At 60.7% G+C, this 54698-nt stretch carries 64 protein-coding genes, 1 tRNA gene and 2 pseudogenes (1 of these 67 running past the window's edge); 53 read left to right on the top strand and 14 right to left on the bottom strand.

What is annotated here, in order from left to right:
* From HU765_RS12750 to recX, 46 genes are all read left to right on the top strand, one after another.
* Nucleotides 1-187 carry the end of a tail fiber assembly protein gene (locus HU765_RS12750; RefSeq protein ID WP_186620918.1) on the top strand. Its footprint begins 218 nt before the window's first position, so only the last 187 of its 405 coding nucleotides appear in the window; its start codon lies beyond the left edge, outside the window; the stop codon is at nt 185-187.
* A 103-nt stretch (nt 188-290) separates the two neighbouring features.
* The gene (locus HU765_RS12745) at nt 291-863 is read left to right on the top strand and encodes a DUF642 domain-containing protein (protein WP_186620916.1); all 573 of its coding nucleotides are present in this window, start codon (nt 291-293) and stop codon (nt 861-863) included.
* 106 nt (nt 864-969) lie between these two features.
* The gene (locus HU765_RS12740) at nt 970-1308 is read left to right on the top strand and encodes a phage holin family protein (RefSeq protein ID WP_186620914.1); all 339 of its coding nucleotides are present in this window, start codon (nt 970-972) and stop codon (nt 1306-1308) included.
* A gap of 73 nt (nt 1309-1381) precedes the next feature.
* Nucleotides 1382-1903, top strand: coding sequence for a hypothetical protein (locus HU765_RS12735; protein WP_186620912.1), 522 nt, complete (start codon nt 1382-1384; stop codon nt 1901-1903).
* 3 nt (nt 1904-1906) lie between these two features.
* On the top strand, nt 1907-2515 hold the full coding sequence (locus tag HU765_RS12730) for a phage baseplate assembly protein V (RefSeq protein ID WP_186620910.1): 609 nt from the start codon (nt 1907-1909) through the stop codon (nt 2513-2515).
* 14 nt (nt 2516-2529) lie between these two features.
* Complete coding sequence (locus HU765_RS12725) at nt 2530-2862, top strand: phage baseplate protein (RefSeq protein ID WP_186620908.1); 333 nt, start codon at nt 2530-2532, stop codon at nt 2860-2862.
* A complete protein-coding gene (locus HU765_RS12720) occupies nt 2859-3854 on the top strand; it encodes a baseplate J/gp47 family protein (protein WP_186620906.1) in 996 nt (331 codons plus the stop codon). Before HU765_RS12725 ends, HU765_RS12720 begins: the two co-directional genes overlap by 4 nt.
* Complete coding sequence (locus HU765_RS12715; protein WP_186620904.1) at nt 3851-4486, top strand: phage tail protein I; 636 nt, start codon at nt 3851-3853, stop codon at nt 4484-4486. The genes HU765_RS12720 and HU765_RS12715 overlap by 4 nt, the downstream gene beginning before the upstream one ends.
* On the top strand, nt 4487-6868 hold the full coding sequence (locus HU765_RS12710) for a phage tail protein (RefSeq protein WP_186620902.1): 2382 nt from the start codon (nt 4487-4489) through the stop codon (nt 6866-6868). It abuts the gene before it with no gap.
* Nucleotides 6869-6879: 11 nt separating this feature from the next.
* Entirely contained in the window at nt 6880-7425 is a 546-nt protein-coding gene (locus tag HU765_RS12705; protein ID WP_238344698.1) for a DUF4376 domain-containing protein, read from the top strand.
* 129 nt (nt 7426-7554) lie between these two features.
* On the top strand, nt 7555-7977 hold the full coding sequence (locus HU765_RS12700; RefSeq protein ID WP_186620900.1) for a phage tail protein: 423 nt from the start codon (nt 7555-7557) through the stop codon (nt 7975-7977).
* Between the two features lie 94 nt (nt 7978-8071).
* Nucleotides 8072-8257: a hypothetical protein gene (locus HU765_RS12695; RefSeq protein WP_186620898.1), complete on the top strand. Its 186-nt coding sequence runs from the start codon at nt 8072-8074 to the stop codon at nt 8255-8257.
* Nucleotides 8258-8259: 2 nt separating this feature from the next.
* A complete protein-coding gene (locus tag HU765_RS12690; protein WP_090282035.1) occupies nt 8260-9426 on the top strand; it encodes a phage tail protein in 1167 nt (388 codons plus the stop codon).
* Complete coding sequence (locus tag HU765_RS12685) at nt 9426-9932, top strand: phage major tail tube protein (RefSeq protein WP_186620896.1); 507 nt, start codon at nt 9426-9428, stop codon at nt 9930-9932. The genes HU765_RS12690 and HU765_RS12685 overlap by 1 nt, the downstream gene beginning before the upstream one ends.
* 148 nt (nt 9933-10080) lie before the next feature.
* Nucleotides 10081-10662, top strand: coding sequence for a phage tail assembly protein (locus HU765_RS12680; protein WP_186620894.1), 582 nt, complete (start codon nt 10081-10083; stop codon nt 10660-10662).
* A gap of 128 nt (nt 10663-10790) precedes the next feature.
* Nucleotides 10791-13184 carry a phage tail tape measure protein gene (locus tag HU765_RS12675; protein ID WP_186620892.1) on the top strand — a complete coding sequence of 798 codons (2394 nt, stop codon included), beginning with the start codon at nt 10791-10793 and terminating at the stop codon, nt 13182-13184.
* Nucleotides 13181-13564 (top strand): phage tail protein, encoded by a 384-nt coding sequence (locus HU765_RS12670; RefSeq protein WP_186620890.1) that lies wholly within the window; start codon nt 13181-13183, stop codon nt 13562-13564. Before HU765_RS12675 ends, HU765_RS12670 begins: the two co-directional genes overlap by 4 nt.
* Complete coding sequence (locus HU765_RS12665) at nt 13557-13769, top strand: tail protein X (protein WP_186620888.1); 213 nt, start codon at nt 13557-13559, stop codon at nt 13767-13769. Before HU765_RS12670 ends, HU765_RS12665 begins: the two co-directional genes overlap by 8 nt.
* 9 nt (nt 13770-13778) lie before the next feature.
* Entirely contained in the window at nt 13779-14807 is a 1029-nt protein-coding gene (locus tag HU765_RS12660; protein ID WP_186620886.1) for a phage late control D family protein, read from the top strand.
* Nucleotides 14808-14973: 166 nt separating this feature from the next.
* On the top strand, nt 14974-15558 hold the full coding sequence (locus HU765_RS12655; RefSeq protein ID WP_186620884.1) for a hypothetical protein: 585 nt from the start codon (nt 14974-14976) through the stop codon (nt 15556-15558).
* A complete protein-coding gene (locus HU765_RS12650; protein ID WP_186550257.1) occupies nt 15555-15737 on the top strand; it encodes a DUF2635 domain-containing protein in 183 nt (60 codons plus the stop codon). Before HU765_RS12655 ends, HU765_RS12650 begins: the two co-directional genes overlap by 4 nt.
* Nucleotides 15737-17233, top strand: a complete 1497-nt coding sequence (locus HU765_RS12645) for a phage tail sheath subtilisin-like domain-containing protein (RefSeq protein WP_186550259.1) — start codon at nt 15737-15739, stop codon at nt 17231-17233. The genes HU765_RS12650 and HU765_RS12645 overlap by 1 nt, the downstream gene beginning before the upstream one ends.
* Before the next feature lie 68 nt (nt 17234-17301).
* Nucleotides 17302-17649 carry a phage tail tube protein gene (locus tag HU765_RS12640; RefSeq protein ID WP_007908779.1) on the top strand — a complete coding sequence of 116 codons (348 nt, stop codon included), beginning with the start codon at nt 17302-17304 and terminating at the stop codon, nt 17647-17649.
* Complete coding sequence (locus tag HU765_RS12635) at nt 17646-17942, top strand: phage tail assembly protein (RefSeq protein WP_007908778.1); 297 nt, start codon at nt 17646-17648, stop codon at nt 17940-17942. Before HU765_RS12640 ends, HU765_RS12635 begins: the two co-directional genes overlap by 4 nt.
* A 130-nt stretch (nt 17943-18072) precedes the next feature.
* Nucleotides 18073-19848, top strand: a complete 1776-nt coding sequence (locus HU765_RS12630; protein WP_186620882.1) for a phage tail protein — start codon at nt 18073-18075, stop codon at nt 19846-19848.
* The gene (locus HU765_RS12625; protein ID WP_186620880.1) at nt 19835-21073 is read left to right on the top strand and encodes a DNA circularization N-terminal domain-containing protein; all 1239 of its coding nucleotides are present in this window, start codon (nt 19835-19837) and stop codon (nt 21071-21073) included. Before HU765_RS12630 ends, HU765_RS12625 begins: the two co-directional genes overlap by 14 nt.
* A 3-nt stretch (nt 21074-21076) precedes the next feature.
* The gene (locus HU765_RS12620) at nt 21077-22120 is read left to right on the top strand and encodes a phage baseplate assembly protein (RefSeq protein ID WP_186620878.1); all 1044 of its coding nucleotides are present in this window, start codon (nt 21077-21079) and stop codon (nt 22118-22120) included.
* Between the two features lie 141 nt (nt 22121-22261).
* Complete coding sequence (locus HU765_RS12615) at nt 22262-22771, top strand: phage baseplate assembly protein (protein WP_186620876.1); 510 nt, start codon at nt 22262-22264, stop codon at nt 22769-22771.
* Nucleotides 22771-23169, top strand: a complete 399-nt coding sequence (locus tag HU765_RS12610; RefSeq protein WP_054047083.1) for a phage GP46 family protein — start codon at nt 22771-22773, stop codon at nt 23167-23169. Before HU765_RS12615 ends, HU765_RS12610 begins: the two co-directional genes overlap by 1 nt.
* A complete protein-coding gene (locus HU765_RS12605) occupies nt 23159-24205 on the top strand; it encodes a baseplate J/gp47 family protein (protein WP_186620874.1) in 1047 nt (348 codons plus the stop codon). The genes HU765_RS12610 and HU765_RS12605 overlap by 11 nt, the downstream gene beginning before the upstream one ends.
* The gene (locus HU765_RS12600) at nt 24193-24792 is read left to right on the top strand and encodes a putative phage tail protein (protein ID WP_186550269.1); all 600 of its coding nucleotides are present in this window, start codon (nt 24193-24195) and stop codon (nt 24790-24792) included. The genes HU765_RS12605 and HU765_RS12600 overlap by 13 nt, the downstream gene beginning before the upstream one ends.
* Before the next feature lie 14 nt (nt 24793-24806).
* Nucleotides 24807-25958 (top strand): phage tail protein, encoded by a 1152-nt coding sequence (locus HU765_RS12595; protein ID WP_186620872.1) that lies wholly within the window; start codon nt 24807-24809, stop codon nt 25956-25958.
* Nucleotides 25955-26470 carry a phage tail protein gene (locus tag HU765_RS12590; RefSeq protein ID WP_186620870.1) on the top strand — a complete coding sequence of 172 codons (516 nt, stop codon included), beginning with the start codon at nt 25955-25957 and terminating at the stop codon, nt 26468-26470. The genes HU765_RS12595 and HU765_RS12590 overlap by 4 nt, the downstream gene beginning before the upstream one ends.
* A gap of 124 nt (nt 26471-26594) precedes the next feature.
* Complete coding sequence (locus HU765_RS12585) at nt 26595-27689, top strand: phage tail protein (RefSeq protein WP_186620868.1); 1095 nt, start codon at nt 26595-26597, stop codon at nt 27687-27689.
* A gap of 7 nt (nt 27690-27696) precedes the next feature.
* Complete coding sequence (locus HU765_RS12580) at nt 27697-28263, top strand: tail fiber assembly protein (RefSeq protein WP_186620866.1); 567 nt, start codon at nt 27697-27699, stop codon at nt 28261-28263.
* A gap of 23 nt (nt 28264-28286) precedes the next feature.
* Nucleotides 28287-29213, top strand: coding sequence for a hypothetical protein (locus HU765_RS12575; RefSeq protein ID WP_186620864.1), 927 nt, complete (start codon nt 28287-28289; stop codon nt 29211-29213).
* Nucleotides 29213-29680 carry a phage tail assembly chaperone gene (locus HU765_RS12570; RefSeq protein ID WP_186620862.1) on the top strand — a complete coding sequence of 156 codons (468 nt, stop codon included), beginning with the start codon at nt 29213-29215 and terminating at the stop codon, nt 29678-29680. The genes HU765_RS12575 and HU765_RS12570 overlap by 1 nt, the downstream gene beginning before the upstream one ends.
* Before the next feature lie 41 nt (nt 29681-29721).
* A complete protein-coding gene (locus HU765_RS12565; protein ID WP_186620860.1) occupies nt 29722-30648 on the top strand; it encodes a phage tail protein in 927 nt (308 codons plus the stop codon).
* A 2-nt stretch (nt 30649-30650) separates the two neighbouring features.
* On the top strand, nt 30651-31082 hold the full coding sequence (locus HU765_RS12560; RefSeq protein WP_186620858.1) for a phage tail assembly chaperone: 432 nt from the start codon (nt 30651-30653) through the stop codon (nt 31080-31082).
* A 10-nt stretch (nt 31083-31092) separates the two neighbouring features.
* On the top strand, nt 31093-32253 hold the full coding sequence (locus HU765_RS12555) for a hypothetical protein (protein WP_186550288.1): 1161 nt from the start codon (nt 31093-31095) through the stop codon (nt 32251-32253).
* Complete coding sequence (locus tag HU765_RS12550; RefSeq protein WP_186620856.1) at nt 32253-32507, top strand: hypothetical protein; 255 nt, start codon at nt 32253-32255, stop codon at nt 32505-32507. The genes HU765_RS12555 and HU765_RS12550 overlap by 1 nt, the downstream gene beginning before the upstream one ends.
* Nucleotides 32508-32543: 36 nt before the next feature.
* Nucleotides 32544-33110, top strand: coding sequence for a glycoside hydrolase family 19 protein (locus tag HU765_RS12545; protein WP_186620854.1), 567 nt, complete (start codon nt 32544-32546; stop codon nt 33108-33110).
* Nucleotides 33089-33607, top strand: coding sequence for a lysis system i-spanin subunit Rz (locus tag HU765_RS12540; protein WP_186550294.1), 519 nt, complete (start codon nt 33089-33091; stop codon nt 33605-33607). Before HU765_RS12545 ends, HU765_RS12540 begins: the two co-directional genes overlap by 22 nt.
* Before the next feature lie 68 nt (nt 33608-33675).
* The gene (locus HU765_RS12535) at nt 33676-34176 is read left to right on the top strand and encodes a CinA family protein (protein ID WP_186550296.1); all 501 of its coding nucleotides are present in this window, start codon (nt 33676-33678) and stop codon (nt 34174-34176) included.
* An 83-nt stretch (nt 34177-34259) separates the two neighbouring features.
* Complete coding sequence (recA, locus tag HU765_RS12530; protein WP_186550298.1) at nt 34260-35318, top strand: recombinase RecA; 1059 nt, start codon at nt 34260-34262, stop codon at nt 35316-35318.
* Nucleotides 35319-35326: 8 nt separating this feature from the next.
* Entirely contained in the window at nt 35327-35794 is a 468-nt protein-coding gene (recX, locus tag HU765_RS12525) for a recombination regulator RecX (RefSeq protein ID WP_186550300.1), read from the top strand.
* A 57-nt stretch (nt 35795-35851) separates the two neighbouring features.
* Here recX and HU765_RS12520 read toward each other — a convergent pair whose 3' ends face one another.
* Nucleotides 35852-36970, bottom strand: a complete 1119-nt coding sequence (locus tag HU765_RS12520; RefSeq protein ID WP_186620851.1) for a TIGR00730 family Rossman fold protein — start codon at nt 36968-36970, stop codon at nt 35852-35854.
* A 318-nt stretch (nt 36971-37288) separates the two neighbouring features.
* On the opposite strand from HU765_RS12520, the gene HU765_RS12515 reads away from it, so the two are divergent.
* The gene (locus HU765_RS12515; RefSeq protein WP_186620849.1) at nt 37289-37483 is read left to right on the top strand and encodes a hypothetical protein; all 195 of its coding nucleotides are present in this window, start codon (nt 37289-37291) and stop codon (nt 37481-37483) included.
* On the opposite strand, the gene HU765_RS12510 is transcribed toward HU765_RS12515, so the two are convergent.
* On the bottom strand, nt 37484-37909 hold the full coding sequence (locus tag HU765_RS12510; RefSeq protein WP_007908738.1) for a PA3611 family quorum-sensing-regulated virulence factor: 426 nt from the start codon (nt 37907-37909) through the stop codon (nt 37484-37486).
* 190 nt (nt 37910-38099) lie between these two features.
* On the opposite strand from HU765_RS12510, the gene HU765_RS12505 reads away from it, so the two are divergent.
* The 3 genes from HU765_RS12505 (at nt 38100) to HU765_RS12495 (ending at nt 40157) form a co-directional block, all read left to right on the top strand.
* Nucleotides 38100-38846, top strand: a complete 747-nt coding sequence (locus tag HU765_RS12505) for a tRNA-uridine aminocarboxypropyltransferase (protein ID WP_186620847.1) — start codon at nt 38100-38102, stop codon at nt 38844-38846.
* A 223-nt stretch (nt 38847-39069) separates the two neighbouring features.
* Entirely contained in the window at nt 39070-39720 is a 651-nt protein-coding gene (gene erdR, locus HU765_RS12500; protein ID WP_186620845.1) for a response regulator transcription factor ErdR, read from the top strand.
* A 74-nt stretch (nt 39721-39794) separates the two neighbouring features.
* Nucleotides 39795-40157, top strand: coding sequence for a diacylglycerol kinase (locus HU765_RS12495; protein WP_003222276.1), 363 nt, complete (start codon nt 39795-39797; stop codon nt 40155-40157).
* Here HU765_RS12495 and HU765_RS12490 read toward each other — a convergent pair.
* Nucleotides 40154-41080, bottom strand: coding sequence for a LysR family transcriptional regulator (locus HU765_RS12490; RefSeq protein ID WP_186550313.1), 927 nt, complete (start codon nt 41078-41080; stop codon nt 40154-40156). The two genes, HU765_RS12495 and HU765_RS12490, sit on opposite strands and share 4 nt — an antisense overlap.
* A 132-nt stretch (nt 41081-41212) precedes the next feature.
* Here HU765_RS12490 and fpr point away from each other — a divergent pair, with 132 nt between their 5' ends.
* Nucleotides 41213-41992 carry a ferredoxin-NADP reductase gene (fpr, locus tag HU765_RS12485; RefSeq protein ID WP_007908723.1) on the top strand — a complete coding sequence of 260 codons (780 nt, stop codon included), beginning with the start codon at nt 41213-41215 and terminating at the stop codon, nt 41990-41992.
* Nucleotides 41993-42149: 157 nt separating this feature from the next.
* Here fpr and tsaA read toward each other — a convergent pair whose 3' ends face one another.
* The 5 genes from tsaA to HU765_RS12460 all read right to left on the bottom strand — a co-directional run bounded on the left by tsaA (nt 42150) and on the right by HU765_RS12460 (nt 45877).
* Nucleotides 42150-42848 carry a tRNA (N6-threonylcarbamoyladenosine(37)-N6)-methyltransferase TrmO gene (gene tsaA / locus HU765_RS12480; RefSeq protein ID WP_186620843.1) on the bottom strand — a complete coding sequence of 233 codons (699 nt, stop codon included), beginning with the start codon at nt 42846-42848 and terminating at the stop codon, nt 42150-42152.
* Between the two features lie 181 nt (nt 42849-43029).
* Nucleotides 43030-43800, bottom strand: coding sequence for an SDR family oxidoreductase (locus HU765_RS12475; protein ID WP_186620841.1), 771 nt, complete (start codon nt 43798-43800; stop codon nt 43030-43032).
* A 168-nt stretch (nt 43801-43968) separates the two neighbouring features.
* Nucleotides 43969-44436 carry a DUF1456 family protein gene (locus HU765_RS12470; protein WP_126360749.1) on the bottom strand — a complete coding sequence of 156 codons (468 nt, stop codon included), beginning with the start codon at nt 44434-44436 and terminating at the stop codon, nt 43969-43971.
* Nucleotides 44437-44506: 70 nt separating this feature from the next.
* Nucleotides 44507-45217 carry an rRNA pseudouridine synthase gene (locus HU765_RS12465; protein WP_186620839.1) on the bottom strand — a complete coding sequence of 237 codons (711 nt, stop codon included), beginning with the start codon at nt 45215-45217 and terminating at the stop codon, nt 44507-44509.
* Nucleotides 45218-45403: 186 nt separating this feature from the next.
* Entirely contained in the window at nt 45404-45877 is a 474-nt protein-coding gene (locus HU765_RS12460; protein ID WP_186620837.1) for a GNAT family N-acetyltransferase, read from the bottom strand.
* Nucleotides 45878-45971: 94 nt separating this feature from the next.
* On the opposite strand from HU765_RS12460, the pseudogene HU765_RS27100 reads away from it, so the two are divergent.
* Nucleotides 45972-46076, top strand: a pseudogene (locus HU765_RS27100) (metal ABC transporter ATP-binding protein); the annotation flags it as partial.
* An 11-nt stretch (nt 46077-46087) separates the two neighbouring features.
* On the opposite strand, the gene rimO reads toward HU765_RS27100, so the two are convergent.
* Nucleotides 46088-47425, bottom strand: a complete 1338-nt coding sequence (rimO, locus tag HU765_RS12455) for a 30S ribosomal protein S12 methylthiotransferase RimO (RefSeq protein WP_186620835.1) — start codon at nt 47423-47425, stop codon at nt 46088-46090.
* A 289-nt stretch (nt 47426-47714) separates the two neighbouring features.
* Here rimO and HU765_RS12450 point away from each other — a divergent pair, with 289 nt between their 5' ends.
* Nucleotides 47715-49616 carry a potassium transporter Kup gene (locus HU765_RS12450; protein ID WP_186620833.1) on the top strand — a complete coding sequence of 634 codons (1902 nt, stop codon included), beginning with the start codon at nt 47715-47717 and terminating at the stop codon, nt 49614-49616.
* A gap of 186 nt (nt 49617-49802) precedes the next feature.
* Here HU765_RS12450 and HU765_RS12445 read toward each other — a convergent pair.
* From HU765_RS12445 to HU765_RS26815, 5 genes and pseudogenes are all read right to left on the bottom strand, one after another.
* Nucleotides 49803-50008: pseudogene (locus HU765_RS12445) on the bottom strand (DUF3077 domain-containing protein); the annotation flags it as partial.
* Nucleotides 50009-50153: 145 nt separating this feature from the next.
* Entirely contained in the window at nt 50154-51449 is a 1296-nt protein-coding gene (locus HU765_RS12440; protein ID WP_186620831.1) for a virulence factor family protein, read from the bottom strand.
* Complete coding sequence (mprF, locus tag HU765_RS12435) at nt 51449-54088, bottom strand: bifunctional lysylphosphatidylglycerol flippase/synthetase MprF (RefSeq protein ID WP_186620829.1); 2640 nt, start codon at nt 54086-54088, stop codon at nt 51449-51451. The genes HU765_RS12440 and mprF overlap by 1 nt, the downstream gene beginning before the upstream one ends.
* 279 nt (nt 54089-54367) lie before the next feature.
* Nucleotides 54368-54444: transfer RNA gene (locus HU765_RS12430), tRNA-Met, on the bottom strand.
* Nucleotides 54445-54488: 44 nt separating this feature from the next.
* On the bottom strand, nt 54489-54698 hold a 210-nt coding region (locus HU765_RS26815), incomplete at its 5' end, for a hypothetical protein (RefSeq protein ID WP_238344697.1).

Below are 54698 nucleotides of genomic sequence, written 5' to 3'. Positions count from 1 at the left end.
ACTTCTGAATGTCGCCGCCAACTGGCTGTTGATGAACTCATTGCAGTTCAAGGTTGATCTGGCCGTGGCCAGCGCAGAAGAGCAAGCCCGATTGCTGGCTCACAAGCAGTACTGCATTGCGCTGAGCGACGTCGATAAGCAGTCGGGTTACCCAACAAACATCATGTGGCCGGTTGCTCCTTACTGACGCATCCAGTCTGCCGTGAAAAAGCAGACCCATCGCTCAGCCTGGCTCTCTGAGCCAGACGACCCAATACACTTTTCCAAACCTGATCACGGATGAAAAACAAATGTTGAACAAGAAAATCGCTGCGCTTCTCGCTACCTTTGCACTGCTTGGCAGTACCAACGCACTGGCAGCCAATCTGCTTGTGAACGGCAGTTTCGAACAGTCAACCTGCGGTGCCGGCTGCATTCTGGATACTCCGGCAAAAGCCGATGCAATTACAGGCTGGACTACCTTTTTGTCGGGGGCCGAATACTTCAATATGCCCAACGCGATCGGCGGCTCTGTTGCAGCAGATGGCGTCATGATTGTTGATCTCGCCAACTACGTTTACGGCAATGGCGGCGGGATCCAGCAAAACTTTGCAACCACCGTAGGCGCTAAATATCGGTTGACCTTCAGCGCGGGCAACTCTCGGTTTGCCAGTCGTGCCGGGGATGGCGTCGTCCAGGTAAAAGTGGCCGGTCAAACAGCGACCTTCAATACGCCGACAGCGAAAGGTGTTGCCGTGGAGTGGGCCACCGTCACCTACGATTTCACCGCAACCACCACGCAGACCACACTGGCATTTTCCAATGAACAAAACCCGAATGCCAACTTCGCCTTTATTGACAATGTCATTGTCGAGAGGCTTTGAGCTTAGAACATCGAGTCGTTTCGGTGACCTCTCGGAACATGACGGTGGCACCTGTGCGGTGGCATTCCCCATCCCTGCTTACATCAGCACATCCAGGAGGCGTGACATGACAAACGAGCAACAAGCGTTGGCAGACATGCCGATCTGGCTGGTCATCCTCCTTGCCGTGATCGGCGGGGTGTCCGGCGAAATGTGGCGCGCCGACAAGGAGGGCGCCCGCGGCTGGTCACTGCTGCGGCGTCTGGCCCTGCGCTCCGGCGCCTGCATGATTTGCGGCGTCTCGGCGATCATGCTGCTGTATGCCGCCGGCTTGTCGATCTGGGCCGCCGGCGCGTTCGGTTGTCTGACAGCGATGGCCGGTGCCGATGTAGCCATCGGCCTATATGAACGCTGGGCCGCCAAGCGCATCGGCGTTTGCGACGTTCCACCGCGCGATCCCCAGTAACTCTCTCACCTCCACGCCTCGCTGCATTAAACGCGGCGGGATCTCGTGTGGACTTTAAACAAGGAGGTCCTGCATGGCCGCACCGATCCAGCAGCCTTCGCAGCTGTACAACGCGATGGCGACAACCTTGCGTAACACGGCTGGCCTCTCTGTTCAGGTCGGTCATCCCGAAGATTTCATGGGGGCCGGCGCGCAAGCCTGGGCATTGATTGATTTCGACCGCAACGCACCGGGAGCACGTGCCGCTGACGGGCGTATCGCCCACGTCATGACGGTCTCAGTGCAGGTCATTCCGGCGGCTGCCGCCAGCGCTTTTGCCGCCTGCGATCTGATCGCCGTGCTGAAGAATCTGATCACCGATAACCGCTGGGGCTTGCCCGGTGACCAATGCGATGTGCCGGTGGATCTCGATGGTCTGCCATCGCTTTTTATGCGCAGCGATCAATCCTGGAAAGCCTGGACCCTGACGTTCACCCAAACGCTCTACCTCGGCCCGACCTTGCTCGATGACCCGCTCGGCATCCCGAAATTCGCCCACACTTGGGAAGTCAGCGACATTGACGACCCCGACCAATACACCGCGCTGGAGGCCTGAGTCATGTTCGACGCATTACTGCGCATGCAGCTTGGCCCGATCATCGAACGCCTGGCGGAAATGGAAGCGGAAATCGAAGACCTGCACCGCCGCGCCGAGAGCTTCTGCCGCATCGGTATCTGTCAGACCGTCGACGCGGCCAGCAACACCTGCCAGGTCAGCCACAGCGGATTGCTCACGCCGGCGATCAGGTTTTTCAATCCCAGTGCTGGTGCACAAAGCGAGTCGCGGATTCCGTCGGTGGGCGAGCAATGCCTGCTGTTCAACTATGGCAGCGGCGAAAGCGGTGCGCAGAGCGTGGCGTTGTTTGGCTTGAACAGTGACCGCTTTCCACCCGCCGCCACAGTGCCGACGCTGACCCGTCGAGTGCACCAGGACGGCAGCGAAAGCGGTTACGACGACGCCGCGCACACCCTGCACTGGCTCAACGGCCCGGCCGCGTTCAGTGGTTCGCGCCAAGCGCTGGAGCTGAGCCTCGGCCCGGCGCGACTGGCCCTGACGCCGCAGTTGATCAGCCTGCAACTGGGCGCCGTCGGCCTGACCATCGACGCCTCGGGCGTGCACTTCAGCGGCCCGCTGGTCGATCACCAGGGCCGCGTCATCAGCCCCTGATTTGTGAGCCTCTCATGATTGGAATCGATAGAGACAGCGGGGCCACGGTCGACGACTGGCTGCAATTTGTGCAGCGCGCGACCCGAGCCCTGACCACACCGCTGGGTACCCGGCAAAAACGGCCTTTGTATGGCTCGCTGATCCCCACACTGCTGGGGCAGAACCTCGGTGACGACGTTCTGCTTCTGGCGCAGAGCCATGCCGCGCAAGCGTTCTACAACCCGCAAAACGGTATCGATGATTTTCAGCCGCAAGTGATTGTCGCCACTCGCCAGGGCGCCGGCCTGCTGCTGCGTTTCGCCGGCACCTGGAAAAACCGTCAACAAACCTTCGAGGTCGTGACATGAGCATGTTGATCCCCGGCCAGAACCAACTGGCCGAACCCGCGCTGATCACGGTTGACGCGTTCGAAGACTTGCTCGCCGAGTTCAAGGCCTTCGTCGTTGAGTACGTCGGTGCACGCTCGCCGGCCAGCGCTGCGAAACTCAACGCCAGCCTGGAAAACGAGAGCGAGCTGCTGACCCTGGCGCTGGAAGCATTCTGTGTGCGCCTGCAAACCCACGAACGCAAATACAACGCGCGCATCAAGCAGATGCTGGCGTGGTGGGCGACCGGCAGCAATCTGGATGCACGGCTGGCGGACATGGGCCTGGAGCGACAATTACTCGATCCCGGCGACCCGGCAGCCTTCCCGCCGGTACCCGCCATTTATGAAAGCGACGACGACGCCCGTCTGCGTTATTACCTGGCACCCCATGCGCCGGCGGCCGGCTCGCGTATGCAATATCGTCGCGAGGTGTTCACCCTCGGTGAGCGGCCAACGGTGAAGGTTGAGTCCAGCGATGCCGGTGTGGTGAATGTCACCTACACCTTCAACCCGGACGGCCTCGCTGCGCAGGTCAAGGATGGCAACGGGCGCCGCACGGCGCCGGGCGAAGTGCAGGTCACGGTGCTTGCCCGCGAAGGCGATGGCACACCTTCCGAAGCACTGCTGGAGGGCGTGCGCCAACACTTCGCTCGACCCGACGTGCGCCCTGAGACCGACCTCGTCACCGTCAAGGCCGCTGACATTCAGCGCTACAAAATCCGCGTCGTCGCGAAGATCAATTCGGGTCCCGATTCGGGCCTGACGCAAGTCGCTGCGCAAGCGCAATTGCAGGCCTACGCCGACAGTTGCCATCGCCTCGAAGGCCGGGTCGATCCGAGCTGGATCGACTACACGCTGCACAGCGCCGGCGCCGTGCAACTGCAGATTATCGAACCGTTGGCGCCGATCATCACCAATGCCTTTCAGGCACCGTACTGCACGGCGGTTGAAGTCGAGGTGCTGACGCTATGAGTGAAAAAACTCAGCGGCCAACCTTGTTGCCGGCCAACAGCTCGCCACTCGAGCGTGCTCTGGATCTGGGATTCGGCGCCTTGCTTGACCGCATCGCACCGCCATTCCCCGAACTGATGAACCCCAGCGAAACGCCGGTCGTTTTCCTGCCGTATCTGGCCGCCGATCGTGGTGTCGCCGAATGGAGCAGCGATGCGCCGGAAGCGGAAAAACGCCTGACCGTCGAACTGGCCTGGCCCACCGCGCGCCAGGCCGGTACTCGTAAGGCACTGGAAAACGCCGCTAAGGGTTTGCAACTGCGCCCGGAAATCCGCGCCTGGTACGAACAGACAACGCCCGGCGCGCCCTACAGCTTTTCGGTGCGCGCCTTCACTGAACAACCCTACAGCGAAGCCATCGACGCCCGTCTCGACCGACGCCTGGCCGATGCGAAAAGCGAACGGGACGTGCTGTCGGTCTCGGTCGGCCTTAGCGCGTTTGGCAATCACGTCATTGCTGCCGCGACTGTCTGCGGCGAACTGACCACGGTTTATCCGGTGTTCATCGAAGGGCTTGAAGCCTCAGGTGAAGCGTTCATGGCGGCGGCGCTGTACACCGTCGAAACATTCACTATTTATCCTCAGGGGGCCTGAATGGCTGACTACTACACCCTGCTCACCAACGCAGGGATTGCCTACGAAACGGCATGCAAGGCCGCGGGCGTGCCGATCAAGCTGACGCATTTTTCTGTCGGTGACGGCAATGACAAGGCCTACAACCCGTCGGCCACCGCGACCGCGCTGGTCCATGAAGTCTGGCGCGGACCGATCAACGCACTGTTCCAGGATGAGAAAAATCCGAGCTGGCTGCTCGCCGAAGTCACCATCCCGCCGGACGTCGGCGGTTGGTACGTGCGTGAAGCCGGGCTGTGGACCGACACCGGCATTCTCTACGCCATCGTCAAATACCCGGAGTCGTTCAAGCCGGTGCTGGCGACGTCGGGCTCGGGTAAAGAGTTCTACATTCGCTCGATCTTCGAGACCAGCAATGCGTCCTTAGTGACGTTGTCGATCGATGACACCGTGGTCAAAGCCACGCGCGCCTGGGTCATGAGTTATCTGGCCGAAGAACTCGGCAAACTCGATGGCAAGCAATCGGTGCGTGTTGCGGCAACGGGCAACGTCCCGTTGAAGGGAGCACAGCAGATTGATGGCGTCGCGGTGGTGGCCGGTGACCGCGTATTGCTGCCGGGTCAGACGTTAGCGAAAGACAACGGTCTGTGGATCGTCGCCAATGGTGACTGGCTGCGGACGACCGATGCCAACACCAGCGCCAAGGTCACCCCGGGCCTGACGGTCATGGTCGAGGAGGGCACGGCGAACGGTGATTCGTTGTGGCACCTGACCACGAATGCGCCGATCACCCTCGGCACGACCGCGCTGACATTCAAGATGCTCGCAGGACGCACAGGCATTACTGCCGGGACCTACAAGAGCCTGACCGTTGACGAATATGGCCGGGCGACTGCCGGAGCCAATCCAGAAACTTTGGCCGGATTTGGTATCAAGGATTCGTATACCAAAGCCGAAGTTGAAGCGCTGATCGCCAAGGCCTCGGCATTGCCGGTGGGGTCGATCGTGGCGTTCCCGGTTGACGCGCCACCGCCAGGCTTTCTTGAGCTGGATAACAGCGTCAAGAGCAGCGCCACTTACCCGGACTTGAGCGCTTATCTGGGCGGCAAGTTCAACAAGGGTGATGAGGGGGTTGGAAACTTCCGGCTGCCTGAAGCGCGTGGGGAGTTTTTGCGGGGTTGGGATCATGGGCGTGGGGTGGATGCAGGCCGCACTCTTGGCACTTATCAAACCGACGAAAATAAAGCCCACGCTCACGCGACCAGTTATGAACTGGTAACGGATACGTTTGCAGCTGGCACGGTGTTGCGGAATTTCGTTCAAGAGTTCGGCGCCCAGAACAATGTGCAAACAAACGCAGCGGGAGGAGCTGAGTCACGCCCGCGCAACATCGCCGTCATGTGGTGCATCAAAGCCTGGAACGCTCCGGTCAATCAGGGAACCATTGATGTCGCCGCACTGGCTAAAGAAGTAGAACGTCTCAAGTCCGCGGTTCCCGTCGGCGCTGTTTTGGCATTCCCGACGGGGATCGTGGCGCCTGGCTATCTGGAACTGGATGGCAGTGTGCAGAGCATTGCGACTTACCCGGATCTGGCTGCTTTTCTTGGCACCACTTACAACAAGGGAAACGAAGGTGCGGGTAACTTCCGCTTGCCAGAGTCGCGTGGTGAGTTTCTCCGGGGCTGGGATCATGGACGCGGGGTAGATGCCGGCCGGGCAATCGGTAGCAGTCAATTAGACAGCCTGCAGAATATTACCGGTATCTTTGACGGCTATCTGGACATCACCTCAGCCAGTGGTGCCTTTTCCAGAGCGAACCTGAACACGGCACCGAACCCGGCTAGTCAGAGGGACGCCTATCATGCCGTTTCCTTTGATGCTTCCAGGGTGGCGCGCACCTCCGCGGAAACCCGCCCGCGCAACCTGGCCGTCATGTGGTGCATCAAAGCCTGGAACGCGCCGGTCAATGGCGGAAGCCTTGACGTAGCAGGACTGACCGCTCTGGCACAGCAAGCATCCGAATCGAATCAAGGCACAGCAAAAGTTGCCACCTTGACACAGACCAATGCTGGTGCCGATGACAGCGTTATCGTCACGCCGAAAAAACTGACGTGGGGCTTTCAGTTTCAGAAAAGCGGCATCGGTTACTGCGTTTTCCCTTCCTGGCTGGGTGGCTTCACTATTCAGTGGGGGGTGTACAGCATTGTTTCTAATACAGCTGACCAAACCATTGCTTTTCCTCTCACGTTTCCTACTGCTGCGTTGTCAGCCGTGGCGCTCAGTGACTATACCCCCGGTTCCGGTTCCGTCGGCTTCGTTGCGATGGGCGCGCTGAACAAGGCGGGCTTTACGGTTCGATCTTCTTCCGGAACTTCAACTCGATGGCTCGCAATCGGTTGCTAAGAGGAAAACAAATGACTAACAAATACATGACATTCGACGAGTCGGGTCATATCAAAGAGCGCCTGATTCTGGGAATTTGCGACATTCCTGAAGGGGCGATAGACATCAGTGAAGAACTCTGGCTTCAATCCGCGACGGACTTGACGGGGCAATGGCGTCTGATCGACGGGACTCTTACCAAAGTGCCTTTTGAGCTCAAGGTGGACTTTGCACACTTAATTGCTGCAGAACGTTTTCGCCGGGAAACCGCAGGCGTCGAGGTTGACGGTTTGTACATCGAGACGACACGCGATAGCCAGGCCCTGATTGCCAGCGCGGGCCTCTCGGCGATCATCGAGACGCAGTATCGCTGCAACTTCAAGACTCTCGATGGTTTCGTCGATATCGACGCGGCGCAGATTATCGCCATTGCGAAGGGGGTCCGCGCACATGTTCAGGCATGTTTTGACCGGGAACTGACACTGCTTCATGCCGTTGAGGCGGGGAACTTCGCCTCCACGATGCTTGAAGAGGGTTGGCCAGCGTCGCTGCCGGCTGAGTTGCTGCTCAGAACTTAAGTTGGCCGGCGTCGATGTCGCGCCAACCGATTGCGGTGCATTACTAAACGCCCCACACCGTGGGGCGTTTTCATACCTGGCCGCCCAAACCGGCGGATTGGACTTTCATAATCAAACAAGGAAGAACCCATGTTTTATTCACCATCGATGCAAGGTTTCTACGATCCTTCCATTCATATGGAAATACCAAGCGATGCCGTTGAGATTTCTCGCGAATATTGGCGTGAGCTATTGGACGGTCTGTCTCTTGGCAAAATGATTGTCATGAACGAAGACGGCTTTCCGGTGCTGGCCGATCGTCCGGGACCAACGCCTGAAGAACTGGAGGGCTATGAGCGTTCCTGGCGCAACATGCAGATTGCAGCCACCGACAGTGTTGTCACTCGCTACCGTGACGAAGTCGAGCGTTGGCCGACCCTTTTGACTCCAGCGCAGTACATCGAGCTGCAAACATACCGTCACGACCTGCGTATCTGGCCGGTCGGCGGCGAATTGCCTTTGAGCGAACACCGGCCGGTCGCGCCGGCATGGCTCGCAGGCCTCCCGCAATAAGAAGCGCCCCGCATCGTCGGGGCGTTTTGTTATCGGCGTATCAGCTACCTGGCCCCTTCCATTAAGGGGCTTTTTCGTTTCTGGAGAAACCCAAATGGCAACCCGCCAAACCTACACCGTCCTCGTCCCGTTCCCCACTGGTCGTGGGCACTGGTCGAGCGTCGGTCAAGAACTTGATCTGCTCGACGTCGAGGCCAGCGCCTTGCACAGCGCTGGTCGACTTGCACTGAAAACCCCCATCACCCAGGCCAAAAAGGCCGCTGCCAAGAAGGCTGACTGAACATGGCTGAGGTTCTTAACTTCGAGCACAACGGCATTACCGTCAATGCCACCGAATCCCCCGAGGCCATGGGTGGCCTGGGTGACAACGTCATCGGTCTGGTCGGCACCGCGCCGAACGCCGATCCGCTGATTCCGCGCAACGCGCCGTTTCGCATCAACAGCTTTACCACCCACGCGCTGCTCGATCCGAGCGGGGCGGAGGAGGGCACGCTGTACCACGCGGTTTACCAGATCCTCAAAGTAGTCAAGGTGCCGGTGTACGTGGTCATCGTCGAAGCGGGCGCGACTCCGGCTGACACCGTCAATGCGGTGATTGGCGGCGTCGAACCTGCCACTGGCCGCAAGCTCGGTCTGGCTGCGTTGGGCAGTGTCCCGGAAGACTTGACGATCATCGGCGCGCCGGGCTTTACCGGCAGCAAAGCGGTGGCCGGTGAATTCGCCTCGTTCGGCAAGCGCATCAAGGCCCGTGTGGTGCTGGACGGCAAGGATGTGTCGGTGGCCGATCAGGTGCTGTACAGCCAGGAACTCGGCGGCGCCGAGCTTGGTTTCGACCGTTGCCTGGTGGTGCACAACATGCCAGCGGTGTACTCGAAAGCGGCGAAGAAAAACGTCTTCCTTGCACCGTCCAGTCTGGCGATTGCCGCGCTGGCCAAGGTCAAGCAATGGGAAAGCCCGGGCAACCAGGTGACCTTCGCCGAAGATGTTTCGCGGGTGGTCGAATACAACATCCTCGACACCTCTACCGAAGGCGATCTGCTCAACCGCTACGGCGTCAGCTACTACGCCCGCACCGTGCTCGGTGGCTTCTCGCTGCTGGGTAACCGCTCGATCACCGGCAAGTTCATCAGCTACGTCGGCCTCGAAGATGCGATCAGCCGCAAGCTGGTCAAGGCCGGCCAGAAAGCCATGGCGAAAAACCTGACCAAGTCGTTCATGGATCAGGAGGTCAAGCGCATCAACGACTGGCTGCAAACCCTGGTCGCCGACGAAACCATCCCTGGCGGCAGCGTGTATCTGCACCCGGAACTCAACAGCGTCGAGAAATACAAGAACGGCACCTGGTACGTGGTCATCGACTACGGCCGCTACGCGCCGAACGAACACATGGTTTATCAACTCAACGCCCGCGATGAAATCATCGAGCAGTTCCTGGAGGACGTTCTCTAATGTTTACCAACCGCGTAAGACAGGCCATCGCGGCCACCCTGCAAGGCCTGCCGTTGTCGGCGACCGTTGAAGAATTCACTCCGCCGAAAATCGAATTCGACATGGAAGAGATGCGCGGCGGGCGCTTCATCGTTGAAGAGATGGCCAAGGGCGGCAAAGCGCTCAACGCCAAACTGACCCTGCAAGGCCTGGGCGCCGAAGTGCTGCTGGCGCTGGGCGTGAAGCTGGGCGACGACATCCTGCTGAACGTGCGTGAGGCCGGTCAGGATCAGGACGGCACCACCTGGTTCACCTACCACACCGTCGGCGGTCAGCTGAAATCGCTGGAGGAAACAGCGGTGAAAATGGGCGAAAAACCCAAGACCAATCTGGAGCTGTCCTGCCGCACCTACAACCGCCTGGAAAACGGCGTGCCGGTGATCGACATCGACGTGCGTACGCAGAAGTTCGTGCTCAACGGCGTCGACATCCTCGGTGATGCACGGCGTGCGGTGTTGATGCCGTAAGCCGATCACCACAAAACCCCTGTAGGAGTGAGCCTGCTCGCGATGGCGTCAGAGCAGTCGAATCATTGCTGCCTGACACACCGCTATCGCGAGCAGGCGAAGGCCTACAAAGGGATTGCGACAGCCACAAACACCAAGGAATTCATTCATGTCGTGGATGCCACCCCAACACGAACTGCTGTCGCCGATCACCGGCGACGACGGTTCGCAGATCGAAACGATCCAGCTCAAACCGCTGTTCTACGCTGCACAAAAGGACGCACTGGAACGCGCCGGCGACGATGAAGAAGATCAGTTTTTCGAACTGGCGCTGCTCGCCACCGGCCTCTCGGCCAAGGAACTCGATCAACTCAAACGTCCGGACTACGTGAGCATCGCCCAGTACGTCCACGAGATGTCGACCCGGCCGAGTTCGTTCTTTCTCGAGCAGGTCGAAGACGCTGAAAAGTCCGCCGACCTCGATCACGTTCAACTGCTGCAACCGCTCGCCATCACCGGCCGTACCGTGAGCTCGCTGAGCCTGGAAATGCCCGTGCTGCGCGCTACCAAAGTGATGAAGAAACTGAAAACGGCCAAGGAACGCGCCGAGTTCATCACCGCCCATTGCACCGGCCTGATGATCCCTGATCTGGCCCAGTTGACCGTCCCCGACTGGACGCAGTTGCAGGTGCGCATCGACGATTTTTTAAACCAGCCGGCGGCCTACTTTCGGAACGCGACATCGAAGTAATCCTCGATATCGTCCCGCTCATTTACCCGGTAAGTGAGGCGGAAATTCTGGAATGGGACGCCGAAAAGGCGTTGCGCCGCTACGACATAGCGATCACTCGCCTTGGCGTGAAACAGGAGTAGAGCGGCATGGCAGAGAGTCAATATGCGCTCAGGCTGACCCATATCAATGGCAGCACCGGGTTCATCGACACGGGCCTGGACAGTGGGCAACCGGCAAGCGAAACGCTCGCCAAACCGCTGGCAGAGTTGAAACTGGCAATCGTGAATGTGAGTCAAGACATCCGGCTGCTGATCAAGGAGCAGATCAAGCTTCGGGAGGTGCTGGCAGCACAGCAGTCGCTTTCAAAGGGCAGTGCACCGGCACCCGCGGCCGCGAGCGAACCGACTTCCAAGCCAAAGGCAGAGATGGAGCAACGGCCGCTTCCCGGTTTTCTCCAGTCTTCCGCGGCGCTGCAATCGGCCATGGCGCAACTGCGGCAAATCCCGGGTATTGGTAGCGACCTCAAGGGCATGGAGCAGGCCAATCTCGAGTTGGCCGCTGAAAAATCGGTAGCGGCCAGTGGGGCCACTGTTGTCGATCTGGCAAACGTCGAATATGCCGCAGCAAGGTCCGGTGTGGCGGCCAATCTCACCGGTGATGCGAAACAACAGGCACTGCTGGACTTCGGTCGTGACGCGGCAGTCAACGCGACGGCCTTCGGGATTGGGCTCAAAGACGCAGGAGAGATGCTGGCGGCCTGGCGCACCTCGCTGAAACTGGACCGTGAGCGAAGCCGCAATCTGGCTGATGCGACCAGTCATCTGGGCAAAAACTCCCTCAAAGCCACGGCGGCCGATATCGGCTCGGTGCTGCAAAACTCCGGTGAGGCCGGCATCACGGCAGGCATTGCTCCCGAGCAACTGGCGGCCCTTGCGGCAGCGTTGCTCAATGCCGATGCGGATAAGAACGCCGCCGGCAACTCGGTCGACACCATCAGTGCAGCGCTGGCCAAAGGCGCCAAGGGATCCGCCGCCGAGCGTGCTGCCTGGAAGTCACTCGGATTGCAGCCAGACACCCTCACTGACGACGTGCCGCAGACCCTGGCCACGGCGCTGCAAGCGCTGAAGAAAAAACCCGCCAGTCAGCAATCAGCGTTGCTCAAAACCTTGTTCAACGGTGATGAGGGCGTGCGCAAACTGCTGGAAAAACCGGAGGAGGTCGAAAAGTCATTTTCTTTGATCACCGCCACAAAATCTGTCGATAGCCAGTCAGCACTGCTGAAGTCGCTGTCCTATGGCAGGGAAGGCGTGCGGTCGCTGATGAACGTGTCGGGCGACACGCAGGCGGTACCTTCACCGTTGCCTCTTCAAGGGCCGACCCACAGCCTCGAGCCGCAATATAAAGGTTCGGTGCAACGCTCGGCGAGTGAGGCGCAGGACACCACTCAATCGAGTGGGAACGCCTTGAACGCCAGTCTCAATCGTTTGGCGATAGCCGTGGCGCCGAATGCCGGCGCGAGCATGGACTTCATCACCGATAAGATTAATGGTGTGGCCGAGGTGGCCGAAGCCAACCCCAAAACGGCTTCGGTTCTGGCGGCGGCAGCGGCCGGGCTTAGCGCAATTGTTGCACTCTTGCTGGCAAAAACTGCCGATAACTTCAGTGGCATGGTGCTCAAGAGTGCGGCGGCCAGGCTACCCGCAGGCCTTGGCAAATGGATTGCCGATTTGCCCAAGGCCGAACCGGCTGACGGATCGAATGATGAGTCGCAAAAGGGCTCTCCAACCAAGGAAAAGTCTGCAGGCCAAGGGTCTCGTGTAGCAGGTACAAAGCCGCGGACTGGACGCAAGGGCCGTGGCCGAGGCGCTGCCACGCGCGGCAATGACCTCACCCGTGCGCCTGAAGTCGCGTCTCCCTTGCTGCCTGGCAGTGGATCGATGCCCGGCGGCCTGATGTCATTCAGCGGCTCATCGGGTTTGCGTCCGCCAGTTGCGGCTCCGTTGTCCGGGTCGTATGCCAAGGCTGGTTCATTGCTCGCCAAAAGAGCGCCACCTTTGCGCTTGCTCAGTGCTGGTTATGAGTTGGTGAACGGCGTCATGCAGGGCGATACCCGCGCAGTCGTTTCCTCGGGTGCATCGTTGGCCGGATCGTCGGCTGGCGCCGCCGTCGGTGCAGCGCTGGGCACTTTGATCCTGCCAGGCGTGGGGACAGCAATTGGTGGCTGGCTGGGAAGCATGGCAGGTGGTGCGATAGGCGAATCACTGGGCGACAAGCTGGGAACGCAAGTCGACCGGCTGGGCTCTCCCGAACAGGTCAGTAAAGAGCTGACGGGGAATCCGGTGTCACCTGCCAGCGAAACCGCCAATCAGCCTGTCACCTTCAATTCCACCATCAATATCAGTGGCCAGGATCTGGCCAGCGCCCAGGCACTCGCCAATCTGGTGGTGCAAACAACGATGGGGCAATTGGGCCAGATCATGCCGTCCAACCTCCTCGCCACCCGCCGCGACGCAGCCCTTACCGATGGAGCCGCCACATGAAACAACAAATGGCACTGGGCAGTTTCATCTTCGGCCTGTCGCGCGACTTCGCGTATCACTCGCTGGCGCGCAAGTCCGACGGCGGCTGGACCGAAATCCAGATCCTCACCAGCAAACCCAAGTCCAGTCAGACCGGACAAAAACCGCAAACACTGACCATCACCGGCAAATCGATGTACGCCGTGGCCATGGACCGGCTCGATGAATTGCGCGCCTTGCAGGCGCTGCGCGTGCCGTTGCCGCTGATCGATGGTATCGGGCGCAACTGGGGCTTGTGGCGAATCAGCAATATTTCGGAAACCCAGAGCCAGATCATCGATGACGGCACGGCAATGGTGGTCGATTGGGTCGTCGAACTGGCGGAGTTCAACAATGCGTAAGGTACGAAGCGTGGCCGGTGATTCGGTGAATCTGCTGCTCTACCGGGAAACCGGTCGCAGCGATGATGCCGCCGAAGAAACACTGTGGAAGCTCAACCCGACCCTTGCCGAATACGGACCGATTCTGCCTGCGGGCGTCTGGGTCGTGCTGCCGGAACTGGATGTGAAACCCGCCGTGATCAAAGCGGCAACGGCCTGGGATTAAGGAGGTGGCATGGCACTGGGATTTACACCGGCGGTCAACATTTACGGGGACAACTCAGCGTTGATCAATCAGCGTCTGATCAGTTGGGAGCACATCGACGCCGCCGGTTTCGAGTCCGATCAACTGACGCTGACCATTGATCTGGAAGGGCTTGAAGGGCTGCCGAGTCTGGGCGGGAAAATCGGCCTGCAAGTTGGCTATCGGGAAAGCGCAATGGTCGATAAGGGCCTGTTCAAAGTGACGCGCCTGACGCCGACACTGTTTCCGTTTCGCCTGACCCTGGTCGCCACTGCGGCGCCGTTCAGCGCCGCAGACGAGACCGGCTTCAAAGAACGGCGCACGGCCAGTCATGGGCCGACCACACTGGGTGGACTGTTTCGTGGACTGGTCGAGCGGCACGGCTTTTCGCCGCGTGTCGCACCGGAAGTTTCGTTGATCAGGATCGCCCACGTCGACCAGTCCAACGAGACCGACATGGGCTTTCTGACGCGCCTGGCAAAGAAGTACAACGTGGTCGCCAAACCCTACGGCGACGTCTATGTGCTGGCGCGTCCGGGCCAGACCAAATCGCTGTCGGGGCAAGTGCTGCCCGACGTGCGTTTGTCGGTCACCCACAACAATCGGCCCGGCGACGCGGCGTTCATCAGCGCCACCCTGGAAGAGTCTGCCCGTGAGCAGGCCAAGGGCTGCAAGACGTGTTTCTGGGATGCGGCGGCCGGGTTGTTGCGCTGGGTCGAAACGGGAATTGCGCCGTTCAAGATCTTGCGTCAGAAGCAACCCAGCGAAGCCGATGCCATCGCGGTCGGTGAGGGCGAGGTGCGCAAGATGCTGCGCCAGAAGTACAAGGTAAAAATCACCTGTCCGGGCGATCCGCGACTGGCAGCCGAAGGCCTGATATTGCTCGATGACACCTGGCCGGACTTCATGCGTGGGCGCTGGTCGATCGACAAGGTCACCGCCAGCGGCAATCGCGAAAACAGCTATCGCTGCCTGATTGATGCTTCGGGCCTGGATTCGAAGGCTGACACCAAGGACTGATTTACCACGACCTCACTGCGACGAAGATCCCTGTGGGAGCGGGCTTGCCCGCGATGGCGGCGTATCAGTCACCTCTCTTCCGAATGTGCTGGCCCCTTCGCGGGCAAGCCCGCTCCCACAAGGGTTTGCAGTGTTCTGCGAATCCTGTTTCTTTCTGGAACACCCCATGAAGATCACCCCGATCCTCACGCAACTGCGTGGGCAATGCCCTGGGCTTGCCAATCATATTTCGGTGGGTGTCGATCTGGCGTTGCTGCAAGGCAACCCGGATCTGCCGACACCCTCGGCCCATGTGCTGCCACTGGCCGACCTGGCCAGTGGCAGTGCCGCTCAAAACCTCATCACCCAACCGATCCGCGAGCGCTTTGAAATCGTCCTCGTGCTTGACGCAACCGACGCGACAAAAGCGCTGGATCTGTTGCACGACCTGCGCGCCGAGCTGTGGCGCGCATTGGTGGGCTTCAAAGTGGATTCCGACTACAGCGCCATCGTTTATGACGGCGGTGAGCTGGTGTCGATCAACAGCAGCCGCGCCTTCTACCGGCTGCGCTTTTATGCCGAGTTCCAGCTCGGCCGCAATCTGCCGAGCCAGCCTGCGGAGAGTTGGCATGAACGCGAACTGGACGGTTTGTCGTCCTTTACCGGGGCCACGGTGCGGGTCGATGCGATCGATCCGGCCGACCCCAACCTGAAACGCCCGGGCCCCGATGGACGGGTGGAAATGACTTTCTCTGGAGACGTAACCCCATGAGCAACCGCATCACCGTACTGCCGGCCGCCGGCCGTGTTGTGCCTGACCCGGAGGCGGGCGATCTGCTGCCCGCCGAGGGCCGTGAAGTGCTGGACAGCGCCTGGTGGCGCCGGCGTCTGGCCGACGGCGATATCACCATTAAAACCGCGAAAGCGGCTAAACCACAGGGAGCCAAATAATGGCGATCGGATTCAGCAACATCCCCGCGGACATTCGTGTTCCGCTGTTCTATGCCGAGATGGACAACTCGGCCGCCAATAGCGCGACCTCGGCCATGCGCCGCTTGATCGTCGCCCAGGTCAACGACAACATCGCCCCGAGCGAAGTCGGCAAACTGGTGCTGGTGTCCAGCGTGGCGCTGGCGAAAAGCATCGGCGGCCAAGGCTCGATGCTCGCATCGATGTACGAGACCTTCCGCAAGGCCGACCCGATCGGCGAAATCTGGTGCCTGCCGCTGCATAACAGCGAAGGGGCGATCGCCAAGGGTGTGCTGACCCTGACCGGCACTGCGACTCAGGCCGGCGTGCTCAATCTGTATGTTGGCGGCGTGCGTGTGCAGGCCACCGTGGTTAACGGTGCCACCGCTGCACAAGCGGCCACTGCACTGGCGCAGAAAATTAACGCCACCGCCGACCTGCCGGTCAGCGCTGCCGCTGCTGAAGGTGTGGTCACGCTGACGGCCAAATGGACTGGCGACAGCGGCAACGACATCAGCCTGCAATTCAATCGCCTGGGCAAGAGCAACGGCGAAGACACCCCGGCTGGCCTCACCACCGCGATCACCGCCATGACCGGCGGTGCCGGCGTGCCGGATCAGATCGCCGCCGTTGCGGCACTGGGCGATGAGCCGTTCGAATTCATCGCTTTGCCGTGGTCTGACCTGGCAACCCTGAACACCTGGCAAGCGGTCATGGACGACAGCACCGGTCGCTGGTCGTGGGCCAAGCAATTGTTCGGTCACGTCTACAGTGCCAAGCGCGGCACCGTCGGCACGCTGGTTGCCGCCGGGCAAGCACGCAACGACCAACACATGACCATTCAGGCGCTGGAGCCGGGCGTGCCGCAACCGTTCTGGGTCCAGGCCGCCGCACTGGCGGCGCGCACTGCGGTGTTCATCTCCGCCGATGCCAGCCGTCCGACCCAAAGCGGCAGCCTGCCGGGCGTCGATCCGGCACCGGCCAGTGAGCGCTTCACCCTGACCGAGCGTCAGTCGCTGCTCAATTACGGCATTGCCACCGCGTACTACGAAGGCGGTTACGTGCGCATTCAGCGTTCGATCACCACCTACCAGAAGAACGCTTACGGCCAGGCCGACAACTCGTATCTGGACAGCGAAACCATGCACCAGTCGGCATTCATCGTGCGTCGTCTGCAAAGCGTGATTACCAGCAAATACGGCCGGCACAAACTGGCTTCCGACGGCACCCGTTTCGGCGCCGGCCAGCCGATCGTCACGCCGGCGACCATTCGCGGTGAACTGATCGCACAGTACGCCAAGCTCGAACTGGAAGGCCACGTCGAGAATGCCGAGCTGTTCGCCGAACACCTGATCGTCGAGCGCGACGTGCAGGACCCGAGCCGCGTGAACGTGCTGTTCCCGCCGGATTACATCAACGGTCTGCGCGTGTTTGCACTGCTCAACCAATTCCGTCTGCAGTACGACGACGCCGCCTGATAAGGCGCCTCTGGCGTTAAGCATTCAGCCCACCTCGCGTGGGCTTTTTATTTGAAGGGAGAAACACCATGGGTCAACTGATTGCAGGCACCTGCTACGTCAAGGTCGACGGCGCGCAACTGACCATCAATGGCGGCTGCGAAGCCCCGCTGATGGCGGTCAAACGCGAAACCGTCGTGCCCGGCTTCTACAAGGAAACCGACATTGCGCCGTCGTTCAAAGTGACTGCGCTGCACACCGCCGACTTTCCGCTGAAGAAGCTGATCGAAGGCACCGACATCACCGTCACCTGCGAATTCAGCAACGGCAAAGTCTACGTGCTGGCCGGTGCGTACCTGGTCGAAGAGCCAGTCTCCAAAGGCGATGACGCCACCATCGAGCTGAAGTTCGAAGGCATCAAGGGGACCTGGCAATGAGCGGCGCCGTGAAGCTTCAGGTTGCGATCGAAGCTCACGGCGAGCCTTTGACCGAACTCGTCCTGCGCCGTCCGACGGTGCAGGAAGTGCGAGCGATCAAGGCGCTGCCGTACAAGATCGACAAGAGCGAAGAAGTCAGCCTCGACATGGACGTGGCGGCCAAATACATCGCCGTGTGCGCCGGCATTCCGCCGTCGTCGGTCAACCAGTTGGACCTGGCTGACCTCAACGCGCTGAGCTGGGCCGTTGCGAGTTTTTTCATGAGTGCGGCGTCGGCGCCATCACCGACCTGATCGCAGTCGCCTATGACCTGGCCTGGTTCTGGAAGGTTGACCCCGAACAGATGATGGCCAGGCCACTGGATGTGCTCCGCGAATCGCTGGAGCACGCGCAACGGATCAATGCGATGCAGCAGGTGCAGTGATGGCAGACGAAGAAAGCAAAGTGAAAACGCCGGTGCTGATCACGGGCATCGATGAACTGTCGCCCAAACTCGGCGCCCTGCGAGTGAAGGTCGAGAGCTTCAAGAAAAACCTTGAGCAGACCGGCCTCGGCAAGCTGGACATCAGCGGTCTGTTCAAGGGCGGCAGCGTGATCACGCCGTTTTTAGACGGCATCAAATCGGCCGCAGCGTTCCAGGGCAAATTGAGCGAAGTCAGCGACACGGCGAAAACCGTCGACCTGCCCGCCGCGCCAACGGCAGCGACACAGAACATGAACGTGTTCAGCGCGTCGATGCAGAAGGTTTCGGCGTCGGTGGACGCTGCGCTGGTGCCGGCGGTGGGGGCTTTGGTGGTCGGGCTTGAGCCGATGCTGACGCAGGTCGGCAGCTTGCTCGCCGACAACCCGAAGCTGGTTGAAGGCCTGGCGGCCGGAGCCATTGCCTTTTCGGCGATGCAAACCGCAGTGACGGGCGCCACGCAAGTGTTTGACGTGATGAGCATGGTGCTCAAGACCAACCCGATCATGCTGATCGCCATGGGCATTGCCGTGGCCGCCGGTTTGATCGTGGCCAACTGGACACCGATCAGCGCGTTCTTCACCGGGCTGTGGGAGGGCGTGAAAAACGCCGGTGCGAGCGCGATGGCGACGTTGCGCTCGATACTCGATTGGCGACCGCTGGCGGCACTGGCGGCGCTTTGGGAACCGGTCACGGGGTTTTTCTCGGGGATTTGGGACAAGGTCAAGGCCGTGACGGCGCCGGTGATCGACTTCTTCAAGTCGGTTTTCTCGTGGTCGCCTGCTGGCATGATCATGGAAAACTGGGCGCCGCTGACCGGCCTGTTCTCGGCAATCTGGGAACTGCTCAAGGCCTTGAGTATGCCGGTAATGGCGTTCCTCAAAGGTTTGTTCGACTGGACGCCGCTGGGCATGATCATCAGCAACTGGGGCGCAATCAGCGGATTCTTCGCGTCGATCTGGGCCGCGTTGCAACCGGCCGCGCAGGTCATCAAGGACTTTTTCCGCACGTTGTTCGACTTCTCCCCGTTGGGGATGATCGTCAACAACTGGGGCAGCATCGTTAGCTTTTTCGAACCGCTCTGGGCTGCGCTGCAAGCTTCGGCACAGCAGATCAAAAGTTTCTTTCAAGGCCTGTTCGAATGGTCGCCGCTGGAACAGATCGCGCTGTACTGGCAACCGATCGGTGAGGTGTTTTCGGCACTGTGGGGCGTGGTGCAAGCCATGGCCGCGCCGGTTCTGGAGTTTCTGCACACCATGTTCGAATGGACGCCGTTGGGGCAGATCGTCAAGAACTGGGGACCGATCACCGAGTGGTTCGGCGAGTTGTGGCAAAAGCTGCAAACCGTGATTGCGCCGATCAAAGAGTTGTTCGAGGGAGGCTTCGCCGGCTTGATCGCCAAGGTCACCGGCAAGGTTGAAACGCTGACCCAAGCGCAACGCCAGACCAACGCCGAAGGCAAGGGCGAATTGGCGCCAGCATTCTTCGGCGCAGGCCCTCCAGCATCGGCAAACGGTGCGCTGCAGGGTGGTTCGCTGCCACAGAGTTCCGGCGCGCTGATTCAACAAAGCGCAATCAACAACCGCACGCAACTCGAAGGCGGCCTGACCGTACGCTTCGAAAATGCGCCGGCCGGGTTGCGCACCGATCCCCCACAAACCAATCAACCGGGCCTGGCGCTGTCGTCGCGTATCGGTTATCGCTCGCTGTCGGCAGGAGGTTCCAATGAACTGGCGTGACCGTTTGTTGCCGGCATCCTTTCGCGGTGTCGGTTTCTGGATCGATCAGGCGAAAACCCCGGTCGGCCGCAAAGGTCAGTTGCATGAATACCCGCAACGCGACCTGCCGTTTTTCGAGGACCTCGGCCAGCAGGCCAGGACCCACGATCTGACCGCGTTCATCATCGGCCCTGATTGCCTCGAGCAGCGCGACAAGTTGCTCAAGGCGCTGGAGGCGGGCAGTGGTGAGCTGGTGCATCCGTGGCTCGGCCGCCTGCAAGTCAAGGTCGGCGAATGCGACATGACCCACACCCGCGAGGACGGCGGGTTGGTGACGTTTGCCTTGAAGTTTTATCCCGACCAGCCGCTGCCGTTTCCGACCGCGACCGTCAGCACGCAGAAAGTCTTGCTGATCAAGGCCGACACCCTGTTGGGTTCGGCGGTGGCGCGCTTCGAGCAGGCGATGACGTTGATCAAGGCGGCGCGGATCGGCATCACCAATCTGCGCAACAGTCTCACCGGCGTCTATGAGGTGATCAAGGAACAGCTCAAACCGCTGATCGAGCAGTACCGGCAAATCACCGAACTGGTCAAGGCCGTGAAAGAGCTGCCCAAGGAAGTGGCGGCGGAGTTCAAGGGCTTGCTCGGCGATATCCAGGAGCTGAAAGCGTTCGCCAGGGAAGGCTACCGTGGCGTGATTGCCGACGTGTCGCAACAACTCGAAGCGATTCGCAAGGCCGATGCACCGAAGATCACCACCGGCAAGGACACCAACGCTGCGGCGCAGGCCATGGCCGATCTGGTGCAGGACACGCTGATTGTCAAAGTGGCGCAGTGGGTTGCGTCGATGCCGGTGGCCACCCGTCCGCTGAAACTGCCGTCGACGCCCACAGTCAATCAGCAGGCCCATCAGCAAGTCACCCGCCAGGAAGTCCCGGCCACGGACGATTTGCAGGCGCTGCAAAAGGATTTGGTCGAGGCGCTGCAACGGGCGAAGAACAAGGCCGATCCCGCTCACTATCAAGCCATCAGCGATGTGCAGGATGCCTTGGTTGCGCACCTCAAGGCCGTGGCGTCTTCCGGCGTGCGACTGGTCAGCAAATCGTTTCAGGAAAGCCTGCCGGCGCTGGTGATTGCCTACAAACAGTTTGGTGATGCCACGCGAGTGACCGAAGTCATTCAGCGCAACGGCGCGACCAATCCGTTGTACCTGCCGCAAAGCGACGTCAAGGTGTCCAGGGAGTGAGCCATGAACGAGAGCGATAATCAGGTCACGCTGACGGTCAATGGCATGGAATACGGCGGCTGGAAAAGCGTCGAAATCAGCGCCGATCTGGAGCGTCAGTTCCGCACCTTCAAGCTCGACATCACTTGGCAATGGCCGGGGCAGACGGTGGACAAACCGATCAGGCCCGGCGACCCGTGCGAAGTGAAAATCGGCAAGGATCTGCTGCTCACCGGCTACGTGTTCAAAGCACCGATCCGCTATGACGGGCGGCAGATCAGCCTGACCATCGAAGGCAGTTCCAAGACCCAGGACCTGGTCGATTGCGCAGCCCGCAACCTGCCCAGTCAATGGCAGCAGCAACCGTTGCTGAGCATCGTCCAGGACCTGGCCAGGGAATATGGACTGACGGTGGTCAATGAAATTTCCGAGACCTCGCGGCTGACCAAGCACACCATCGTGCCCGGTGAAACGGTGTTCCAGTCGATCGATCGTCTGCTCTCGCTGTTGCGGGTGTTTTCCACCGATGACGCGCTAGGCCAGCTGGTGCTGGCCAAACCCGGCAGTGGCGGCCGCGCCAGCGATGCGCTGGAGCTGGGCAAGAACATTTTGTCGGCCAATGCGCCGATGGACTTCAGCCAGGTGTTCTCCGAATACCGGGTGATCGGCCAGCAGAAGGGCTCGGATGCCAAGAGCGGCGCGGCGGCCAGTGAAGTCGAATCGACGGCGGCAGACCTGAGTTTCAAGCGACGGCGCACTACGGTGATCAATGAAGGCACGCAACTGACCTTTGAGTTGGCGCAGCAGCGTGCCCAATGGGAAAGCGCCACGCGCATGGGCCGGGCGCAGACCACCACCTATCAGGTGCAGGGCTGGCGGCAGAGCAACGGGGACTTGTGGCGCCACAACACCCTGGTGCGGGTAAAGGATCCGGTGCTCGGTTTCGATGGCGACATGCTGATTTCCAAAGTCACCTATTCGTTGTCGGCGCAGGGTTCGGTGACCACGTTGCAGGTGGCACCGCCGCATACCTTCGATGCCAATCCAATGCCACCGAAAAAAACCTGAGCCCTACGCCTACCCCTGTAGGAGTGAGCCTGCTCGCGATGCGATTCAACAGACACAGAAGTGTCGGCTGTCATGCCGCCATCGCGAGCAGGCTCACTCCTACAGTTGACCGCGTTATGCCCACCTTTTTGAGAAAAACCCATGAGCCTACTGACACGCCTGCTGGCGCGCGGCACTGTCGTGCTCGCCAACTCGGCCTCGAAACTGCAATCGCTGCAAATGCGCCTCACCGCTGGCGAAGTGAACGACGACCTCGAACACTTCGAACCCTACGGTTTCACCAGCCATCCGCTGGCCGGCGCCGAAGGGGTCGTCACGTTTATCGGCGGCGACCGTTCCCACGCCATCGCCCTGGTCATCGCCGACCGCCGTTATCGCCTGCAAGCGCTCGCAGCAGGTGAAGTGGCGATCTACACAGACGAGGGCGACAAGATCCACTTCAAGCGCGGGCGGATCATCGACATCGAAACCGCCACGCTGAACATCCGCGCCAGCAGTGCGGTGAACTTCGACACGCCGATCATCAACCAGACCGGCAAGATCGTTTCCACGGGCGATCAACTCGCTGGCGGTATCAGCCAGATCAAACACGTGCACGTCGGCGTACAGGCTGGCAACGGCCAGACCGGCGCGCCGGCAGGAGGCCAATGATGCTCATCAGCCAGAATCTCCACGCTGCATTGACCCGCGCCGTACTCATCAGTCTGTTCACCTGGCGCCGCGCCGCCGATGACGATGCCCTCGATGACGAGGAGCGTTTCGGCTGGTGGGGCGACACCTTTCCCACGGTCGCCGACGATCGTATCGGCTCGCGGCTGTGGCTGTTGCGCCGGGTCAAGCTGACCCGACAGACGCAAATGGACGCCGAGTTCTACGCCCGCGAAGCCTTGCAGTGGCTGATCGACGACGGCCATTGCAGCGCCATCGACATCATCAGCGAACGCCTCGACGCTCAGCGCCTGAACCTGCGCACGGTCCTGACCCTGGCCGATGGCGAACGCCTGGACATCAACCCCGATAACAGTTGGCAGGTGATCTATGCCGTTTGAAACCCCTTCGCTGCCGGTGCTGATCAAGCGCACCCAAAGCGACCTGGCCGGCGATTCGCTGCGCCAGTCCGATGCGCAAGTGCTCGCCCGTACCCTCGGCGGCGCCGCTTACGGCCTGTACGGTTATCTCGACTGGATTGCCGAGCAGATTCTGCCGGACAAGGCCGATGAATCGACCCTGGAACGCATCGCCGCGCTGCGCTTGAATCAGCCGCGCAAACCCGCGCAAGTGGCCACCGGCAGCGTCAGTTTTACCGCGACACCCGGCGCGGTGCTGGACGTCGACACATTGCTGCAATCGAACGATGGCCGCACTTATAAAGTGACCACCGTGCGCACCACGGTCAACGGCAGCAACAGCACCACCATCGCTGCGCTGGAGGCTGGCAGCCTGGGCAACGCCGATGCCGGTCTGACGCTGACGCCGGTGCAACCGATTGCCGGCATCGTCGGCAGCAGTTTCGTGGTGCTTGCGCCGGGTCTGAGTGGTGGCGTGGCGCGCGAAAGCCTGGAGTCGCTGCGCTCGCGGGTCATCCGTTCCTACCGCGTGATTCCTCATGGCGGCGCGGCCAGCGATTACGAGACCTGGGCCCTGGAAGTGCCGGGCGTGACCCGCGCCTGGTGCCGTGGCGGCTTGCTCGGTCCGGGTACGGTGACCGTATTCATCATGCGCGACGACGATCCGCAACCGGTACCGAACGATGAGCAACTGGCCGAGGTTCAGGGCTACCTCGAACCGTTGCGCCCCGTCACCGCTGAGGTGCATGTGCAGCGGCCAATCCAGGTGCCGGTGGTTTATCGCTTCAAAAGCGTCAACCCGGACACCACCGCTGTGCGCGCCGCCGTCGAAGCGCAGCTGCGCGACCTGCACAACCGCGAGGCCGACCTCGGGGTGCCGCTGCTGATCAGCCATATCCGCGAAGCGATCAGCAGCGCCGGTGGCGAATACGATCACAGCCTCACCGCACCGGCCGCTGACGTTCCGGCCGGAAAAAGCGAGTTGCTCACCTTTGGAGGCTGCGTATGGGGGGCATAAGAACCGCCGCGCAATATCAGGCGCAGTTGCGCGCCTTGCTGCCCAGCGGCCCGGCGTGGGACCCGGAACGTGTCCCTGAGCTGGAAGAAGTGCTGCAAGGCGTCGCCGTCGAACTGGCGCGTCTCGACGCTCGTGCCGCCGACCTGCTCAACGAAATGGACCCGGCCGGCGTCAGCGAACTGGTGCCGGACTGGGAACGCGTCATGGAGCTGCCCGACCCGTGCCTCGGTGCGACGCCGCTGTTCGATGATCGCCGCCTCGCCGTGCGCCGACGCTTGCTCGCAGTCGGCAGTCAGGCCGTCGGTTACTACCTCGACATCGCCAAAAGCCAGGGCTACCCCAACGCCAGCATCACCGAACATGAAGCCCCGCGCATGGGCCGCGCACGGTTTGGCTCGGCGCACTGGGGCACCTGGGAAGCGCAGTTCATGTGGACGCTCAACACCGGCGGCCGCTTGCTGCTCGGCCGGCGTTACGGCGCGAGCTATTGGGGCGAGCGCTTCGGCGTCAATCCCGGCTCGGCGCTCGAGTGCCTGATCCATCGCAGTGCACCGGCGCATACCAAGGTGCACATCAACTATGACTAGGGAGGTGTAAGAGGATGGATTATCCGAAGAGTGTGCCCAGCGCCGGGCTGGTGAATGGCAAGTTTGTCGATGAGAACCCGCTGACCGGGACGCCGGGGTCGTTGATTCCGGCCGACTGGGGCAACGGCGTCACCCAGGAAATTCTCAATGTGATCAAGGCGGCAGAGCTGACGCCGGACGAGAAGAAATACGATCAGTTGTTGCAGGCGATCCAGAACGTTTCGGCCAGAGGCTGGAATCTGGATTCGGCCTTGCCGATCGGCGCATTGCCAGCGGCTACGGTCGCCACGTCAGACGGCCGCTTGCCGGTCACGTCGACTGCTTTCGCCACCAGTGGCGGCCGCGTATCGATTCTGGCCGGCGTATTGGTCAGCCTCGGCCAGGAAGTCGTTGCCGGTCAGTTAGGACGTTCACGCACCTTTACGACTCAAGCCTGGAGCAGTGCCGATCTGCTGCCCAATTCAGGCTATTTTCTACGCGCGCAAGTGGTCGCTGGCTCGCTGACTTTTTACATGCAGCGCGGCACGATCTACGACGCTGCGCCGGAAGGCTTGAAGGGCACGATCAACGGTGCCGCGGGCGGCGGTTTCCAGTCGACGCCGCTGGATCTTTGCCTGGCCTGGGTGGTGGCCGCCGGGCCGGGCACCACACCGACGGTCCGGCCGATCTACAACCGTAGCCGGTTGTCGTGGACGCAGACCGTCAACGGCAGCGGCGTGGTCTATCTGCCGTTGGACCCGCATGCGCGCGCAGCCCGTCTGGTCGTTGGCAACCCGACGCCGCATCCGACCGGCATCACCTCGGTGACGTTTGCGACACCTGGCTGGCTGGGCGGCAATTACTGCTATCTCAACCCGACTGTGGGCACATCCAGCAATTGGGACGGCTGGGCCGTTCCCGGTGGCGGTGCGCTGATTTTTTCCAGCAATCTGGTCAGCGATACAACGGTTTCGACCTTGACGGCCAGCTTTGACCATAACGAGCTGCGCTCGCTGTGGCAGACGTTTCAAGCCGAACACACCTGGGGCGCGGCCAATGCGGCGAGTGATGAGTTGTTGTTCAGCATGGGCCTCAAAAACCTCGGCCCTAGCGACTACGCCAACGGTGTCGCGATCAATTTCGCAGCGGCTGTAAACGTGAATTTCTCCTGGGAGTTGATCCGATGATCGTCATTCATGAACTGCATCAATTCGAGGACGGACTGCGCCCGGCACAACCGTCCTCAGGCCATGAGTGGGACGGTGAAAAGTGGCAACTCAGCGCCGGGAGAGCCGCCGAGCTGGAGCTGCAAGAAGCTGAACGCCTCTGCGCCAAAGTCGACGCTGCCGCCGACAACGCTCGCAACGCATTGGCAGGCGATCCGCTCAAAGCGATGGAGTACGCACAGGCTGCCGCAGACGCTCAGGCTTTTCAGGACGCCGGTTACCCGAAAAAAGAAGTGCCGCTTTCCGTTGCCGCATGGGTTGTCAAAGGCCGCACGGCCAAACAGGCGGCGGAGCAGATTCTCGGCAAGGCCGCTCAACTGACCGACCATTTGCTGACCCTGCGGACCTTGCGCTTGAAGGCCAAGGCGCAGGTTCGTGCAGACGCCGCCAAGGGCAAGATCGACCAGGCGCGCGCTGCGGCCGATGAAGCCTTGATCGCCATTGGCGACGTGGCCAACGGTCTTTTCAGCTAATCAGAAGGCTTCGTCCTGCCTCACCCAGGCCCACTTCGATGTGGGCTTTTTATTTTCCGCAACAGCCCCGTGTCAGTCAGGCACAGGCACGGCGCATTTGTCATTTCAAAGGAACGAACAACCGATGGACTATCCCAAAAGCGTCCCCAGCGTCGGCCTGGTCGATGGCCGTTTCGTCGATGAAAACCCGGTGGCGGGTACGCCGGGCTCGTTGATTCCGGCAGTGTGGGGCAACAGCGTGACTCAGGAGATTCTGAGTGTGATTAGCGGCGGCGGGCTGGTGGCTTCCGAGGCGGACACCGGCCAGTTGTACAAGGCGATTCAGTCGATTGTTGGCAACGCCAGCCCGATGCGTTCGGTCATCACCCGGTTGGCGGCTTCGAAAACGCTGACCGAACCAGAACTCGGGCTCGTATTGATTGACGGCAGCCCCGGTGCCGTCACTTTGATGCTGCCGCCAGCTAACGCCGCCCTCGGTGTACGCGATGTCATTGTTCGGCGGGTGGACAACAGCGGCAATCGCATGGTGATCCAGGCATCTGGAACCGACCGGATCCGTTTCCATACCCATCTCTCGCCCAACGGTTATGGGTTTTTCGTATTGATGGGTGGCGGCGACTGGTGGCATTTGCGCAGCGATGGTGCCGGCAGTTGGTGGCCGGTGGGGCGTTACGACAATACACCGTTGGGCCGGCCATTTTTTGAGACGACCATCATGCTCAGTCCGGGCGGATACGGCGCCTTGAATGGCGCTGTCATGAAGCGTGCGGAATGGCCGTGGCTGTGGGACCACGCTCAGCAATCGGGAATGCTCGGATCGGAAGCTTTACGCCCGGGAACCGAGGGGAAATGGACCACCGGTGACGGGGCGACGACGTTTCGTGGCCCCGAAGGTCGAGGTGAATTCCTGCGAGTGCTGGACGAAGGCCGTGGTGTGGACTCGGGTCGTGTGATGGGTACTTTTCAACCCGGCTCGACGCATTCCTTTGCCTTGGGCGCGAATGGCGGCGGGGCAGTGGGCTCGCGTTGGTCGGACAGCTTGATCGGCTTCGGTGCCGACACCCGCGAAGAAGCTCAACACGTTTCCGGGCTCGTCAATGGCGGCCCGACCTTTCCGGCTGGAACCAACTATCAAATGGATCCCGGCGCCACGCTGCTCTACACGTTCAAATCCCGTCCACGCAACATCGCCTATCCCGGTCGCATCAAACTCATCTGAGGCTCTTATGTTCAATTATCTATTCGATGGCTCGGGTGCTCTGTCCGGGCCGGTCGAGTTTCCCGTCACGCCCGGAATAGGCATTCAGCTCCCCGCCAACGCGGTTGAACTGACGTACGAATTGCCTGAACCGGAAGCCGGTCGCAGCTGGGCGTTGATCAACGGCATCCCGCGCGAAGTGGTTGACCGTCGCGGTCTGGTCTATCGCAAGGATGGCGGAGCTCAACAGGTCTGGACTGAGCTGGGCGAGCTGCCTGACACGCTGACGGCACAGCCCTGGCCCGGTGAGTTTCACGTATGGCGCGACAACGCCTGGCAGCCTGATGAGCAGGCCCGGTTAGCGGATGCCAGAAACCGTGTCCTGAACGCACGCGACGCATTGCTGCGCGACGCTGTTCTGCGCATCGCGCCGCTGCAATACGCCGAAGACATCGGCGACGCCAGCCATGACGAAGAGCTTCTGTTGATCGAGTGGAAACTCTACAGCGTCGAGCTGAACCGCATCGAAAAGCAAAGCGGTTTTCCCCAGACAGTCACTTGGCCGGTGGTGCCTGGTGCCATTGTTGTCGCGTGATTGCATAACCAGGAGCGGTGCACATGGATTATCCGAAAAGTATCCCCGGTGTGGGGCTGGTCAACGGCGGCTTCGTCGATGAAAACCCCGTCGCCGGAACGCCGGGTTCGTTGATTCCCGCTGCGTGGGGCAACAGCGTCACGCAGGAAATTCTCAACGCGATCAAGGCCGCCGGGTTGAGGCCCGATGAGGCCAGGACCGACCAACTGGCGACCGCAATCGGTGCGCTGGTCGATTTCACCAAACTGAAAAACACCCCGACGACCTTGGCTGGCTACGGCATCACTGATGCGGTGGGACGGCTGCTGGCGGTCAGGCAGTTCGAGAAGGTCGGGATTACGCTTTACAAGCCAAACCCCAAAGCCAAGCGGATCCTTGTGCGGCTGGTCGGTGCGGGGGGAAGCGGTGGTGGGTGTTCGCCCGTTGCCGCGGGCTACCAAGGCATGGGCGGCGGCGGAGGCTCTGGGGCCTTCGCACAAAGCCTGTATGACGTGACTGCGGAAATACTTGCAGGCGTGCCCGTCACCCTCGGCGGCGGCGGTGCTGCGAGTAACGTGATGGGGCTGGCTGGCGGAGGTGCTTCGTTCGGTACCTACATGAGCGCTGCGGGCGGTGGCGGCGGGCAGGTTCTCACCTTGGCGGTAACAGCCACAACGGTTGGTTTCGTCCAGGGCGGTGCCGGAGGACAAGCTGTCACTGGCGGAACGCTTGCCAATGCTCGGGGCGTGCCCGGCGAGTATGCGATGTGCAACGCCAACTGGGGCGTCCTCTCCGGTGCGGGCGGTGCCAGCCCTTACGACGGTGGCGGTACCCGAGTGGGTGTAAACGGACCTGGCGTCGCCGGCGGACGCGGCTCCGGCGGCAGCGGCTCGTGTTCAACCAACGCGTCGGCTGCCGTTCTCAGCGGTGCCGGCGGCAACGCCTTCTGTGAAATTTGGGAGTACGAATAATGACCATTTATGCACGGGTCGAGAACGGCGTGGTCGTCGAGCGGATCGACACTGGGGAGTACGAGATCGGTCAGCTGTTTGCGCCGTCTTTCGTCGAGGCGATGGTGCGGGTGCCGGATGGCCAGGAGGTCGAGGTCGGCGCGCCGATCAGCGCGTTTGCGACAGTTGCAGAACCACCGCCAGCACAGCAGAGCCGGGAGATTATCCGGGCGCCATTTGACTCAGAAGAAGGACCTGTAACGGCCGCGCGTACCTGGCGCGAAGCGTCTCTCGCCGCGACCGAATGGCTGGTCACCCGCCATCGTGATGAACAGGATCTGGGACGCGGTACGTCGCTCAAGCCCACGCAATACCTGGAACTGCTCGAGTATCGACAGGCGTTGCGCGACTGGCCTGACTCGGCACTTTTCCCCGCAGCAGATTCCCGTCCGACGGCGCCGTTTTGGCTCGCCAGCGTGACGGGCTGAGCTTACGTCAAGAATGTATTTTTCGTTCAGGGAGATGAACATTGGACTACCCCAAGAGTGTTCCCAGTGTCGGGCTGGTCAATGGCCAGTTCGTCGATGAAGACCCCGTAGCCGGAACACCGGGATCTTTGATCCCGGCGGCATGGGGCAACGGTGTTACGCAAGAAATTCTCAGCGTGGTTCAGGCCGCGGGAATAGCGCCGAATGAAGCCTCGAACAATCAGCTGCTGGCGGCGCTGCGTGGTTCGCAGTTGTTCACGACCGCTGCGCAGTTCAATAGCGGCCGGTCGGCTGCCACCACCGAGTTTGTGCAAAGAGCGCTGGGTAATTACGCCAATACGCGAAGCATCATGAGCGCCACCCAGTTGACCTTGGCGGATATCGGTTGCTCGATCGGTCTGGGCGGCAATGCGCCCTATACCGTGACGCTTCCGGATGCCGATGACGGTGCGGTGCCGAACGGCGTAACGATCAGCCTGCATTGTCGCAACAGCGCACCGGTCACGGTGGCGAGTAAAACCGGTACGCAGATCAGTCCGCAGGGCGCCTATCTGGCCTCAATAGTGATGGGCAGCGGTGAAAGCGCGAACCTCGTCAAAGAGGGTCGGGTGTGGGTGGTTTATGGCACTGCTGCGCTGAAGTATTCAGCCAGTTACGCCGCACAGTTCGGCACCTCCGGTTATCAGAAATTTCCTGGCGGTTTGATCATGCAGTGGGTGATGGGGGGATCCGATGCCAATGGCAACATGTCGGTGTCGTTGCCGATCAGGTTTCCCAATGCGGTTTTAGCGGGTGTTGCCGATGAAGGGCACCCCCCCGGTTGGGGTGGCGGCAACGTAACCGTTTGGTCATTTGACGGCAATAACTCGACAACGACGACAGCGGCCGCTCGGGTTCGAAACGTAATGGCTTCCAGTGTAAGGGCGGAGCCGGGACTTTCCGGCCGCATTCTGGTTTGGGGGTACTGACCATGACGATTTACTTTTATGCCCAGAGCCTGGGCTTTGATCGGGTAGAAAATCCACTTTCCGAACCCCCTGAAGGCGCAGTGGAAATCACCCAGGCGCAATACGCAGAACTATTCGCCGGACAGGCCGCCGGCAAAGTCATCAGCGCCAGCCCCTCGGGCCAGCCTGTATTGAGCGACCCGCTCATATCCCCGAGTGTGCTGGCCAGTCATGAGCGTGCATGGCGCAACCAAGTACTGCACAACACCCAATGGCTGGTGTTTCGCGACGTCGAAGAATTGGAAACCGGCGAGGGCACTACCCTGCGCGCTGAAGAATTCAAACAGCTACTGGCGTATCGGCAGGCATTGCGTGACTGGCCTGATCACCCGGAGTTCCCAGATGCGCGCTCGCGGCCGGTAGAACCCGATTGGTTGGGCGCTCTGACTTTCTAAGGAATTAAACGTGGATTATCCAAAAAGCGTTCCCAGCGTAGGGCTAGTCAATGGAAAATTTGTCAATGAGGACGCCATCGCAGGTTTGCCTGGCTCGCTGATCCCTGCGGCCTGGGGCAACGGCGTTACCGATGAGTTGTTGAATGTCATCAACTCCGCCGGGCTCGAACCGAGCGAAACGGACGTGAACCAACTGCTGCTGGCGGTGAAAAAGCTCAGCCAGGCTGGTGAAGACAAGCACGCCTCGGACATCGGCGCGGCCAACCTCTACATGGTCAACTACGTCCCGGCGGTCAGCGTGTTGAAGGATGGCTTGGCACTGCGCTTCACCGCGGCAAATGCCAACACCGGAGCGAGCACTTTCGCCCCGAATGGATTGCTGCCCAAGCCGTTGGTGAGCCTCGCACTGAGCGCATTGCGCCCGGCCGAAATCGTCGGCGGCAGCGTCTGTTCGGTGGTGTACAGCGCAGCGCTGGACAGTTGGGTGCTGGTGTATGCGAGCGGCGGTAATGCGGCAAGCGGTCGGTTGTTGGGGGTGAAGACGTTTACTGCGTCGGGCACTTATGTGCCGACAGTGGGGATGAGGAATGTGTTGGTCTCGCTCGTCGGCGGAGGCGGCGGCAGTTCGGGCATCGCCGCGACGAATTCCAATCAGATCTCTTTGGCTGGCGGCGGCGCTTCTGGTAGTTATGCGCAAGCATGGTTGTCCGCTGGTGTGATCGGACAAAGCCAGATCATTACCGTCGGGGCCCGTGGTGCGGCTGGTTCGGTCAGTACAGGTGGAGGGAGTGGCGGCACCAGTTCGATAGGTTCACTGGTTTCAGCCACCGGGGGTGGCGGGTCTCCATGGAACGAAGCGCTTGTTCTCCCTGGATTCGGCTTGTACGTGGGCGGCTTTCCCAGCCTGATCTCAAGCGGCGGCAATATCATCAATACTGCGGGAGCAGCAGGTAGCCCCGGGATTTGCCTTAGCGGCTCGACACTGGCGGGCCATGGTGCGAATTCACCGCTTGGAAGTGGCGGTTACGGCAACAGTGTAGCGTTGAGTCTCGCTGCACCGGGATCCGGGTTTGGCTCAGGCGCGGGCGGAATCGCTAACACATTCAATCAACCGGCCAGACCCGGCGGCGCAGGTGCCCCGGGCGTCGTCATCATCCACGAGTACGCCTGATGAAGACTTACGCACGCATCTCCAGTGACACCGTGGTCGAGTTGTTCACTACCGACGGCAATATGGCCGAGATGTTTCACCCGGATCTTCTCTGGGTCGATATCAGCGAGGTCACACCAGCACCACAACTTGAGTGGACAGCCCACTTCGGAACGCTCGGTTGGGTGTTCGCAGCTCCCGAAGGCACGCAGGTTGAAAAGGGCCTGAAAACTCTGGCAAATAAATGGCTGGCACGCATCAGCCGCCAGCCATGATTCAATCGGGGCACTATCCAGGGAGGATCAAGCATTATGCGAATTACAGAAAAACACCTGATCGACATCATGCCCAACGCCCGCTCCCAAGCGGGCGTTTTTGTTTCGGCTCTCAACTCCGCCATGGCCCGGCATCGCATCGACACGCCGAAACGTGTTGCTGCGTTCCTGGCACAGGTCGGTCACGAGTCCGGCCAGTTGCGTTACGTGCGCGAACTGGGCAATAACCAGTACCTGAGCAAATACGACACCGGCACCCTGGCGCTGCGTCTGGGCAATACGCCCGAGGCGGACGGCGACGGGCAAAAGTATCGAGGGCGCGGGCTGATTCAAATCACCGGTCGCGCCAATTATCGTCAGTGCAGCCTCGGATTATTTGGCGATGAACGCTTGTTGTCGTTGCCTGAACTGCTCGAGCAGCCGCAATGGGCCGCTGAATCGGCGGCATGGTTCTGGGCGCAGAAGGGCCTGAATGAACTGGCCGACGCCGATCAGTTCAACACCATTACGCGCCGGATCAACGGCGGGTTGAACGGCTTGCAGGATCGTCTGGATATCTGGGCGCGGGCGAGGGCGGTGCTATGTCCGGCTCCTGGCGGGTGATCGGCCTGTTGCTGCTGGCTGCCGGGGCGTTCGCAGCAGCGTGGCAGTTTCAGGACTGGCGCTACGGCCGGCAACTGGCCGAGCAGGCCCGGTTAAACGCCGAAACGCTCAATCAACTGACGCAGGCCGCTGCGAGCGCACAACAGGCCGAGCAGGTTAAACGGCTGGCTCTGGAGCAACGGCTCGCGGCCAGTGAACAAACCCATTACCGAGCGCTGAGCGATGCCCAACGTGATCAGGATCGCCTGCGCGATCGCCTTGCCACTGCTGATGTCCGGCTGTCAGTCCTTCTCGACGCCGGCGACGTTGCCCAAGGCTGCAACGTGCCTGCCGCCACCGGCGCCGGCGGCGTGGATCATGCAACCGTACGCGCCCGACTTGACCCGGCGCATGCTCAACGAATTATCGCCATCACCGACACCGGTGACCGCGCATTGATTGCCTTGCAGGCTTGTCAGGCCTATGTCAGAGCGTTGCAGCCCGAACATCTTGAATGATCTTGTGTATTGAAAGCGCGAGCGGCTCGTGTACGGTGATACGCATTCCACACGATCCGGAGTGCGCCGTGAAAGAGATCACCCAACTGGCCGCCGAGCTTGGCCGACACCTGCAAGTGCTTAATGCCCACGTGACCACCGCCGAGTCGTGTACCGGCGGCGGCATCGCCGAAGCGATCACTCGGGTTGCGGGCAGTTCGGCGTGGTTCGAGGCAGGGTATGTCACCTATTCGAACCGGCAGAAAACCCAGCAACTGAATGTGCCCGGTGAGTTGTTCGAAACGGTGGGCGCGGTCAGTCGGGACGTTGTCGAAGCCATGGTGCGCGGCGCCCAGGATAAAAGCCTGGCGCGGTTTGCCGTGGCGGTCAGCGGAGTCGCCGGTCCTGACGGTGGCACACCGAACAAGCCGGTGGGCACGGTGTGGCTGGCCTGGGGCGTCGGTGATGCGGTTTCCAGCGAGGTGCAGCACTTTGCCGGCAACCGCGACGAAGTCCGCCGACAAACGGTGAAGGCCGCGCTAGAGGGGCTTGTGCGACTAGCGGCACGAGAAATCGAAAATCAGGGGTAGGCGATCCGCGAACGCTGTGGAATAATACTGGCTACTTATACAGGTGTTGGCCGTCAGGCCTTATTGATTACGTGAGGACTTTAATGGACGACAACAAGAAGAAAGCCTTGGCTGCGGCCCTGGGTCAGATCGAACGTCAATTCGGCAAGGGTGCCGTAATGCGTATGGGCGATCAGGACCGTCAGGCGATCCCATCCATCTCCACTGGCTCTCTGGGTCTGGACATTGCACTCGGCATCGGCGGCCTGCCAAAAGGCCGTATTGTTGAAATCTACGGTCCTGAATCTTCCGGTAAAACCACACTGACGCTGTCGGTGATCGCCCAGGCGCAAAAAGCTGGCGCGACCTGCGCATTCGTCGATGCCGAACACGCCCTCGATCCTGAGTACGCCGGCAAACTGGGCGTTAACGTCGACGACCTGCTGGTATCCCAGCCGGACACCGGCGAACAGGCGCTGGAAATCACCGACATGCTGGTGCGTTCCAACGCTGTTGACGTGATCATCGTCGACTCCGTGGCGGCACTGGTGCCGAAGGCTGAAATCGAAGGTGAAATGGGCGACATGCACGTCGGCCTGCAAGCCCGTCTGATGTCTCAGGCGCTGCGTAAAATCACCGGTAACATCAAGAACGCCAACTGCCTGGTGATCTTCATCAACCAGATCCGCATGAAGATCGGCGTGATGTTCGGCAGCCCGGAAACCACCACCGGTGGTAACGCGCTGAAGTTCTACGCCTCGGTTCGTCTCGATATCCGCCGTACCGGCGCGGTGAAAGAAGGCGACGAAGTGGTCGGCAGCGAAACCCGCGTCAAGGTTGTGAAGAACAAGGTCGCTTCGCCGTTCCGTCAGGCCGAGTTCCAGATTCTTTACGGCAAGGGCATCTACCTCAATGGCGAGATGATCGACCTGGGCGTGCTGCACGGTTTCGTCGAGAAGTCCGGCGCCTGGTATGCCTACGAAGGCACCAAGATCGGTCAGGGCAAGGCCAACTCGGCCAAGTTCCTGGCTGACAATCCGGAAGTCGCCGCCAAGCTCGAGAAGCAACTGCGTGACAAGCTGCTGGCACCAGTGGCAGACGTCAAGGCTTTGGCCTCCCGGGACAAGGTCGATAACATGGCCGAGGCCGATGTCGACGTTTGAGTCGTTGAATGACACTTGTACTCGATACCCTCGTCGCGGTGCGGCGAACCGCCATGGACCTGCTCGCACGTCGCGAGCATGGTCGAGTCGAGCTGACGCGCAAGCTGCGTCAGCGTGGCGCTGAGGCGGAGCTGATCGAAACAGCCCTCGACCGTCTGACGGAAGAGGGACTGCTTAGCGAAGCCCGATACCTTGAAAGTTTTGTCTCCTATCGCGCCCGCTCTGGCTATGGCCCTCTGCGAATTCGCGAGGAGCTGAGTCAGCGCGGTTTGCAACGCGCCGATATCGAACTCGCTCTGCGCGAAAGCGGTATCGACTGGCAGGCGCAGCTTCAGGATACGTGGCAACGCAAGTTCTCCGGGCATTTGCCCATTGATGCGAAGGAGCGAGCCAAACAAGGCCGTTTTCTTGCGTATCGGGGGTTCTCGATGGAGATGATCAACCGCTTGTTCAGCGGTAGAGGGATGGACGATTAACCCGATTCAATGAAAACGGCCCGCTATTGAAAAATAGCGGGCCGTTTTTTTTTGCTTTCAAATCACGCTGGAAGGTTCGCGCGAGCGTTGTGCTGTGGGCGGTTTGGAATCGGCCCAGTTTTCCGGCAGGTTGATGTAATCGACCAATTCACGCAGACGCCCGTGCGTACGGCCATTGAAGGCAAACGCCAGGCGCGCCAGGTGGCTGAATTGCGCTTCGTCGTGTTCTTCACCGCTGTAGGCGTGTTGATGAAACTGATCGCTCAGACACAGATCCGCGAATTCGTCCTGCATCTGCGCCAGTGCCTGATCGCTGAGCTTATGGTTCATGCGGATCACGAACTGCCGTTTGAGCCAGCGGCTGGAGTGGAAGTTGCTGTAGAACTGATTGATCTGTTCGACCGCTTCCTCAACGGTGTAGACCAGGCGCATCAGCTTCATGTCGGTCGGCAGTATGTAGCGGTTGTTCTCCAGCTGGCTCCGGATGAAATCCATCGCGCCTTGCCAAAACGTGCCGCCCGGCGCATCCAGCAGGACCACCGGCACCAGCGGACTTTTCCCGGTCTGGATCAGGGTCAGCACTTCCAGCGCTTCATCCAGCGTGCCAAAACCGCCCGGGCACAGCACCAGGGCATCAGCCTCCTTGACGAAGAACAGCTTGCGCGTGAAGAAGAAGTGGAAAGGCAGCAGGTTATCGGTGCCGTCCACGGTGGGGTTGGCATGTTGCTCGAAGGGCAGGGTGATGTTAAACCCCAGGCTGTGATCACGTCCGGCTCCTTCGTGCGCTGCAGCCATGATGCCGCCCCCGGCACCGGTGATGACCATCATGTCGGCGCGCGTCAAGGCTGCGCCGAGTTCGCGCGCCATGGCGTACAGCGGATGCTCCACCGGCGTGCGCGCCGAGCCGAACACGGTGACTTTGCGTCGCCCCTTGAATTGTTCCAATACCCGAAACGCTTGTTCCAGTTCGCGCAGGGCTTGCAAAGTGATCTTGGCGTTCCAGCGGTTGTGATCTTCCTGGGCCATGCGCAGCACGGTCAGGATCATGTCGCGGTAAATGGGCAGGTTGGGGCTGTCGGGTGAAACGCGCTTGAGTTGTTCTTCGACCTGGCTGACGAGGTCGGGGCCGTTTTCCTGAAAATGACGGCTCAAGAGGTCATTCGGTTGGTAAGGCATTCAACGTCTCCTTTTGCACAGAGCGGGTGGCCCTGACGAGCGACGTCAGTGCCGCGCTGCAAAAAACACGCATCGGCGGCAGTTCCTTTTCTGCCGTTTGCAAGTGTTCGGGAATACTCTGAATCTAGACCCTCGCGCGCATTTGCGCTGAGTTGATCATTGCGCCGCAACGTCCTGGCTGGCAACTGCCATTTGAATGAAGGCCAGTGCCGCCACCGTTCGTCCGAACATAAACCGCGCGGCCAACCCTCTGATTTACTGACAGACAGGTAGCGAGGATTGCTTCAAGGATTTGCGGGTGGCACGGAGGCGGGCCAAATGGCCAAAGTGATTCTGGAGATCGATACACAGCTGTATCGAATGTTGAAGGCATCAGCCGAGGCCAATCAGGTCAGTCTCGAAGAAGAGTGCTGCCGACGGTTGGCCGGTGGCGAGCGTCGCTCGCACTATCTACGGGCCTTGCTGGCCGAGTTGCGCGCCGAGGATGAACAGCGGCGCGCCAATTCGCGTTGATTACTTCTTCTTCGCCGGGGCCGCTTTCGGGCAGTCCGATTCCTGATAACTGGCGGAGCCGATGGCCTTGTTGGTTTTCACTTCGGTGAAGTCGTAACGCATGATCGCGCCCTTGGCCATCAGCTTGCGGTACGACGGGTTGTTGCAGACCGAGGCACCGAGCTGGAAGTACACCGCTTTCGGGTCGGCACGCATTTTGTCGGCGTGGCTCTTTTGTACGCTCAGGTGGTTGATCAACTGAGTGCCTTCGACGGTGTAGCCCTGGTCAAGAATGTCTTCATTGATTGCCCGAGGCGTGCCGACGCTGCTTTGGGCGGCGACGTTGCGCAGCTCTCTGTTCAGATTCTGCTCACTCAGGGATGCAGCCTGAGCGGTGAAGGACGACGCCAGCAGAATGGCAGCGGTGGGAACGATAAGGCGCAGCATGAAACTCTCCTGATTCGGTGACTGGTGGTTCGACCAACCACGGGGCTGTGCGTTCAGTGGCGGCGAATTATAGGGGAGCCGGTCTGGACGGTACAGGCTTGTGCCCGTTGCTCTGGTAAACTGCCGCGCTTTACTGCCCCTGCCGAGTGTTGTTCGTGTCGAGTTTTCCTGTCTGCCGGCGTTGCCCGCAATGAATCACGCCCCCAACGCCGTCGCCCGTTTGCGCGACCAGCGCGAGGATGAAGGCATCAAGCCGATTCAGGCCCGCGGCTTTCGCTCCGAGCGTTGCCGTGATTGCCGGGTGATCATCAGTCATTGCCTGTGCGCCTGGCGTCCCAGCGTCGAGACCCGTTCCGGCGTGTGCCTGATCATGACCGGCAAGGAAGTGTTCAAACCGAGTAATACCGGTTGGCTGATTGCCGACGTGGTGCGCGATAACCACGCGTTCATCTGGTCTCGCACCGAGCCTGACCGGCGGATGCTGGCATTGCTCAACGATCCGCAATGGCAGCCCTATCTGGTGTTTCCCGGCGAATACGTCGAGCCGTCGCGCGTGACCAACAGCGTCGCCCTTGATAGCAGCAAGCGCCCGCTGTTCATCCTGCTCGATGCTACCTGGACCGAAGCCCGGAAGATTTTCCGCAAGAGTCCGTATTTCGATCGCTTGCCGATTCTGAGCCTGCTGCCCGACAAACTGTCACGTTACCGCTTGCGCCGCTCGACCCGCAGCGAACATCTGTGCACCGCCGAAGTCGCGGCGTTGTGCCTGGAACTGGCCGGCGACAGCGATGCCGCTTCAGCGCTGGACGCCTATTTCGACGTGTTCAGCCAGCATTACCTCGGCGCCAAGCAGCAGCTGGAAATGAATGAATCGACGCCGGCCCACGCTGAGTTGCTGCCCTATATACGAAAGCCGCAGCCGGAGTTGGCCCAATAGTGGCCCATACTGTCAGCCGCAGCGGCCCTGCTGCTTGACCACCCCGGCTTCGCTGGGCATGCTTGGCGCCGATTAGGGTGCGGCCAAGGTTTGAAACGCCGTGTTTGCTGTTGATTGGCGTTGAACGTGCCCCTGTGGATCTCGCTTGAAGCGGCATCTCGAGTTGCTTTGGCCAGACCGGAATGCACCGGGTCTGCCATCAAAAAACAGGATCATTTGAAAAATGGCCACATACGACATCCTGATTGCCGACGATCACCCGCTTTTTCGTAGCGCGCTGCATCAAGCACTGACGCTGGGCCTCGGCCCGCAAGTCCGTCTGGTGGAAGTGGCGAGCATCGCCGAACTGGAGACCCGCCTGACCGAAAAGGCCGACTGGGATCTGGTCCTGCTGGACCTGAACATGCCCGGCGCCTACGGGTTTTCCGGGCTGGTGCTGCTGCGCGGTCAGTACCCGCAGATTCCGGTGGTGATGGTCTCGGCCCAGGAAGAAGCGTCGGTGATGGTCAAATCCCGTGAGTTCGGTGCCAGCGGCTTCATTCCCAAGTCCAGCGACCTGAGCGTGATTCAGGAGGCCGTGCGCAAGGTGCTCGACGGCGATGTGTTCTGGCCGCCGCAGGCATTTGAAGCGGTCAGCGTCTCCGATGAGGCCAAAGCCGCCAGCGATGGCCTCGCCAGCCTGACACCTCAGCAGTTCCGCGTGTTGACCATGGTCTGCGAGGGCCTGCTGAACAAGCAGATTGCCTATGAGTTGAGTGTGTCGGAAGCGACCATCAAGGCCCACGTCACGGCGATCTTTCGCAAATTGAATGTACGCACCCGTACGCAAGCGGCTTTACTGCTGCAACAACTTGAGTCAATTCCGAGCCAGTGATGGCTGCGGGTTTCACGCTTTTTTGACTCTTATTAATCTAGCTTCCCCACTCCTTTTTGGTTGGTCTCAACGTTATGTCACCTTTCAAGGGCCAGACCGGCCTGAAACGTATCCTCAACGCATCTGGCTATTCGCTCGACGGTCTGCGCGCAGCCTTCACCGGCGAAGCCGCGTTCCGTCAATTGGTACTGCTCAATGTCGTGCTGATTCCGCTGACGTTCTTCCTGAACGTCAGCCGTGTGGAACAGGCGTTGTTGATCGCAGTATGTCTGCTGGCGCTGATCGTCGAATTGCTGAACTCGGCCGTCGAAGCGGCCATCGATCGCATTTCGCTGGAGCTGCATCCGCTGTCGAAAAACGCCAAGGATATGGGCAGCGCCGCGCAATTTGTGGCGCTGAGCATGATCGCGCTGGTGTGGGCGGTGATTCTGCTTTAAGCGATGTTGGGCAGGACAATCTCGTCGCTGCGCTGCACCCCGGCGGTAAAAGCGCGGCACAGATCGAGAAACTCGCGCATGGCCGAGGTCTGGTATTTCTGTTTATGCCAGATGAAGTAAAACTGCCGGGCCAGGTCCAGGTCCGGCGTTTCCACCGGCACCAGGCTGCCGCGGCGAAACGCATCGCGCAGCGCCAGGCGCGAGATGCAGCCAATCCCCAGGCCTGATTCCACTGCGCGCTTGATCGCTTCGGTGTGTTCCAGCTCCAGACGGATGTTTAACGCGCTGCGATGGTGGCGCATGGCCTGATCAAAGGTCAGGCGCGTGCCGGAACCCTGTTCGCGCAGAATCCACGCCTCATGGGTCAGCTCTTCCATGCTCGCGCTGCCGCGCTTGGCCAGTGGATGCTGCGGCGCGCAGAACACCACCAGCTCATCTTCGACCCAGCTCTGCACTTCAATGTCTGGATGGCTGCAATCGCCTTCAATCAGACCCAGGTCAATTTCGTAGTGGGCGACTTGTTGCACGATATTGGCTGTGTTCTGCACATGCAGCTTCACCTGACTTTCCGGGTGGCGCTGCATGAAGCCGCCAATCAGCAGGGTCGCCAGATAATTGCCGATGGTCAGCGTCGCGCCTACCGACAGCGAGCCGAAACCGGATTTGCCATTGAGCAGGTCTTCGATCTCCTTGGCCTGATCGAGCAGAGCCACCGCTTGCGGCAACAGCTGTTTGCCGAGGGCGTTGAGGCTCAGCCGTTTACCGGCGCGGTCGAACAGCTGGCAGCTGGACTGGCGCTCAAGTTCGGTGATCGAGGTGCTGGCAGCCGACTGCGAGAGGTTGAGCAGACCCGCAGCACGGGATACGCTTTCCTGCTGGGCGACGGCGACGAAGACTTGCAGTTGACGGAGAGTAAATCGCATATCGATATAACCGATAACCCTTATCTTAATAATCCAGTTAACAGATATTGTCGTCGCTATTAGAATGCGATGCAATTGCGCACGTTAAGCCTCATTGAGCCGCGCAGACCAATCTCCAGGAGTCAAACGTACATGAGCAACATGAACCACGAGCGTGTCCTCAGTGTTCATCACTGGAACGACACTCTGTTCAGCTTCAAGTGCACCCGCGATCCGGGCCTGCGCTTCGAGAACGGTCAGTTCGTGATGATCGGCCTGCAGCAGCCCAACGGCCGCCCGCTTATGCGCGCTTACTCGATCGCCAGCCCGAATTGGGAAGAGCATCTGGAATTCTTCAGCATCAAGGTGCAGGACGGTCCGCTGACCTCGCAACTGCAGCACTTGAAGGAAGGCGACGAGATCATCATCTCGAAAAAGCCTACCGGCACCCTGGTGCTGGATGACCTGAACCCGGGCAAGCATTTGTACCTGCTGAGTACTGGCACCGGTCTGGCGCCGTTCATGAGCGTCATTCAGGATCCGGAAACCTACGAGCGCTTTGAAAAAGTGATCCTGGTTCACGGTGTGCGTTACGTCAACGAAGTCGCCTACCGCGAATTCATCACCGAGCACCTGCCGCAGAACGAGTTCTTCGGCGAAGCGCTGCGTGACAAGCTGATCTACTACCCGACCGTGACCCGTGAGCCGTTCGAGAATCAGGGCCGTCTGACCGACCTGATGCGCAGCGGCAAGCTGTTCAGCGATATCGGCCTGCCTCCGATCAACCCGCAGGACGACCGTGCGATGATCTGCGGCAGCCCGAGCATGCTCGACGAGACCAGCGAAGTGCTCGACAGCTTCGGCCTGAAGATTTCGGCGCGGATGCGCGAGCCGGGTGATTACCTGATCGAGCGTGCGTTCGTCGAAAAATAACCCCCCTTGTAGGAGTGAGCCTGCTCGCGATAGGGCCGTGCCAGTTGAGATCCATCTTGACTGATCCACCGCAATCGCGAGCAGGCTCACTCCTACAGAAAAGCAAAAAGCCCGCGTTGCCTGAGAAGGCAGCGCGGGCTTTTTCGTTTTCCGGGGTTTACGCCGAGACCGGGATAACTTCCAGTACGCAAATCTGCTCCGGCGTCGGATAATGCCAGCGCACGTCCAGATCCCAGAATTGCGCACCGTATTCACGTTCCGGTGCCGGTGTCTGATAGGCCGGACGCGGATCCTGAGCCAGGCACTGTTCAATCAGCTCAACCAACGGCTCATCGAGGCGCTGAGCATGTGTATGCGCCTGTTGCAGCGCCGACTCCGCCCACTGCACGTCAATCAGTTGCGGCGCGGCGCTGGCGATATCGTTTCTCGCCCCCGGGATGATATCGGCATATGGCACGTAGGGTTTGATGTCGAGAATCGGCGTGCCGTCGAGCAGATCAATCCCGGAGATGAACAGGCGATGGGCTTCGACCTTGTCCAGTTTCACCACCGATTGGCCGATGCCGTTAGGGCGATGGGTGGCGCGAGTAGCGAACACGCCCATCGACTTGTTGCCGCCCAGGCGCGGCGGGCGAACCTTGAGGCGTGGCTTTTCCTCCAGCGCCTGATGGAACAGGAACAACAGCCACACATGACTGACCTGCTCCAGGCCCTGCACGGCATCACCCTGGTCGAACGGTGCGACCAGTTCCAGCACACCACGGGCAGCCGGGGCCAGTTGTGGCTGGCGGGGAATGGCGAACTTCTCCTTGAAGCAGGAGCGCACGAAGCCGATGGGGGAGACGCTGTAAGTCATGGTTTTGAATCGACGCGGGGTGGGGGGGGATGATAACCCGGCAGCCCTTAGATCTGGTGGTGACTGGCTGACGCTATCGCGAGCAGGCTCACTCCTACAGGGTCATGGGTGTACAAAAAATCTGTGCTCGCTGAAAATCCCTGTAGGAGTGAGCCTGCTCGCGATAGCTTCACCGTCGATCTCAGAGGCTGAACCCCCCATCCAGCGGAATAATATTCCCGGTCATATAAGCCCCGGCCGTACTCGCCAGGCTGATCGCCAGCGCCGCCATCTCTTCCTCGCGTCCCCAGCGCTTCATCGGAATCAGCGCAGTGTCTTCAGCCAATGCCCGCTCATCGCTGCCAATATGCTGGGTCATCTTGCTCGGAAACCGCCCCGGCGCAATCACGTTGACGTTGATGTGCTGGCTCACCAGTTCCCGCGCGAGAATGCGTGACAGCTGATGCAGGGCCGCTTTACTCGGGCCGTAGGCATACGCCTGCTCGCCGAACGAAGAAATCCCCGCTACCGAACCAATGTTGATGATCCGCGCCGGATTCGCCGCCGAACCGGCCTTGCGCAGCAGCGGCAGGAACTGCTGAATGCAGCTGAACACCGAGGTCACGTTCAGTTGCATGACCTTTTCCCAGCCTCTGACGGGGTAGCTTTCCAGCGGTGCGCCCCAGGTGGTGCCAGCGTTGTTCACCAGAATATCCAGATGAGTGATCTGCTCGCCCAGGCGCGCAGCCAATTCCCGCACGCCTTCTTCGGTGGCCAGATTCGCCGCCACGCCATGGCAAATGCCCAGCGCGGCAAGTTCTTCAGCAGTTTGGTGGCAGGCTTCTACGTCGCGCGAGCAGACATAGACACGGGCGCCGGCCTCAACGAAGGCCTTGGCGATCATTTTGCCAATACCACGGGTGCCGCCGGTCACCAGCGCGGTGCGGCCTTGCAGGGAAAAGTAGGGGTGCATGGCGACTCCTGAGGGCTAGGGATCAGTACACTCTAGGCCATGCGGCCAGCTTCGAGCTGCAAGCTACAAGCGGCAAGTCAAAAAACGATGCCCCGCCTTGCCGCTTCTAGCTTCTAGCTTCTAGCTTGCAGCTTGCAGCTTGCATGCAGCTTGCAGCCTGTCGCTGCTTTACGCTCTCACGCGGAGCGTGAGGCCCTTGAGGAAGTTGCGCAGCAACTGGTCGCCACACGGACGATAGTTGGTGTGGCCGACCTTGCGGAACAGCGCGCTCAGTTCAGGTTTGGACACCGGGAACTCGGCGGCCTTGAGAATCGCATGCATGTCGTCTTCTTTCAGTTCGAAGGCGACGCGCAGCTTTTTCAGGATGATGTTATTGGTCACCGGCACTTCGATCGGCTGCGGCGGACGGCTTTCGTCCTTGCCGCGCTTGAAGATCACCAGACCATCGAGGAAGTGCGCGATGACTTCGTCCGGGCAGCGCACGAAGCCTTCTTCGTCTTCTTCTTTCTTGTCGAGCCAGGTCAGGACGTCAGCGAGCGCTACGTCCATGCCGCCAAGTTTGATGATCTCGACGACCTTCTTGTCGCTGATGTCGAGCATGTAGCGCACGCTGCGCAGTACGTCGTTATGAACCATGTCGGTATTCCTGATGCGTGGTGGGCAGCGCTCGGGGGCGCTGCCGAAATGTGTGGCGGCAGTGCAAGCCCTAGAACTTCTCTTTGCCGGACAGGTAGCGCCATTGGCCAACCGGGACTTTGCCGATCGAGACGCCGCCGATGCGGATGCGGCGGATGCCGATAACCTTCAGGCCCACCGCTGCGCAGAACTGCGCGATGATCCCCGGCTGCGGGTTTTTCATGGCGAAGCGCAGGCGGTTTTCGTTTTGCCAGCTGGCCTTGACCGGCGGCAACTCCTTGCCCTTGTGGGTCAGGCCGTGCTGCAAGCGGTTAAGGCCATGGGCGGCCATCTCGCCTTCGACTTCGACGATGTATTCCTGCTCGATCTTCGCCGCGTCGGCGGTGAGCTTGCGCAGGATTTTCCAGTCCTGGGTGAACACCAGCAGGCCGCTGGCGTTGGGCTGCAGGTCGGCGCTGGCGGTCAGGCGCAGGAAATGTCCGCGCAACGGACGCTTGCCGTAGCGATGCTCTTCGCTGAGGGTTTCGGCGCTGAGCGATTGCATGGCGCTCTCGACATTCATGCCGGCAGGCGCGTTGAGCAGGATGGTCACCGGCTCCGGCGCGGTGGCCTTGGCATCCTTGTCGAGTTCGACTTTTTGGTCGCCGACCTTGAATTGCGGCTCGTCAATCACCTCGCCGTCCACGGTGACCCAGCCGCCCTCGATGAACAGCTCGGCCTCCCGGCGGGAGCAACCAACCAGTTCGATGAGGCGTTTGGAGAGGCGAATCGGGTCAGTCATGACAGGGCCGTAACAAAAAAGGGGTGGGCATTGTACCTGTGTGGAAGCGGTTAAGCCCGGTTCCATTTCGGTATCGTTATTTGTAGGAGTGAGCCTGCTCGCGATTGCTTTGTGACATTCAGTATTGATGTCGGCTGGTCTGGCGCTATCGCGAGCAGGCTCACTCCTACAGGGTGTTGTGTTGGGTCAGCCGTTGCTCGAGCGCTGCTGGGACTGCCGCAACCGCATGTGCAGCAACGGATACGGCTGGCCCATGCCATCGACTTCGGAGCGGCCGATGACCTCGAAGCCCTGTTTCTGATAAAAGCCCAAGGCTTGCGGATTCTGTTCGTTGACGTCCAGTTCGTCGGCATTCAACCGTTCGATCGCGTATCTGAGCAACTGCTTGCCCAGCCCCTGACCGCGATGATCGGGGTCGATAAACAGCATTTCAATCTTGCCCGCCGCAACACCGGCAAACCCGGTGATGCGTTGCTGGCCGTCCCGGGTGCAGATCAGCATCACCGCATCGAGATAGCGGGTGAGCACCAGATTGCGCAGCAGCTCGATGTAGCTGTCTGGCAGAAAGTCATGGGTGGCGCGGACCGAGGCCTCCCAGACCCGGGTCAGTTCTTCGTAATCGCTGATTTTCGGTGTGTGGATGACCGAATGCTGACGCATGTGCGTGTGCCTCTCGTGCGTGTTCAAGGGAGTCCGTCCCCCGCTAAACGATAGCCGCAAAAAAGCCCCGCATCGAGCGAGGCTTTTCAATTGTGTGACGTCCCTTGTGGGAGCGGGCTTGCTCGCGAATGCGTCACATCAGCCGACATCTTCACTGACTGATTCACCGCTTTCGCGAGCAAGCCCGCTCCCACAGGTTTTGCGTGGTGCTTAGATCTGCTCAGCCCACAAATCGTATTCGTCAGCGTCAGTCACCTTGCACCAGACTTTGTCGCCCGGCTTCAGATTGCTGCCGTTGTCGATAAATACGTTGCCATCGATTTCCGGGGCATCGAAGAAGCAACGGCCAACCGCGCCTTGCTCGTCAACCTCATCCACCAACACCTCGATCTCACGGCCGATGCGCATTTGCAGGCGTGCCGAGCTGATTGCCTGCTGGTGCGCCATGAAGCGGTCCCAACGGTCTTGCTTGACGTCGTCCGGCACCACGTCCAGGTCCAGATCGTTGGCTGGCGCGCCTTCAACCGGCGAATACTGGAAGCAGCCGACGCGATCGAGCTGGGCTTCGGTCAGCCAGTTGAGCAGGTATTGGAAGTCTTCTTCTGTCTCGCCCGGGAAGCCCACGATGAAGGTCGAACGGATGATCAGATCCGGGCAGATTTCGCGCCAGTTCTTGATCCGCGCCAGGGTCTTGTCTTCGAACGCCGGGCGTTTCATCGACTTCAGGACTTTCGGGCTGGCGTGCTGGAACGGGATGTCCAGGTACGGCAGGATCTTGCCGGCGGCCATCAGCGGGATCAGCTCGTCGACGTGCGGGTACGGATAAACGTAGTGCAAGCGGACCCAGACGCCCAAGGTGCTCAGGGCTTCGCACAGCTCGGTCATGCGGGTTTTCACCGGTGCGCCGTTCCAGAAACCGGTGCGGTATTTGACATCAACGCCGTAAGCGCTGGTGTCCTGGGAAATCACCAGCAGCTCTTTCACGCCGGACTTGACCAGACGCTGAGCTTCGTCGAGCACATCGCCCACCGGACGGCTGACCAGTTTGCCGCGCATCGACGGGATGATGCAGAACGAGCAGCTGTGGTTGCAGCCTTCGGAAATCTTCAGGTAGGCGTAGTGGCGCGGGGTCAGCTTGATGCCTTGTGGTGGCACCAGGTCGATCAGCGGATTGTGATCCTGACGCGGCGGCACCACATCGTGCACGGCGTTGACCACTTGCTCGTACTGCTGCGGACCGGTCACAGCCAGTACGCTCGGGTGCACGTTGCGAATGTTGCCTTCTTCCACGCCCATGCATCCGGTGACGATCACCTTGCCGTTTTCCTTGATCGCTTCGCCGATCACTTCCAAAGACTCAGCCTTGGCCGAATCGATGAAACCGCAGGTATTGACCACCACGACGTCGGCGTCCTGATAGGTGGACACCACGTCATAGCCTTCCATGCGCAGCTGGGTCAGGATGCGCTCGGAGTCGACCAGTGCTTTCGGGCAACCCAGAGATACAAAGCCAACCTTTGGATTGGCCGGCGCAGGAGTGGTGGACATGTCTAACCTCGGTGTTTTGTGACGTCGCCTCCGGGGTACGGAAGCCGACGGATGGGCGCTTAAGGCGCGCCTCTGATCAAAAAGTGCGCAATTCTAGCGGCGGGCAACGCACTTGACCAGCTTTATACGGGGAAATACGACGAGTGCTGCGCTATGCTTCGCGCCGTTGAGCTTTACCAATTTTTTACAGTCAACAAAACGTCTGTAACAACAGGTAAAACAGCGCATGCTGCAGCACAAAGCATAGTGCTTCCTTCAAAGAAGCCGGTATTGAGATCAGGAGTGTTGGATGGGTCAGGCAAGTAGTCATGCGGCAGGCGCCGAAGGTTCGGCAAGCAGGCCGCTGAGCATGCTGGTCGCGGCGGTCGGGGTGGTTTACGGCGACATCGGCACGAGCCCGTTGTACACCCTTAAAGAAGTGTTTTCCGGCGCGTATGGCGTACCGGTCAATCACGACGGCGTGCTGGGTATTCTGTCGTTGATCTTCTGGTCGCTGATCTGGGTGGTCTCGATCAAGTACATGATGTTCGTCCTGCGCGCCGACAACCAGGGCGAGGGCGGCATCATGGCCCTCACCGCACTGGCGCGGCGAGCGGCGGCGGGGCGCAAACGCCTGCGCACGTTGTTGGTGGTCTGCGGACTGATCGGCGCGGCGCTGTTTTACGGCGACAGCATGATCACCCCGGCCATTTCAGTGCTTTCAGCGATTGAGGGTCTGGGCCTGGCGTTTGACGGCATCGATCACTGGGTGGTGCCATTGTCGCTGGTGGTGCTGGTGGCACTGTTTCTGATCCAGCGTCACGGCACGGCGCGGATCGGCATTCTGTTCGGACCGATCATGGTCACCTGGTTTCTGGTGCTCGGCGCCCTCGGCGTGTATGGCATCAGCCACGCGCCAGAAGTGCTGCACGCGATGAACCCGGTCTGGGCCGTGCGCTTCTTCACGGTTCACCCGGGCATGGGCGTGGCGATCCTCGGCGCCGTGGTATTGGCTTTGACCGGCGCCGAAGCGCTGTACGCCGACATGGGCCACTTCGGCCGCAAGCCGATTGCTCGTGCGTGGTTCCTGCTGGTGCTGCCGGCGCTGGTGCTGAACTACTTCGGCCAGGGCGCGTTACTGCTGGAAAATCCTGACGCGGCGCGTAACCCGTTTTATCTGCTGGCACCGAGCTGGGCATTGATTCCGCTGGTTGGCCTGTCGACCCTGGCCACGGTGATCGCCTCGCAAGCGGTGATTTCCGGTGCGTTCTCCCTGACCCGTCAGGCGATCCAGCTCGGCTACATCCCGCGCATGTACATCCAGCACACCTCCAGCGACGAGCAGGGCCAGATCTACATCGGCGCGGTGAACTGGGCGCTGATGGTCGGGGTGGTCCTGCTGGTGATCGGTTTCGAGTCCTCCGGCGCACTCGCGTCGGCCTACGGCGTGGCGGTGACCGGGACCATGCTGATGACCACCATTCTGGTGTCAGCGGTCATGCTGCTGCTGTGGAAATGGCCGCCGATCCTCGCGGTCCCGGTGCTGCTCGGTTTCCTGTTGGTCGATGGCCTGTACTTCGCCGCCAACGTGCCGAAGATCGTTCAGGGCGGCGCATTTCCGGTGATCGCCGGTATTGCCCTGTTCGTGCTGATGACCACCTGGAAGCGCGGCAAACAACTATTGGTCGACCGCCTCGACGAAGGCGCGCTGCCGCTGCCGATCTTCATCAGCAGCATCCGCGTGCAACCGCCACATCGCGTGCAGGGCACCGCTGTTTTCCTCACCGCGCGCTCAGACGCTGTGCCGCATGCGCTGTTGCACAACCTGCTGCATAACCAGGTGTTGCATGAGCAGGTGGTGCTGTTGACCGTGGTCTATGAAGATATTCCGCGTGTGCCGCCATCGCGACGCTTTGAAGTCGAAGCGCACGGGGAGGGCTTCTTCCGGGTCATTCTGCATTTCGGCTTTACCGACGAACCGGACGTGCCGCAGGCGTTGAAGCTGTGCCATTTGGATGATCTGGACTTCAGCCCGATGCGCACGACCTACTTCCTTAGCCGCGAAACCGTGATCGCCTCGAAACTTGAGGGCATGGCGCGTTGGCGGGAAGCGTTGTTTGCGTTCATGTTGAAGAATGCCAATGGCAATTTGCGCTTCTTCAATTTGCCGCTGAACCGGGTGATTGAGTTAGGGACGCAGGTGGAGATGTAAGCCTCGCCTCAACTGAAAAGCCCCCGTTAGCCTTGTGGTTGGCGGGGGCTTTTTTGTGCCTGGGCACTTCGCTTGAATCCTGCACCAATCCCCCAGTGGGAGCGGGCTTGCTCGCGAATGCGTCATGTCAGTCGACATCTCCAGTGGCTGATCCACCGCCTTCGCGAGCAAGCCCGCTCCCACACGTTATGAGGTGCGTACAGATGGATCCGCTTCAGATTCGCTCTTGGCGCGTGCAGGTCTCGGAATCAGCGCCTGAATCACGTCACCAACCAAGGCTTTGCCCATCACTGTCAGGAATACGCAGCCCAGGCATGACGGTCGGCGTTTCTGTTGAAGGCTGCGTCTTCTGCGAAGGATTTGGCCTGTAGGAGTGAGCCTGCTCGCGATAGCGGTGTGTCAGTTGGCAAATGGGTGGCTGACACTCCGCTATCGCGAGCAGGCTCACTCGTACAGGGGAACGGTTTAATCCTCCGAGATGTAAAAAGCCCCCGCAACCGTGAAGTTGCGGGGGCTTTTTGTGTGCGGCGCTTCAGATCACTCTTGCGCCACCGAATCCTTGCTCTGGCGTTTCTGAATCAAATCTACCAAGCGCTTGGCCAGTGCCGGGTAGTTCTCATCGAAGTGGTGCCCGCCGGGCAGTTTCACCGGTTCGCCGACGGCCGTCTTGTCGGTGCAGCCACTCTCATCCGTCTCTTCTTCGCCATAGATGCACACAACCTTCGCCGCTGGCAGCTTGGCCATTTCCGGGCCGGTGGCGGCTTCTTTGCCGGCGTTGCCGAGCCAGCCTTCGACTTCGATTTCGAAGCTGCCGGTGCGGGCGAAGGCGAGCAGGATGATGGCGTCGACGCGCTGCTGTTCGTTCTCTGGCAGGCGGTTGTAGATCGCCGGGAGGACGTCGGCGCCGAACGAGTAGCCGGTGAGGATGAAGCGCTTGGTGCCCCATTTCTGCCGGTAGTGCTGCATCAGTTCGGTGAGGTCGAGGGCGCTTTGTTCCGGGCTCTTGTGCTGCCAGTAGTAGCGCAAGGTGTCGATGCCGACCACCGGGTAGCCGATCTTGGCCATTTCCCCGGCTACATCGCGGTCGAGGTCGCGCCAGCCGCCGTCGCCGGAGAGGAACAGGGTCACGGTGTCGTTGGCCTGGCCGGCCGGCACTTCCACCACCGGGATCGCCAGGCCGCCGTTGGCCTTGTCGCCGCCGACGAGGATCTTGCGCAGTTCGTTGTTCAGCACTTGGGGCAGGTTGATGTCGTAGTCGCTGATGCTGGTCTCGGCGTTCGGTTGATCGCGCACGAAACCGGCGCTGGTGTCGTCCGGGTTGTCGTTCCACGCGACCAGCCAGTGGCCGTGGGCGGCGGATTTTGGCAGCAGGTGCGTGCAGCCCGGCTTTTCCAGCGCGAGGTCGACGGAGATGGCCTGAGCCTTGTCGTCTTTCTGTTCTGCCAGCCAGCGCCACGCCAGCACCGCGCCCGGGCCGATGCCGCTGACCAGGGTCGCCGGGCCGTTCAGTTCGCGCAGGCCCGCTTGCAGGGCGCGGCTTTGCAGCAGGCAGTCCTTGGGCAGGATCACCTGAACGATCTGCGCCGAAGCGCTGCGGCTGAGGGTAGTCAGTTGTTTCTCGGAGAGCTTCTGTTCGTCGGTAACGGCCACCAGCACCTGGGCCTTGGCTTTGGTGCCCGGGATCACCCGGGTCATGGCCGCGCCATCGGCGGGTTTGAGCTGTTCGACGGTCGGTTCCGGTGCCGGGCGTTTGAGGTACCAGAAACAACCGCCGGCAATCACGGCCAGCACCAGCAGGGCGGCCAGGATGTACTTCAGGGAGCGTTGAATCATCAGCGTTTCACCAATCCAGTCAAGCCGCCCGCGATCAGGGCAGCAGTGTCGGCCAGCGCCACGAGCGGATCGAGTCCGGCGGGCACGGCCATATAACGGGGTTCCCAGTCAGGCTGGAACTTGTCTTTGAAGCGGCGCAAGCCTTGGAAGTTGTACAACTGCTCACCACGGCGGAAGACCATCGAGCCCAGCCGTTGGGTCAGCGGTGCACCACGCCGGGGTTGCAACCCCGACAACGGCACCATGCCCAGGCTGAAGCGCGCGTATCCGTGACTCTTATAGTGTTGAATCAGGCCGACCATCATGAATTCCATGGTCAGCTTCGGCGCTTCGGGGTGTGCGCGCATCAGGTCGAGACTGGCCAGATCATGACTGTAGGTCTCGAGCAGATTGGCGAACGCCACCGGGCGGCCCTCGAAGCGAATCACCGCAATGCGGAAATGCTTCAGGTAGTCGTCGCTGAAGCGACCAAGGGAGAAGCCTTTCTCGCGCACGTTCTTGCCGGTCAGCCAGGCATCGGAAATCACCTTGAGTTCAGCCATCGGCGCCTGCCCCGGCTCATGGATTTCCAGCGACAGGCCGTCGCGGGTGCCACGGTTCCAGGTGTAGCGCAGATCCTTCATTTCCTTGCCCTTGGCTTCCAGGTCGAAACGCTGCAGATCGACCCGCGCTTCTTCGCCGAGCTTGATCGCGGTCAGGCCGATGTCCATGTAGTAGGGCAGGTTCTCGGCGCGGACCTGATAGAACACCGGGCGGGCGTGATGGATGTCGCACAGGTCACGGAACTGCCAGATCATTTCCGCGCGTTGCTGGCTCGGCCCGATCGGGTCGTACAGCGCCACCAGGCTGCGGCCACGGCGGGCATACATCAGAAACGCCTCATCGTTGGGGTGGAACAGCAACGCCTTGTCACCGGTCAGGGCGAGGCCGCCGTCGGGTTGCGCCGACGCCATGAGGATCTTCGCCGCGCGCTCGAGTTCTTCGGGTGTCGGCAGATGAATCACTGGGCGTGCGGTGCGCAGCAGCCAGGTCAGGGAAATCACCACCAGCAGCACCGCAGCGCCGAGCAGCGAGCGCAGACCACGCGGGGCGTCAGCATCCAGAGTGAACTGCCACCAGAGCTGGTGGCTGTAAGGTACGTCCTGATAGGCAAACAGCAGCAACCACGCCGAAGCACCCAGCACACACAGGCTAGCGACCAGATACAGCGGCGAAAACGGCAGTTCGGTCAGACGGCTCGGGCGATAGAAGGAGCGGCGGAACACACCGAGCAGGGCGGCCGTCAGGGTCATCAGCGTGGCTTCTTCCCAGTCAAAGCCTTTGAGCAGCGAGAGCAGGGCGCCGACCAGCAGCAAAATGGTGGTCAACATCCACGCCGCCGATAGACGACGACGCAGACCCTGGGCGAGCAACAGACAGAGCACGCCAATCAGGCTGGCGCCGAAGTGCGACGCGTCAACCAGACGATGCGGGATCAGAAAGCCGATGTGCTCCAGACGCGTGTCGATCTCCGGGGTGGCGCCGGAAAACAGCAGCACCACGCCCGACAGGAACACCAGCACCGCCAGAATCGGCGCGGCCAGTCCGGACGCCGCACGCAGGGTCTGGCTCTGGAACAGACGCTGGCCTTCGTTGATCAGCAGCAACACGCAGGCGACCAGCAGCGGCAGCACCACATAAATCAGGCGATACAGCAGCAGTGCGGCGGCCAGTGGTGCGGCACCGAGCTTGTCGGCGAACGCGGCGAGCAGAATCGCTTCGAACACACCGACGCCGCCCGGCACGTGACTGAGTACACCGGCAGCCAAAGCCAACAGGTACACCAGCAGGAACGGCGCAAAGGGCGGCGCTTCCGGCAGCAACAGGTAGAGCACCGTGGCGGCAGCCGCGACGTCGAGGGCGGTGATCACCAGCTGCAGGATGGTCAGGCGCCGGCCCGGCAGGCGCAGCGTGCGGCGCCCGGCCTTGACCAGCAGGTTGTCGGGGTAGGGTTGTTCCGGCAGGCGACGGCGATAGATGCCGATCGCCAGCACCGCACCAAGGATCAGCACAGCGGCGGCGACGGAGCCCAACAAAACCTGGGACAAACCCAGCGCTTGCGAGGCGGCCGGCAGGTTGCTCAAGGTGGCCAGCGCAGCCAGCGGCGGCAAGGCGCAGCCCAGCGAGAGGCTGGCGAACAGGGTCATGTGGGCGACTTCCGACGCACCGACGCCCAATCGCGCATATAAACGATAGCGAACCGAGCCGCCGGAAAGCAGCGACAGGCCAATCGCATTGCCAATCGCAAACGCGGTAAAGCCGCCGAGGGCGAGCATGCGCGGCGGCAACGTTACACCGGCGTAGCGGCTGGCCGACCATTCATAGCCGAGCAGGATGACGAAGCCGACCACGGTCGCCCCGAGAGCACCGAGCAGGGCCGGTTTCGGTACGTCGAGAATCGAGTCATGCAGCGCGTCGAGATCGAGTTCGGCGAGCAGATGGCGGCAGGCAACCAGGGCAACGGCAAACAGCAGCAACGTGACGGCCAGGCCGATCGGTTGACGGTATTTGCTTAACCGATCCAGCCAGCGCAAACGCTGGGGTTTGATCGGTTGCTCTGCTGTGACGGTGTCTTGTGGATCAGACGAGTTGGCGCGCATCAATCACCTCTTGGATTGTGCGCGACAGGATGGAGGTATCCAGCCAAGTTACCAATCCCTGTAGAAAAAAATAATCACAAAATACTACGCCTCTCGCCGGGCATCGGCGAGGGCAGTTCCCGGATTGCGAAGGGCCTTTCTGCGCCTTGAGTCAAGTCGCAGATGGCGGCTCCGATGATCCCCAGCGGTTTCACTGCACAGTGACAGATCATTGTTGCGAAAGGACTTTTTCGACAGATACAAAAAAGGCCACTCTTTCGAGTAGCCTTTTTTGATGTTTGGTTGCGGGAGCCGGATTTGAACCGACGACCTTCGGGTTATGAGCCCGACGAGCTACCAGACTGCTCCATCCCGCGTCTGTGTGGCGGCATTCTACAGGCGAACGGCGAGGTGTCAACCGCTAATCCTGTAATGGCTGAAATAACTGCGCAATCGCGGCAAACGGTCGCAGGTACGCGTTAAGTTTCGGAAATCCAAAGAAATCCTCTTTCGCATTCCGTATTGGCGATCCCGTCAGTGCAAAACAGACGCGCACAAAAAAGGCCACTCTTTCGAGTAGCCTTTTTTGATGTTTGGTTGCGGGAGCCGGATTTGAACCGACGACCTTCGG

Origin of the sequence: Pseudomonas sp. SWRI81 (assembly GCF_014268545.1) — a bacterium.
Taxonomy (GTDB): domain Bacteria; phylum Pseudomonadota; class Gammaproteobacteria; order Pseudomonadales; family Pseudomonadaceae; genus Aquipseudomonas; species Aquipseudomonas hamedanensis.
The sequence above is the reverse complement of the archived record's forward strand: the minus strand, read 5'-3'. Positions and strand labels throughout refer to the sequence as shown.

Excerpts from the sequence above, each read along its gene's own strand:
- HU765_RS12695 (WP_186620898.1), top strand. The coding sequence starts at position 8,072 with ATGGCAACCCGCCAAACCTACACCGTCCTCGTCCCGTTCCCCACTGGT.
- HU765_RS12560 (WP_186620858.1), top strand. The coding sequence starts at position 30,651 with ATGACGATTTACTTTTATGCCCAGAGCCTGGGCTTTGATCGGGTAGAA.
- HU765_RS12495 (WP_003222276.1), top strand. The coding sequence starts at position 39,795 with ATGTCACCTTTCAAGGGCCAGACCGGCCTGAAACGTATCCTCAACGCA.
- HU765_RS12450 (WP_186620833.1), top strand. The coding sequence starts at position 47,715 with ATGGGTCAGGCAAGTAGTCATGCGGCAGGCGCCGAAGGTTCGGCAAGC.
- HU765_RS12655 (WP_186620884.1), top strand. The coding sequence starts at position 14,974 with ATGAAGATCACCCCGATCCTCACGCAACTGCGTGGGCAATGCCCTGGG.
- HU765_RS12520 (WP_186620851.1), bottom strand. The coding sequence starts at position 36,970 with ATGCCTTACCAACCGAATGACCTCTTGAGCCGTCATTTTCAGGAAAAC.
- HU765_RS12650 (WP_186550257.1), top strand. The coding sequence starts at position 15,555 with ATGAGCAACCGCATCACCGTACTGCCGGCCGCCGGCCGTGTTGTGCCT.
- HU765_RS12710 (WP_186620902.1), top strand. The coding sequence starts at position 4,487 with ATGGCTGACTACTACACCCTGCTCACCAACGCAGGGATTGCCTACGAA.
- HU765_RS12635 (WP_007908778.1), top strand. The coding sequence starts at position 17,646 with ATGAGCGGCGCCGTGAAGCTTCAGGTTGCGATCGAAGCTCACGGCGAG.
- HU765_RS12675 (WP_186620892.1), top strand. The coding sequence starts at position 10,791 with ATGGCAGAGAGTCAATATGCGCTCAGGCTGACCCATATCAATGGCAGC.
- HU765_RS12715 (WP_186620904.1), top strand. The coding sequence starts at position 3,851 with ATGAGTGAAAAAACTCAGCGGCCAACCTTGTTGCCGGCCAACAGCTCG.
- HU765_RS12685 (WP_186620896.1), top strand. The coding sequence starts at position 9,426 with ATGTTTACCAACCGCGTAAGACAGGCCATCGCGGCCACCCTGCAAGGC.
- rimO (WP_186620835.1), bottom strand. The coding sequence starts at position 47,425 with ATGTCCACCACTCCTGCGCCGGCCAATCCAAAGGTTGGCTTTGTATCT.
- HU765_RS12515 (WP_186620849.1), top strand. The coding sequence starts at position 37,289 with ATGGCCAAAGTGATTCTGGAGATCGATACACAGCTGTATCGAATGTTG.
- erdR (WP_186620845.1), top strand. The coding sequence starts at position 39,070 with ATGGCCACATACGACATCCTGATTGCCGACGATCACCCGCTTTTTCGT.
- HU765_RS12540 (WP_186550294.1), top strand. The coding sequence starts at position 33,089 with ATGTCCGGCTCCTGGCGGGTGATCGGCCTGTTGCTGCTGGCTGCCGGG.
- HU765_RS12580 (WP_186620866.1), top strand. The coding sequence starts at position 27,697 with ATGTTCAATTATCTATTCGATGGCTCGGGTGCTCTGTCCGGGCCGGTC.
- recA (WP_186550298.1), top strand. The coding sequence starts at position 34,260 with ATGGACGACAACAAGAAGAAAGCCTTGGCTGCGGCCCTGGGTCAGATC.
- HU765_RS12735 (WP_186620912.1), top strand. The coding sequence starts at position 1,382 with ATGGCCGCACCGATCCAGCAGCCTTCGCAGCTGTACAACGCGATGGCG.
- HU765_RS12510 (WP_007908738.1), bottom strand. The coding sequence starts at position 37,909 with ATGCTGCGCCTTATCGTTCCCACCGCTGCCATTCTGCTGGCGTCGTCC.
- tsaA (WP_186620843.1), bottom strand. The coding sequence starts at position 42,848 with ATGACTTACAGCGTCTCCCCCATCGGCTTCGTGCGCTCCTGCTTCAAG.
- HU765_RS12690 (WP_090282035.1), top strand. The coding sequence starts at position 8,260 with ATGGCTGAGGTTCTTAACTTCGAGCACAACGGCATTACCGTCAATGCC.
- HU765_RS12570 (WP_186620862.1), top strand. The coding sequence starts at position 29,213 with ATGACCATTTATGCACGGGTCGAGAACGGCGTGGTCGTCGAGCGGATC.
- HU765_RS12745 (WP_186620916.1), top strand. The coding sequence starts at position 291 with ATGTTGAACAAGAAAATCGCTGCGCTTCTCGCTACCTTTGCACTGCTT.
- HU765_RS12700 (WP_186620900.1), top strand. The coding sequence starts at position 7,555 with ATGTTTTATTCACCATCGATGCAAGGTTTCTACGATCCTTCCATTCAT.
- HU765_RS12490 (WP_186550313.1), bottom strand. The coding sequence starts at position 41,080 with ATGCGATTTACTCTCCGTCAACTGCAAGTCTTCGTCGCCGTCGCCCAG.
- HU765_RS12575 (WP_186620864.1), top strand. The coding sequence starts at position 28,287 with ATGGATTATCCGAAAAGTATCCCCGGTGTGGGGCTGGTCAACGGCGGC.
- mprF (WP_186620829.1), bottom strand. The coding sequence starts at position 54,088 with ATGCGCGCCAACTCGTCTGATCCACAAGACACCGTCACAGCAGAGCAA.
- HU765_RS12630 (WP_186620882.1), top strand. The coding sequence starts at position 18,073 with ATGGCAGACGAAGAAAGCAAAGTGAAAACGCCGGTGCTGATCACGGGC.
- HU765_RS12670 (WP_186620890.1), top strand. The coding sequence starts at position 13,181 with ATGAAACAACAAATGGCACTGGGCAGTTTCATCTTCGGCCTGTCGCGC.
- HU765_RS12545 (WP_186620854.1), top strand. The coding sequence starts at position 32,544 with ATGCGAATTACAGAAAAACACCTGATCGACATCATGCCCAACGCCCGC.
- HU765_RS12550 (WP_186620856.1), top strand. The coding sequence starts at position 32,253 with ATGAAGACTTACGCACGCATCTCCAGTGACACCGTGGTCGAGTTGTTC.
- HU765_RS12645 (WP_186550259.1), top strand. The coding sequence starts at position 15,737 with ATGGCGATCGGATTCAGCAACATCCCCGCGGACATTCGTGTTCCGCTG.
- HU765_RS12465 (WP_186620839.1), bottom strand. The coding sequence starts at position 45,217 with ATGACTGACCCGATTCGCCTCTCCAAACGCCTCATCGAACTGGTTGGT.
- HU765_RS12590 (WP_186620870.1), top strand. The coding sequence starts at position 25,955 with ATGATCGTCATTCATGAACTGCATCAATTCGAGGACGGACTGCGCCCG.
- HU765_RS12595 (WP_186620872.1), top strand. The coding sequence starts at position 24,807 with ATGGATTATCCGAAGAGTGTGCCCAGCGCCGGGCTGGTGAATGGCAAG.
- HU765_RS12470 (WP_126360749.1), bottom strand. The coding sequence starts at position 44,436 with ATGGTTCATAACGACGTACTGCGCAGCGTGCGCTACATGCTCGACATC.
- HU765_RS12600 (WP_186550269.1), top strand. The coding sequence starts at position 24,193 with ATGGGGGGCATAAGAACCGCCGCGCAATATCAGGCGCAGTTGCGCGCC.
- HU765_RS12605 (WP_186620874.1), top strand. The coding sequence starts at position 23,159 with ATGCCGTTTGAAACCCCTTCGCTGCCGGTGCTGATCAAGCGCACCCAA.
- HU765_RS12585 (WP_186620868.1), top strand. The coding sequence starts at position 26,595 with ATGGACTATCCCAAAAGCGTCCCCAGCGTCGGCCTGGTCGATGGCCGT.
- HU765_RS12460 (WP_186620837.1), bottom strand. The coding sequence starts at position 45,877 with ATGCGTCAGCATTCGGTCATCCACACACCGAAAATCAGCGATTACGAA.
- HU765_RS12625 (WP_186620880.1), top strand. The coding sequence starts at position 19,835 with ATGAACTGGCGTGACCGTTTGTTGCCGGCATCCTTTCGCGGTGTCGGT.
- HU765_RS12730 (WP_186620910.1), top strand. The coding sequence starts at position 1,907 with ATGTTCGACGCATTACTGCGCATGCAGCTTGGCCCGATCATCGAACGC.
- HU765_RS12505 (WP_186620847.1), top strand. The coding sequence starts at position 38,100 with ATGAATCACGCCCCCAACGCCGTCGCCCGTTTGCGCGACCAGCGCGAG.
- fpr (WP_007908723.1), top strand. The coding sequence starts at position 41,213 with ATGAGCAACATGAACCACGAGCGTGTCCTCAGTGTTCATCACTGGAAC.
- HU765_RS12440 (WP_186620831.1), bottom strand. The coding sequence starts at position 51,449 with ATGATTCAACGCTCCCTGAAGTACATCCTGGCCGCCCTGCTGGTGCTG.
- recX (WP_186550300.1), top strand. The coding sequence starts at position 35,327 with ATGACACTTGTACTCGATACCCTCGTCGCGGTGCGGCGAACCGCCATG.
- HU765_RS12720 (WP_186620906.1), top strand. The coding sequence starts at position 2,859 with ATGAGCATGTTGATCCCCGGCCAGAACCAACTGGCCGAACCCGCGCTG.
- HU765_RS12665 (WP_186620888.1), top strand. The coding sequence starts at position 13,557 with ATGCGTAAGGTACGAAGCGTGGCCGGTGATTCGGTGAATCTGCTGCTC.
- HU765_RS12615 (WP_186620876.1), top strand. The coding sequence starts at position 22,262 with ATGAGCCTACTGACACGCCTGCTGGCGCGCGGCACTGTCGTGCTCGCC.
- HU765_RS12725 (WP_186620908.1), top strand. The coding sequence starts at position 2,530 with ATGATTGGAATCGATAGAGACAGCGGGGCCACGGTCGACGACTGGCTG.
- HU765_RS12680 (WP_186620894.1), top strand. The coding sequence starts at position 10,081 with ATGTCGTGGATGCCACCCCAACACGAACTGCTGTCGCCGATCACCGGC.
- HU765_RS12640 (WP_007908779.1), top strand. The coding sequence starts at position 17,302 with ATGGGTCAACTGATTGCAGGCACCTGCTACGTCAAGGTCGACGGCGCG.
- HU765_RS12660 (WP_186620886.1), top strand. The coding sequence starts at position 13,779 with ATGGCACTGGGATTTACACCGGCGGTCAACATTTACGGGGACAACTCA.
- HU765_RS12705 (WP_238344698.1), top strand. The coding sequence starts at position 6,880 with ATGACTAACAAATACATGACATTCGACGAGTCGGGTCATATCAAAGAG.
- HU765_RS12740 (WP_186620914.1), top strand. The coding sequence starts at position 970 with ATGACAAACGAGCAACAAGCGTTGGCAGACATGCCGATCTGGCTGGTC.
- HU765_RS12475 (WP_186620841.1), bottom strand. The coding sequence starts at position 43,800 with ATGCACCCCTACTTTTCCCTGCAAGGCCGCACCGCGCTGGTGACCGGC.
- HU765_RS12610 (WP_054047083.1), top strand. The coding sequence starts at position 22,771 with ATGCTCATCAGCCAGAATCTCCACGCTGCATTGACCCGCGCCGTACTC.
- HU765_RS12620 (WP_186620878.1), top strand. The coding sequence starts at position 21,077 with ATGAACGAGAGCGATAATCAGGTCACGCTGACGGTCAATGGCATGGAA.